Source organism: Spirosoma pulveris (assembly GCF_054781875.1).
Map to the genome: position 1 here is coordinate 1 of NZ_BAAGTO010000001.1, position 57,671 is coordinate 57,671.

The window sequence follows — 57,671 nt, forward strand, 5'->3', positions numbered from 1 at the left end:
CGTTCGCCGGTGGATGATCGCTCCGGCTGTCCTGGGTCAGCAAGCGCGGATCATTGCGATTACGGGTAAGCTCAAGCCGGGCAAGACGGTGACGACCTACAAGTACAGCAAGGAGAACTACACGTATTCATACAATGTGCAGGATCTGGGTACGGGTAAAGAGAACCGTAAGTGGAATGACAAGATCTACTTCCTGCCCATCAACCGGGACGAGATCAACCGGAACAACAAGCTGGTGCAGAATCCGGGCTACTAGTAATAGCCTTTAAACCAACTCGAATACAAAAAATGCCAGTACCTTCGGGTGCTGGCATTTTTTAGTTTATTTTTATAGAATTTTGGGTTTCACTGCCTGCTCTTTCAGCACAAGCACCACCCGTGACTGTAACTTTTTGACCATGTCAATTCTTAAAAAGACGGATTTCGTGAAAACGATTACGTATTTACTTGCGCTCATCAGCCTTAATTCACTAACCGGGTGTAATCAGTCGAAGTCCAGTGAGAAGGCAACGAATAATAATGAGGGACCACCGCTGTTTACATCCCTGAGTCCCGAGCAAACCGGTATTACGTTTGCCAACAACCTGACCGAAGGTCTCAACACCAACGTGCTTATGTACGAGTACTTCTATAATGGGGGTGGTGTTGCGGTAGGTGACTTAAACGGCGATGGCCTTGAAGATATTTACTTTAGTGGCAACATGGTTCCCAACCAGTTGTATATCAATAAAGGAGGATTGAAGTTTTCGGACGTAACCGCTACCGCTGGGGTGGCCGGACGCGAAGGTCCCTGGCGAACGGGCGTTTCTATGGCTGATGTAAATGGCGATGGGAAGCTGGATATTTTCGTTTGCTACTCGGGAAGCTTACCCCCGCAAAAACGTATTCCCCAGCTATTTATCAACGAAGGGCCAGATGCCCAGGGAGTACCTCATTTCTCTGACCAGACCGCGCAGTACGGACTAGACAAGCCACAGCAAAGTACACAGGGCGCTTTTTTTGATTACGATCTTGATGGCGACCTAGACCTGTTTTTACTCAACCATAACCCCCGTTTACTCCCCATTCTCGACCCGGATGCAACGGCGGCTATCATGAAGCAGCCTAATCCTGAAATTGGCGTTCGATTATTTAAAAATACCGGCAATCGATTTGATGATATTACTGAAAAATCGGGCTTGAGTAGTTCGGTATTGACCTACGGTTTGGGTATTGGCGTATCGGATATTAATGGCGATGGCTGGCCCGATATGTACATCTCCAATGATTATGGCGTTCCCGATTATCTCTACATAAATAACCAGGGCGGTCGGGCTGGCGGTCCGGTGTTCACCAACCACTTAAAGACAAGCATTGGGCACACGTCCAACTTTTCGATGGGTAATGCCGTGGTTGATGTTAATAACGACTCTCGCCCGGACATATTCACCCTCGATATGCTGCCCGAAGACAACCGGCGCCAGAAATTATTGATGGCCCCAGACAATTACGAAAAATTTGACTTGAGTGTTCAGTCGGGGTTTCATTACCAGCATATGCGGAATATGCTACAGATCAACCAGGGGATAACCGATTCAAGACAGGGAGCACAAGGCCAGTCATCGGCAGCGGCTCCTTTATTCAGTGAAACAGGTCAGTTAGCCGGTATTTCCAATACGGACTGGAGCTGGTCGCCCTTGTTCGCTGATTATGATAATGACGGATGGAAAGACCTGTATATCACCAATGGTTACGTCCGGGACTATACGAATCTGGACTTCCTCAAATTCATGACGGACTACATGCAGAACCGTCCGGCGAACTTCCGTCGTGAGGATGTGCTCGAACTGGTTCACCGCATACCTTCGTCCAACGTAATGAATTATATGTTTCGGAACCGGGGCAGTGAACAGGGCGACGAGGTGACATTTGCCAATGTTGGTGCCGCCTGGGGGCTCACCCAAACCTCAAACAGTACGGGAGCTGCCTATGCCGATCTCGATAACGACGGTGATCTGGACCTGATTGTCAATAATACCAACCAACCGGCGTTCGTCTTTAAAAATGAAGCCAATACCCTTCGAAAACATCATTACCTGTCTATTCAGTTGACTGGCCGTCGAGGCAATACGCAGGGATTAGGGACCAAAGTGACGCTCTATCGAAAAGGACAACAGCAATTTCTGGAGCAGATGCCTACCAGTGGATATCAATCAAGTATGTCTCCCCGGTTGCATTTTGGCTTGGGAGCCGACCCGCTGATCGATTCCCTTCGGATTGTGTGGCCAACGGGTAAACAGCAGTTGCTCACCGGTGTTAAAGTGGATCAACTACTGAAACTGGGCGAGAAAGATGCGGTTGCCCCGAATAAAAAACCGGCACCTATGCCAGCCTTATTCCAGGAAGTAAAGTCGCCGGTAGCGTTTGCTGATCAAGCCCGGCGTATAAACGATTTCAAACGACAACCGCTCCTGGTAAATTCACAATCCTTCAATGGACCTTGTCTGATTAAAGCCGATGTCAATGGCGATGGTCGTGAGGATATTTACGCCGGAGGAAGCAACGGGCAGGCCGGTGCGCTATTTATTCAGCAGGCTTCCGGGCAATTCAGCCAACTGGCTCAACCGGCGTTTGAAGCGGATAAACTGTGCAACAATGCCGATGCGGCTTTCTTTGATGCTAACGCGGATGGTTTCCCCGATCTATACGTGTGCAGCGGTGGCTATGCCGATCTGGAGATTGGTAGCGACCTGCGCCTGCTGGATCGATTATACCTCAACGATGGCAAGGGCAAATTTACTAAAGTTCCAAATGCCCTCCCAGCCATGCAAACCAGCGCCGGTTGTGTGCGGGTAGCTGATGTTAACGCCGACGGGCGCCCTGATGTATTTGTTGGTGGCCGTGTAGTACCGGGCCGGTATCCTGAAATACCCCGGAGTTATTTGCTCATCAATGCCGGAAAAGGACCGGACGGCCAACCCAAATTTACAGACCAAACAGCTCAACTGGCTCCCATGCTCTCGACCATTGGTATGGTTACCGATGCTGCCTGGACAGACCTTAACGGCGACCGTAAACCAGAACTGGTGATCGTTGGTGAATGGATGCCCGTCACGGTGCTTGGGATAGAAAAGGGAGGCAGCTCCGTGCAGTTAGTCGACCAGACAAAAACGTACTTTGAAAAAGAATACCGGGGTTGGTGGAATAAACTGCTGGTCGATGATATCAATGGAGATGGTAAGCCCGATTTAATGATTGGTAATCAGGGTCTTAACACCCAATGCCGCGCGAGCGATAAAGAACCGGCAGAACTGATCTACAAGGATTTTGATAACAATGGTAAAATCGACCCCATCCTTTGTTTCTACATACAGGGAAAAAGCTACCCCCACGCTACCCGCGACGAGTTACTGGACCAGCTCGGGATGCTCCGTCACCGATTCACTACCTTCGACAGCTATTCGAACGCCACGCTAACCGACGTGTTTACGGAATCGGAATTATCAGGGGCAAATAAATTGATGGCTAATCAGCTAACGACCAGCATCTTTACTAGTAGTACGGGTGGTAAGCTGGTTGAAAAGACACTACCACTGGCGGCCCAGGCATCACCCATATTTGCCTTAACGACGTTAGATTTCAATCATGACGGCCGTAAAGACCTGTTGGTGTGCGGCAATACAACACAGGCCCGGTTGCGCTTTGGCCGTTCGGAAGCGAACGCCGGTTTACTGCTCGAAGGAGATGGAACGGGTGGTTTTCGCGTGGTTCCGCAACCTCGTTCCGGCTTTAAATTAGCTGGCGACGTGCGGAGTATCTTATCTGTTGACAGCGGTAAAACTTTTGTATTTGGAATCAGCCAGCAGGCTGTGCAGGCGTATAAAATGGCAGGTGCTAAGTAGAAATCTTGGCCCGATGTGATGCGTGTTTTTACTATTTTTGAAAACCGACTGGTGGGGAATGCTCTGCATTCTCCTGAACCGCCAACGGCCGGAGCCCTGGTACCGGATTCGGTATTTCGGGCCTTACGCCAGTTTGCTATTGACGATGAGCAGGCCGAGGGCTTGTTTACGTTTATTGTACAAAAAGGGAGTGAGTACATCCGTGTCCATAATTATGTTGGCCTACTGACCTTACCTGACGGAAGCTGCCTGGAGATTTTACCCAAAATAGAACAATTGTCCGATACCCGGCCATTGTTACTGTCCATGCTTCGGCACCTGCGAAATAGCCCGTTTAGAACGTTGCGAACGGCGCATAGCCGGGCGGTTAAAATTCCCCTGTGGGAAGTGTTCATTACCACTTTTCTGGATGCTGTAGAAGGGTTGGCCCAACAGGGTCTCCAACGGGCTTACGTATCGGTGCAGAGCAATGAACGTTTCTGGAAAGGTAAATTTCAGGCAACGCGTCAACAGCGGGAAAATGCCTGGCACGCCGAACGATTGGCAGTCGTTTACGATACTCTAACCGCCAACGTACCCCCAAACCGAATACTGAAAACGGCCCTGCATTACGTACATTTAAAAACGGCGGATCAGGCTAACAAACGACGAATTCATCATCTGCTGTCGGTGCTGAATGATGTGCCGGCTTCTGATGCCATCCGTTTAGATTTGCTGGCTGTTCGGCGTAGCAATCGCTTGTTCAGTCGGTATGAAATGGCAATCTGCTGGGCCGAGATGTTATTGGTGGGGCAGGGGCCGGGGGTGAAAAAGGGGCTGAAAGAAAGTATAGCGTTGCTTTTCCCTATGGAGCGGGTATTTGAAGATTACGTTGCCCACGGTCTTCGGATGTACTGGCCGAATGCAGACGAAATTAATGTACAGGAATCAGCCACTCATTTAGTCGATGAACACGTGGGCGCACCCCGGTTCAAACTCCGGCCAGATGTTGTTATTCGGCATCAGGACCGAACCTTTGTGATGGACACAAAGTGGAAGCAGGTTAACGGGCTTTCTCCGGATTCAACTTCAAAAACGGCGAGTTACGGGATTGAACAGGCAGATATGTATCAGGTGTATGCCTACGGGAAAAAGTATGCGGCTAACAATCTTTTTCTAATCTACCCGGCAAATCCAGCCTTCCGTGAACCCTTAGCGGTATTTGCCTACGATGCTACTACCCGTCTTCATGTTATACCCTTCGATGTGACCAATTCACTGGCAAATGAAGTAGAAAAATTAGCCCTGTACGCTTTGTCGTTTTAACTAGAACTACCACCATGCCCCTGATTTTAACCTTAATTGGTATTTTAACCCTTGTTCTTCTCGTCGCTTTTGTTCGTTTAGATACGTTTATTTCCTTTGTCATCGTGTCTCTTGGCATTGGCCTGGCGTCCGGTATGGACGTGGTTGCCGTTGGCAAATCGATTCAGGCCGGGATTGGCGGTACGCTTGGAGAACTGGTGCTGATTATTGGTTTTGGAGCAATGCTGGGCCGGTTGGTGGCCGAAAGCGGAGCCGCCCGGCGCATTACCGATGTGCTGATTGGCTGGTTTGGCATCAAAAACATTCGGTGGGGGCTGGCTTTGGCAGGCTTTGTAATTGGGATTCCACTGTTCTACAATGCGGGGTTCATTATCGTAGTTCCGCTCATTTTTACCATTGCCGCTTCGTCCCGTCTGCCGCTTATGTCCGTTGCTGTACCCATGCTGTCGGCGCTGTCCGTTGCGCATGGCTATCTGCCCCCGCATCCATCACCGTCAGCGGTAGCGGGTCAATTGAATGCTAACATCGGCCAAACCCTCATTTATGGAATAATCGTAGCCATTCCGGCTATTGTCATTGCCGGACCCCTGTTCGGGAAAACACTGGTTAACGTGAAGGCAACGCCAAACAGGGAGTTGTTCAACACCCGCGAAATACCCAAAGACAAGTTGCCCAGCGCAGGGATCAGCTTTTTCGTGGCGCTGTTGCCGGTTCTTTTGCTGACTACGTTCGGCCCGCTAAAAAATGCCTTGCCTGCCGAATCTCCCCTGAAAACAATTGTTACGCTGATGGCTGAGCCTTATATCGGTATGTTGCTGTCGGTGCTGGTGGCTATGTATACGTTAGGAATTCGGCAGGGGCTGAGCATGAAAGCCATCACGAAAGATCTGGAAGAAGCAGTTAAAGCAGTAGCACCTATATTATTGGTCATTGCCGGTGCGGGTGCACTGAAGCAGGTCTTTAGTGATAGTGGAACGAGTAAATACATTGGTAGCCTTCTGGCCGATGCTGCCATACCTCCGTTGCTGCTGGGTTGGGGTATTGCCGCATTTATTCGGGTTTGCGTGGGTTCGGCAACGGTCGCCGGTCTGACAACGGTTGGTATAATCTTACCACTGATTCAATCGCAGGCTATTAAACCCGAACTCATGGTACTGGCCATTGGCTCTGGAAGTCTCATGTTTTCTCACATAAATGATGGCGGCTTCTGGCTGTTTAAAGAGTACTTCAACCTGACCATTGGGCAAACTATCCGGACGTGGTCACTCATGGAGACAATCGTATCCATTGTGGGTCTGCTGGGCGTACTGGCGCTGAATCTTGTGGTATAAGTTTAATCTTTGTTCACATCAGGCCTTCTTTTGGCTGATGAACTGCGTGATAAAGTCGTCGAAGTGGCCGTCGACGCTGAACCCCAGTTGTAAGGCTCGGCTGTTGTCGATCACACCGGGCCAACTGCTCACAATGGCGTTTATGGCTGGGTCTGGTCGGAATTCCACTCGCGCCAGCGCTTCTTTACCCGTTATTCGTTCAAGTGATTCGAGCATTTCCTGAACGGTAACGCTAATACCGGGCAGGTTGACCGTTCGCCATCCACCAAAGTCACTCCCCGCCAGCTCGGTACTTTTAAGAATGTTCCTGATGATCGTGTCGGGGCTGGATAACCACAGAGCAAGCGCTGGCGACACTGGACAAATGGCCGGTTCGCCGTTAAGGGGTTCCCTGATTATACTGCTTACAAAAGAGGAAGCCGCCTGATTGGGGCGTCCGGGCCTGATGCAGACAGTTGGCAACCGCAATACCCGACCATCAACAAAGTTTTTGCGACTATAGTCATTGACCAGTAACTCGCCCATTGCTTTCTGCGCTCCGTACGATGAACGGGGTGTAATGACGGTCAAGTCGTCAACGAGGCTGGGTAAAGAGCCCCCGTAAACAGCCAGTGAGCTGGCAAATACAAATTGGATACCTGTTTGCTGTTGGCGGCAAGCCTCCAGCAGTTGGCGGGTCATGTCAAGGTTCACCTGCCAGCCAAGGTCAAACTCTTTTTCGGCATGGCTGCTCACGATAGCAGCAAGATGAAAAACTATACCGGTATCTGGGGTGATGAGTTTTTGAGCCTCACCCCGCTCAGAAAGGTCTGCCTGTCGACAACTTACCCGGTTATCGGTGCCAGGGTTTATGGGCATGATAATATCTACCAGCACTAACTCATCAAAGATGTAAGCGCTGGCCAGAAGTGCTTCTGCCAGCCGTTGTCCCAGAAAGCCCGCGCCCCCCGTTATTATGAGCTGCATATAAATGAGTTTTTATAAAGTAGATTTTAACTACGAAATACCTGCTGCTTAGAGTAGAGCTAGTTTTTATTGGTTTTTTACTCTAAGTGATAGTGAATTTTAGCGTAAACCAGCGTCCGATGCTTATACCTGTAAATCAACTCCTGAGCCTGCTGCCTCCCGATTACCCGGAGGATCTACTTGCGTCTATTCGCGACGAGTTTCGGAAGAGCGGCAAAACAATTGTTGTTTTTGACGATGATCCTACCGGCACGCAAACGTCTCAAGGGGTAACGGTTCTTATGTCGTGGCGTGTGGAGTTAGTAGCGGAGGAATTGAAAAAAAAGCCCTCAATACTGTTTATTCTTACTAACTCTCGCAGCCTGTCTGAGAAAGAAGCGGTGGCGCTCGCCGAAGAAATCGGAGCGAATGTGAAACTGGCTGTTCAGGAGAGTGGACAGGAAATTGTATTGGTCAGCCGAAGTGATTCAACGCTGAGAGGCCATTATCCTGCGGAAGTCGATGCGCTGGCTCAACTGATGGATATGGCCAATGCGGTCATTATTTTAGTGCCCGCGTTTGTTGAAGGAGGGCGTATTACGGTGAATGATGTCCATTATCTAGTGGAAAATCAGACTGCTATTCCTGTTTCTGAAACGCCCTTTGCTCAGGACATTGTTTTTGGTTATGAGCAAGCTAACCTTAGATTATGGATAGAGGAAAAGACAAAAGGCCGCATTCGTGCATCGGCAGTAAATGTTCTGTCAATTGAGAATATACGGGTTGGCGGGCCAGGGATAGTAAGTGAAAAACTAATGGCCTGCGGAGCCGGAACCGTTTGTATTGTGAATGCCGTTAGCTACCGCGACCTTGAGGTTGTTGTTATGGGACTGATGCTGGCTGAAAAATTGGGTAAACAGTTTCTTTGCCGAAGTTCGGCGACCCTCGTTCCCATCCGGGCTGGGATGGAAAGTGGCAAACCTGTTACATTCCCCAAAAAGAAGTCTGAGTTGGCAGCGGGTGCTCTGATCGTTGTTGGATCGCACGTGCCAAAAACGACTGGTCAACTCAACTGGCTTCTTAAAAACGGAGCGTATAAGACAATTGAAGTACCTGTTTCGAAAGTGCTGAAGTCCGCTAATTCAATGGCGTGGGCAATTGAGTTAAGCAGGAAAATAGATGAGTGGCTGTCTCAGGGGAATGCCGTGGTTGTTTACACCAGTCGAAAGTTGGAAGTAGGCGCAGATGATCGTAGCAATTTGGTTATCAATGCACGGGTATCTTCTTTTCTCGTCAGCCTGATGAAAGAACTAACGGTGAGGCCCAAATTTATCATTGCCAAAGGAGGCATTACGGCCAGTGATCTGGCAACAGATGGTCTTTCTGCCGAAAAAGCGTTTGTTCTGGGCGCTGTCATTCCGGGCGTTCCTGTCTGGCAGATGGATGCAAAGAGTAAATTTCCAGGCATCCGTTACGTTGTTTTTCCAGGGAACGTAGGAGACGAAATGGCACTCGAAACGGTATATGACAGAATGAGCTAAACCTTTGTTAAAGCCGGTTTTTCCTTAAAAGGAGGTGAAATGTGTTTTCACTACCCGCCACTAAAGATCACCTGATTACCGCGCTTTAACACGTACCCTTTCAAGCGGAGGAGAGTCAAATTGCCCTTTTTCCAAAAAAACTTACCTTCTTTACTGCTTCTGGCCAATAAAACGCCTGTTGCTGAACCGGGTATAAAAACCTCAGCTTGTTTCGTGTCTTTGCTGAAAATTACGGTTGCATTGGAGGTGAACGAGCCGGTCGGGCTGACTTCTTTCAACTGAATGGTCTGCTCAAAAACCCGAATACAATCGTTTTTGAGGACTGAAAAAGTGTAGCCCGCCGACCTGATGCAACCGTGAGCATCTTTATCACCCCCATTGGTTGATTGTTTGCGGGTTTGCCCAACTGTGAGCGTGCCGCATGTCAGGAGGAGGATACATAGTAAGGATTTAGTAACCATGCGTATACGTAGGTTTATTGTGCAATTCTATTTATTACAGACTACCGAACATGCCCCGGCTCGATTAAAAGCTGAGCATGTTCATTAGCCCGGTCAAAAACGGTGCTCTTAAAAACTAAGCAGCCTAAGCTGTCTGGTCGTCGATGTCGGCATCAAGGGCGTTATTCTTGACAGATGTAATGCCGTTTTCTCTTGACGCTTCACTTTCGTATAATTCGCTTGAGCCAATAATTTGTCCATTGCTGGCTTTCAGATTGAAATAAGGCTTACCGTTCGACGAGATTTTTCGATCGTATTTTGCATCATCCTGCGAATTGGATTTAACTGATTCAATCCCATTCAGACAACCTGATTTGGATGAATAACCCTCGCTGGTCAATATGATTTGTCCATTGCCCGCTTTCAGACAAAACTGAAATTCTCCATTTGTTCTGGTAGTAATCACGAATTTGCTCATTGGTGGCTATATTTAGATTAAGCGTTAAATTCTGTTTTGTAAAAGTTGGGTTGTTTTTCATCAATAAACAGCAGTACCAATAGCTCATTTTTAATTGCTTGAACCTGGTAAAGAGCTTGATGAATCAGCCTTTAGTATATAAAAGAAGTAATGGTGTTTATTTATACTCGTCTAAATAATTTTGACACTTAATCCAATCAGTTGTTGATTTTAAGTACCACACCAGTTTATTGGTAAGAGTAGCAGATAGCCTGTTTTCTTTATTGAGTGGTAACAAAATATTGTATAACATTTAAAAGGGTTAGCAGGTAGATGCCTGCTAACCCTTTTAAATCAAGTGAAAGATTAAATTATAGTTAAAATCGATCCAGAAAGAAACGCATCTGTTGTCGATAAAACTGTGCTAACTAGAACCAAGCCTATAGCCTGTAAGACCCAGGCAAAGTAGAAGCAACCTGTCTAGTTGTTGGCATATGGACATAAAAGATTCACCTTGATTGCCGCGACGAATGGGCCTGAATTGTTTGATGGATTCAGACGTCATCTCTATCCATTTGCCTTTAATTTTAAAGATAATAAGCTGCCTTTTTTTGGTAAAAATTCACTAATTTTTTCAGTTGGCTATGTACCCTAAATTAATTAATTGTAAATAAATATGCTTTGATAATTATTTATTAGATGGCAGCATTAGTCTGAAAATACTAGCTACTTCGCTAGGAATTGGTCAAATAAAGACTTGTAAAGATTTGATTGCTAGTACGTTATATTGGAACTAGTGTTTGTTCGGTAAGTCATTACAGAGATTCTCCCTTACTAACTAACAAGTGTAAGCGAAAGTCAATCTATATTGCTACTTTAATAATTCTCTTTAATACTATTGTGCTCTTCTGAGAAAAAGAGCTGTTTAATAAATAAATTATCTTAGTAGAATAAAATGATCGTTTTTTGTAAACTTGAATTCTAAGATTATTAATTTAATAATAAACTTAAAATCGGATTGTATTATACTTTAAATAAATAAAAAAATTTTAATAAACGCGAAGAATTATGCTCGTACGATAATTTTATGGTATAAATATGAACCATTATTTTTTTGTCCAACAGATAATGAGTAATATGGTAGTTATGAATAGTAATACTATGGTATAGATGTAGTAATTTACTAGTAGTTATTCACCATATCACTCCAAAAATAACTATGAGTTAAGTTAAGGTAAATGATTAGTAACAAATAGTATTAATGGACAGAATTCCACTGGTGCCCCCAACTATCCACCCTATAAAGGAACCTATCGACCGGCCACTTTGGTCGGTTATGATCCCGGCTTATAACTGCGCTACCTTCCTGAAAGAAACGCTGTTATCCGTATTGGCGCAAGATCCTGGTGCTGACCAGATGCAGATCGAAGTGATTGATGATGCCAGTACCGATGCCGATGTTGAAGCCCTCGTAGCGACCATTGGTAAAGGAAGGGTATCCTATTATCGGCAGTCACAAAACGTAGGTAGCCTGCGTAATTTCGAAACTTGTATCAACCGCTCAAAAGGCCATTTGATACACCTACTCCATGGCGATGACCGCGTGAGGCCCGGCTTCTACGCTAAAATGAGTGAGTTGTTTACGGCGTACCCAACCATAGGAGCGGCTGCCTGCCGATACGCTTATATCGATGTATGGGGTAACGACCGGCAATGCAGCGAACCGGAACGGCCGGACGATGGTCTATTAGACAATTGGCTGATCCGCATCGCACAGCAAGACCGGCTTCAATACGTATCGATGGTTGTGAAACGCTCCGTTTACGAACATGTAGGGTCTTTCTACGGCGTTACTTATGGCGAAGACTGGGAGATGTGGGTGCGTATCGCCCGGTACTATTCGACTGCCTATACGCCCGAAGTACTCGCCGAATACCGTGGACGTCCTGAATCGATCAGCGACCAAAAGATGGCAACGGGTCATGCCCTTAGAGATTTACGTTCTGTTATACACGTTATTCAGAATTATCTGCCTGCTGAATATAAGAAAGCCGTTTTACGACACAGTAAAGTCGTTTATGTTCGGTTCGGTATGTACGGTGCTTTCAACGCCTGGAAAATATCCGGTAATGCGGACTATATTCTAAGTACAATTCGGGAAGCATTCAGACTGGATTCGGGCCCATCATTTTATCGAATCTTCACTAAAGTTTTTTTAAAAATAATTTGGTATAATTGTACGATACAAAAATCAAAGAGTATAAACATTCCAGCTGGTTCAGTTTATCTTCCGGATACCAAAACGACGGAGTAGTAGATATAGTTACTATAATTTATATAGATAAAGCAGTATGAGCCATACATATAAGTTAATAACGGTACAGACATTATGGATACAAAAGAGAAGCAATCCGATTGGGATTGGCAATTAACGAGCAACACTAGCTGGTGGCAACTGGACCTACGCGAGGTTTGGTCTTATCGAAATCTATTAGCCCGACTGGTAAGACGCGATTTTCTTCTTAGCTATCAGCAAACGCTGCTTGGGCCTCTCTGGACTTTGTTGCAGCCTCTGCTTACGGTGTTTACGTACGTTCTGGTTTTTAGTAAACTGGTAGGTATCTCAACGGGAACCGTTCCACCTGTTTTATTTTATTTGACAGGAACCATACTGTGGGGACTCTTTAATGATGTGTTTACCGGAACCTCAACAACCTTTACAACGAATGCTGACTTGTTTAGTAAAGTGTATTTTCCCCGGCTGGTTATGCCTTTTGCATTTGTCAGTGCTCAACTCCTGCGGCTTCTCGTTCAACTGGCCTTGCTGGCTGCATTCTTAATTTTTTACTCCTTTCGGACAGATGTAACCATACACATGAATGCATGGGCACTTGCTCTTCCGGGAATACTAATCGTAGTCGCCATATTAGGCCTTGCCGGAGGGCTGATTTTCTCGGTTATAACGGCTAAATACCGTGATTTGATGAACGTTGTGCCTATTCTGATGCGTATATTGATGTACGTGACGCCGGTTATCTACCCAATGAATATCATACCGGTTAAAGTCCGTTGGATTCTGGCAATAAACCCAATGACACCTATGTTCGAGCTATTTCGATATGGCTTGCTGGGAGAGGGGAGTTTTACGAGTGCCCAGTTAGTGTATAGTCTGGTTTGTACCGCTGGATGTCTGTTAGTTGGGTTATTTCTCTTTAACAAGCAAAAGGATGCCTTAATGGATATTCTTTAAAAACGCATTCATGGCCAAGCTCGCAATTCAAGTTGATAACATATCAAAACTGTATCAGTTAGGAACAATTGGTACAGGTTCATTCAAGAGAGACCTGCACCGTTGGTGGTCGACATCCGTTCGCAAAAAGGACGATCCATTCGATCTCAACTCGACAGTTGAAAATGAAGCACAAGCGTCGCATATCTGGGCACTGCGTCAGGTAAATCTAGACGTGGCAGAAGGAGACGTATGGGGTATTGTGGGCGGGAATGGCTCCGGAAAGTCTACCTTGCTCAAAGTTATTTCACGGATCATTCGGCCTACTCATGGCACCGTTCGCGGAAGAGGCCGATTAAGCAGTATGCTGGAAGTGGGCACAGGATTTCACCAGGACCTGTCGGGACGTGAGAACATCTACCTCAGCGGCTATGTGCTGGGAATGAAGCGTCATGAAATTCGGCGACGCTTTGATGAAATCGTCGAGTTCTCAGGCATCGGTCAATTTGTGGATACCCCTGTCAAGCGTTATTCATCGGGTATGTATGTTCGTCTGGCATTTGCCGTTGCCGCACACCTGGATTCCGACATTCTGATTGTGGATGAAGTGCTGGCGGTAGGGGACGCTGAATTTCAGAAAAAATGCCTGAGCAAAATGCAGGAGTTTACCCGTACTGAAGGGCGCACTATTCTTTTTGTTAGTCACAATATGCAGGCCGTCAGTCAATTATGCAAGCATATCCTCTGGTTGAAAAAAGGCCAGATGGTAGCGAGTGGGCCTATACAAACAATTTTAAATCAATACAGTAACCAGTCGCAGATCAATCAACTGAGTCAAGCCTGGGAAACGCCCCAGGAGGCTCCCGGAAATCACTGGATCCGGTTGAAGTCAATTGAGCTGATTCCTCAAAAGGAAACGGAAGATTCTTTGGTAGATGTACGCACACCGTTAACATTACAGTTTAAGTTTTGGGTTTGTCAGGACCAACTACGTTTGTTAGTTGGATTCCAGTTGATGGATCAAACGGGCGAATGCGTTTTTGATATAATGACTCCCTTTACCGATTGCAAGCGGGGATTAGTGGAGGCAACCTGCGAAATTCCCGGCAACTTCTTGAATGATGGATCTTACTCCATTTCGCTGATTGCCTACCGGAACTCGTGGGAAGATTACTTCGATTACACAAACTGCCTGTCGTTCGAAGTGGAAGATTTTCGGGGCGAAGGAATGAACTTCACCGGTAAATGGTGGGGGAGTGTTCGACCCAAATTTCCGTTGACGCTGGTGCATAAGCCCGAGAATCAGCCCCTTAGCCTTTCTTTATGAAGCCATCATTTGAGTATCAGATAAAACATATTCAACTTGCCGAATCCACTACGCTACCCGCTGTTTCAACAAATGAAACGGGCTGGTATCTGGTATTCTGGTGGCGGCAAATACCCATCGGGCATTTATTCGTTGAACCAGGGGAAGTCATCACACCAGCTGAGTTAGCGGAAAAATGCTGGCGGGCTATCCAACCCACCCTGCAGGTTTATGGGACGTCGGTAAAGCTGCCCGACCTGACAGCGTTATCTACAACTACCCGGCCAGCGGATTTGCAGGACGTACTGTCGACCACGTTAAGTACGTTTGATGTTGAAACGCTGCCGAACGAAGTGCCCATTTCGGTGGTCATTTGCACGCGAAACCGGGCTCCCGATTTAAAAATCGCCCTTCAGGCGTTAAAAGATCTACCGTGTAAACCTGCTGAAATTGTCGTTGTCGATAATGCACCCACCGATAACAGCACCGCACAGGTCGTCGCACAGTTCCCGGATGTGATCTATTGTCATGAACCCCGGCCAGGGCTCGACATTGCCCGGAACTCAGGCATCCGGATGGCCACTCTGCCCGTAATGGCTTATGTAGATGATGACGTACAGGTACATGCGCACTGGGCTTATCATATCTGGAAAACCTTCCAGGATACTAACATTGCCGCCATGACGGGGCTGGTAATTGCGGCCGAACTTGATACCGAAGCGCAACTCATTTTTGAAAAACACTGGAGTTTCAATCGGGGCTATATTGATAAGCAGTACGATGCTGCGTATTTTAATCGGACTCTGTTTGGCGGACCGCCGGTCTGGGAAATAGGTGCCGGGGCAAACATGGCATTCCGGCGCGACTTATTCGAGAAAATAGGGTACTTCGATGAACGGCTCGATGTGGGTGCTGCTGGCTGTAACGGCGACTCGGAAATGTGGTTTCGCGTATTGACAAATAACTACGCGGTACACTATAACCCAAGAGCGGTTGTCTTTCACAAGCATAGGCAACAACTGCCTGCCCTGAAAAAACAGCTGTTCAGCTATATGCGCGGGCATACCGCAGCCGCCTTGATTCAGCAGAGCTACCACCCACAGGCGGGCTATCGCCGACATGTGTTTAAAAGTTTACCACTTTACTATCTACACTACATTAAAGATGGGTTTCCTGCTTATGCCTTCCGGCACCAAACCATTGGCATGGAAATAAGAGGGGCTTTGTCCGGTGTGCTTTTTTACCTAAGAAATCGAAATAGGCCTTCTCAACCACAGGTGTAAACGTATGGACTTCCAATATTATAGAGTTCGTATCCAGCGGGCAGGACAGCGTTTATATAATAAGGTAAAAGAGCCTCGGCCGTTAGTTACCGTTGTCATCACGTGCTATAATCACGGAAATTTTCTTCCAGATGCCATTGATAGTGTTTATCAGCAAATGTGGAGTCCGGTAAGCCAACTGGCGAAAATGGACAACCCCATTGAAATAATCGTCGTAGATGATGGCTCATCGGATAACACCCGCGAAGTGGCAGGTCGGTACAGTAAGGTACGGTATATCTATCAGGAAAATCAGGGTCTGTCTGCGGCTCGCAATACCGGTATTTTACAAAGCCGGGGCGATTATCTGATTTTTCTGGATGCCGATGACTGGTTATACCCTAACTGCGTTGACATCGGTCTTACGTTGCTGCATACGAATCCCGAGGCTGCCTTTGTGTCGGGCGGTCATGATAAAGTAACGATAGACAAGCAATTGATTTCGTCTGAATCCCGATTTGTGGGAGGAGATCATTACCTTTTGTTACTGGAAAGCAATTACATTGGGATGCATGCAACCGTCATGTATCGGCGTACCGTTCTGGATGAATACAAATTTGATACATCTCTGAGAGCCTGTGAGGACTACGACATGTATTTACGAATAGCCCGTAACTACCCGGTGCTTCACCATACCCATAAAGTGGCGGCTTACCGCATACTTCCCAAAAGTATGTCGTCAAATAATACAACGATGCTTACGGCTGTGCTGAGTGTACTGCAGCGGCAAAAGCCCATGCTGAAAGATGAACCGGAGCAGCAGGCTTACTTACGTGGACAGCAAATCTGGACCGATTATTACCAGGCACAGAATGCCCGCTCTACCCAGTCTTCCTAGCTGGCGCATCGTATAGTGAATAAAATTTCTTTTTAACCATCATAAAACGGCAAGCTTATCAAAACGTTTATCAAGAAAAAAGCCCCCGCTTTTGCTTTGCGCTGGTTAAAGCAATTAGGACTATATACAACATATGCCCCACGAGTTGGGCAGATTCGGTTTGGCGATCTTAACCGGACAACCCCTTTCAGCACTGAATTTGGCTATGATCGGGGAGGTCCCGTTGACCGTTATTACATCGAAAAATTTTTACAGGAGCAGGCAGGTAGCATAAAAGGCAGGGTGCTTGAAATCGGTGACAATGAATACACCCTCCGGTTCGGCGGCCAGCAGGTTACCAAAAGTGACGTCCTGCACATCCATAGTAATAATCCGATAGCAACTATTATTGGCGACTTAAGCGATGCTTCGCATATACCCGACAATAGTTTCGATTGTATTGTACTGACGCAAACGCTGCATTTGATTTATGAAGCAAAAGCCGCGCTGAGAACCTGCGAACGCATTCTGAAACCGGGTGGAATATTGTTACTCACATCGCCCGGAATTTCGCAAGTCGCCAGTGATGAGTGGCAGAGTATCTGGTTCTGGTCGTTTACGGCCACATCCATGCGCCGGATGCTGGGCGAAGTTTTTCCGCCTGCAAACGTGGAGATTGAGCAATACGGAAATGTGTTCGTAGCCACGAGCTTCCTCTATGGTGTGGGCGTATCCGAAATAAGTAAAGCACAATTGGAGGCAAAAGATCCCAATTATCCGGTAATCATCACAGTCAAGGCCGTTAAACCGACTATCTCTTGATAAGGACGTTCTGGAATAAACTCATTAATCGAAAGCCGGAAAGCAAAGCGCTCATCCTGATGTATCATCGGGTCGACACTTTGTCATGCGACCCTTGGCAACTGGCGGTTAGCCCTGACGTTTTTGAGCAGCAACTAGCGGTCATTAGTCAGCACTGGCGGCCTATCTCACTGGCAAAATTAAGACAGGATGTAGCCAGACGGTCGGTTGAGGATCGAAGCGTTGTCTTGACTTTTGATGATGGGTACATTGACAATTTTATACATGCCAAACCCTTGCTGGAAAAGTATAAGGTGCCAGCTACTTTTTTTATTGCTACCCAGCATTGTGAAAGCCAGGCTCCGTTCTGGTGGGATGAGTTACAGACCATTCTTGTTGATGCGCCAAAGCTGCCTGAGCTTTTGCAGGTCAAGATTGGCGATGAACTCATTAGGGCTGATCTAAGCAACGAGGCAATACTGACACCAATTCTCCGGGAGAAACAAAAAGAATGGGCTGCCTGTGTACATACACCCACTGAACGGTGCCGTATATACGAGCAGATCTGGCAGCGGTTAAAAACCATGTCAGCTCAGGAGCAACAGGTACAGATGGCCCGATTGAGAGAATGGGCAGGATTGCCGCAAACCAGTCCTGCTCAACTACGCTGTATGACACCAGATCACCTGCATCAGTTAGTATCAAATCCCTTATTCACGATTGGGTCGCATACCATGAATCATCCGGCACTGGGTGAGCGGCCAGCCGATGAGCAGTCCGTCGAGATTAAGGGTGGGAATCAATACCTCAGCGAGCTGATGGGCAAGTCCATTGAGTTGTTTGCTTATCCGTACGGCAACTACAACGAAATGAGTGTTTCACTAGTCAGTGCGACTGGCCTGTCGACCGCCGTTACAACCGAAGAAGGGGTTATTACAAACCAATCCAACCCGTTGAGAATGAATCGCTACCAGGTATGCGATTGGGATAGACAAACGATTGAAAAGAAGCTCGTTTCCTGGTACTCACACTAGTGGGGAGAGTTAAAAAATAAACCGTAACTACATACTTACTTAATGTTACGATCATTATTCGCCACGCTGGTCAGGAATAATGAAGTGACTAAACTAGTTTTGACATGGATCGCATTCCGCAACATCCACCCGTAATACTTCCATTACCAGAAGAAATAAACCGGCCACTTTGGTCGGTCATGATACCTGTCTATAATTGTTCCGAGTACCTACGCGAAACGCTGGTATCTGTATTGGCGCAGGACCCCGGTGCTGATCAGATGCAGATCGAAGTAGTTGACGATGCCAGCACCGATGCCGATGTTGAAGCGCTGGTGAACAGCATTGGAAAAGGACGAGTCCTCTACTACCGGCAGCCACAAAATGTAGGGAGTCTGCGTAACTTCGAAACCTGTATCAACCGCGCTAAAGGGCAGCTGGTGCATCTGTTACACGGAGATGATCGAACCCGGCTGGGTTTTTATCAAAAAATGGATAAACTCTTTTCAGATTTTCCCGAAATTGGAGCTGCCTTCAGCCGGTTCATACACATCGACGACAAGGGAAATGCCCTATCGGAAGACCCCCCTTTGATGGATTACGACGGTATTCTTCCGGACTGGCTGTTTAGGATTGCCAAACAACAACGTCTTCAATACGCCTGTAAAGTTGTGAAGCGTTCGGTGTACGAAAAGCTGGGTTCGTTCTATGGAGTTACATACGGTGAAGACTGGGAAATGTGGGTGCGTATTGCCAAGCATTACCCGGTTGCCTATACACCGGAGGTCTTAGCCGAATACCGCGTTCATAATGATTCAATTTCAAGTGCTAAAACACTCACCGGGCAAACGGTTCGTGATTTAAAATTTCTTTCTAAAGCAATAAGTGAGCATTTACCAGCCCCGGTGAGAAAGAAAGTTTCGCGCGAATCAACACGTATCTGGGCTCGTTACGAGTTGGGCAAGGCAAGTGCGTTATGGGATCGTACCCATAATTATAAACAGGTAGAAAACTACATTATAGGTATTCTGGATTTACACACTGATGTTGGCGTTTTATTACGAGTGGGTAAACTTTACGCAAAAATGGCTATCCAAACAGTCGTGCCTCCTTCGAAAGCATCTAACTCGCGTCCAATAGGTCACTAGTTTGTAATAAGGTTAAAATAGATTTTATTTTTGCTATCTATCCAAGTTTCTTATTATCAAATGCTTAGCTTCTTTTCTTGGGTAGTAAACGGTAATTCTGAAACGAAAAAATCATCCACATCAATGTCAAACTTCCGGGCAAAAAAGTAATTTTCTGATCTTTTCTGAATCAGTTTAGAAAGGTCATCTCTGGAAAATGTTGTAGGGGAGGGCGTATTTTTTTTCGACCAGTAGGCGTAAGTAATAGAATGCTTTATTGGATTGTTTTTTAAAACATCGGGCAAGTTCATTAGCAGCGTATGAAAGAAAACTTCATCGGGCGAATGCATGAATTTGTACATATTTAAATTCGCCGGATTATTTCGGGTATGTTCCAGAATTGCTTCGGCGGTGGACCGGGTAAGAGCCCACCACTGGCTACCCGCAAAGTTTTTTGAGAAAAATGACGTTCTGGAATGCCTGAACTCTTTCAGAAATTTCAGTTCATCGTAATTTTTTTCTATTAGACAGAATATAATAAATTTCAGTATTCGCTTCAGTTCACATACGTATGCCCTAAATGACGAAATAGGGTTTATACTAACGGCTAATCTCGGTCTAAAGTGAATGGTATAAGCTATAAATCTTCTTTTCGTTTCTTCCAGGCCCAGGAAATTCTCGACTTCAAAGATATCAATAAAGTTTACGTTCTGATTGTCAGATAAGTATTTGGTAATTTCATTGTTTGATGCAAGTGGCATACATGCGCCGGACAAAAGAATTAAATGGCCATTTTTATTCAATTTCAAGGCATAATCCATCATGATCAATGTAGCCTCTACAATTGAAATATTGCCCCAAATACACGAAACTCGTTCAACAATAAAATGAACATTCTCTTGTTGAATGATTGCTTTGAAATCGGTAATATTCGTGTCTTTATCTACATGGATTATAAATATTGAATTTGGATCATTTAATTTATTAATTAGAATTTGTAGTTGAGAAGGCCTGTGATGAGCCAGGATGAGATATAATTTATGATGCATTACCTTACAATGGCAAAATGGCTTAAGCTGTGTGTGAATATGTTTATTGTTCTACAATAGTAATGAACTAATTGTTAAAATTAGATTAAAATTCATATAATTAAACATGTGTAAAGTTAAGCTATTATTGTTCTTTTAGCTTTAGGTCTTACTTATTAGTTTGTTGTATCTATTGTCCAACTGACAAAATATATTAAATGGTACATAAAAGTTAATTAACTAGACAAGCTATGTGTTTATGAGTAATGGTGAATGCCTGACTACTTTAGTATGTATGAAGACTACCATTAAATCTCTGCTTTTCTTATTTACCATGGGCCTGCTGGCCATGAATGTGGCTAAGCCCACTCGTGTTGTTTTCTTTGGCGACTCCATTACTCAGGCGGGCGTAAATCCAGGCGGCTACATTGACCTGCTCCGGAAAATGGTACCTGCTGAACAGTTCGAACTTATTGGCGCGGGTATTGGTGGCAATAAAATCTACGACCTCTTTTTGCGAATGGATGACGATGTCCTCGCGAAACAACCTGATGTGGTGGTCGTTTGGGTGGGTGTCAATGATGTTTGGCACAAAGCTTCCTATGGTACCGGTACAGACCCCGATAAGTTTGTGAAGTTCTATGAAGCGGTCGTGAAAAAGCTAAAGGCAGCCAACGCACGCGTTATCTTATGTACGCCGGCCGCCATTGGTGAAAAAACCGACTTCAGTAACCAACAGGATGGTGACCTGAATCAGTATAGTCAGTTAATCCGCGATCTGGCCAAACGTCAAAACCTGCCTCTGGTCGATTTACGGAAAGCATTCCTCGACTATAATCTCAAAAACAACCCTGAAAACAAAGAGAAAGGAATCCTAACAACTGACCGGGTGCATCTGAATGAAGCCGGAAACAAGCTTGTAGCTGAGCAAATGCAGAAAGTACTGATGAGTGCTGCCAAATAAACAACCTCGGGCCGTCCACTTATAGAATCCTGTCAACATGACTCTGATCAACCCATTCTGGAATGTGCTGGTGCTGGTGCTGTTTGTAATGGTAACGGCCAGGGCGCAACCGAACCCAGTACGTATCAACGAGCCCATTCCCGGCCACCCGAGACTGCTTTTGCTCAACGGTGAAGAGGATGCGTTAAAGCGCACCATCAGTGCTGACAAAACCTGGGAAAAGCTCCATCAGGCAATTTTGGCGGAATGTGATCAGCTGGTTGGTGTTGAGCCGTTAAAGCGAATTCAGATTGGACGACGGTTGCTCGATAAGTCGAGGGAGGCACTGCGCCGGATTTTTTACCTGTCGTACGCCTGGCGAATGACGCACCAGCAAAAGTACCTGCAGCGTGCTGAAACCGAGTTATTGACGATTGCGGCCTTCTCCGACTGGAATCCGTCGCATTTTCTGGACGTGGCCGAAATGACAATGGCCGTTTCAATTGGCTATGACTGGCTGTACAACGACTTGTCTGGTCAATCCCGGGCGGCAATTAAAGAGGCAATTCTAAAGAAAGGCATTGAACCTTCAATGGATTCAAAGTACAACAGCTGGCTCAAAAGTAGTAATAACTGGAACCAGGTGTGCAATGCCGGTATTACATATGGAGCCATAGCCGTATATGAAGATCAGCCGGAAGAGTCGAAGGCGTTGATTAGCCGGGCTGTTTCGTCGGTTGTGTTACCCATGGGCGATTATAAACCCGATGGAGCATACCCTGAAGGATACAGCTACTGGGGGTATGGAACAAGCTTCAACGTGATGCTCATTAGTGCTCTCGACAAGCTCTTCGGAAACGACTTCGGACTGTCTGCCCAACCCGGATTCCTGAAAACGGCGGGTTACCTGGAAAACATGACCGGCCCATCGGGTAATGCCTATAATTATTCCGACTCAGGCCTGAGTGGCGAATTACAGCCCGCTATGTTCTGGTTTGCCAAAAAACAGAATAATCCCCCGCTGCTGTGGGTCGAAGGTAGCCGATTGATGAACAGTGACCCCAAAAAGCACCTTCGGGATCGGCTTCTGCCTGCCGCATTGCTGTGGAGCAATGGTGTGAAAATAGGCCGGATGAGCGCACCTAAAGAAACCATGTGGGTAGGGGCAGGTAAAACGCCGGTTGCGCTCATGCGTACGTCCTGGTCCGATCCGGCAGCCATTTTTGTGGGCATGAAAGGCGGCAGCCCCGCAACGAGCCATGCACACATGGATGTAGGTTCTTTCGTGATGGAGGCCGATGGCATTCGTTGGGCATCTGATTTTGGTATGCAGGAATACGAATCGCTGGAGTCTAAAGGGGTTGATTTGTGGAATATGCGGCAGAATTCACAACGCTGGCAGATTCTGCGTTATAACAACTTCGCTCATAACACCTTGAGCATCAATGATGAGCTTCAGGCCGTCGACGGCAAAGCACCGCTCACCGCCCACTCATCGTCCCCTAACTTCTTGAGTGCACAGGTTGACTTATCCAGTTTGTATAAACAATCGGTAGCCAAAGCGAATCGGGGTATCGCCATTGTGGATAAAGCCTATGTAGTGGTTCAGGATGAAATTGAAACAGCGCCTGCGGAGGCCACGGTACGCTGGACACTCCTCACGTCGGCCACGGTAAAACTAACCGGTGCGAATCGGGCTGAACTGACGAAAGAGGGCAAGGTGCTCACAATTCAGGTTATGGAGCCCGCTCAGATTGACTTTAAAACCTGGCCCACAACTCCCAGTCACGATTTTGATGCGCCAAACCCGGGAACGACACTCCTTGGGTTTGAGGTTAAACTCCCCGCCAATACCAAATCAGTTGTCCAGGTTACGCTCACACCGGGTTCGTCGACCGGTCAGAAAAAGCAACCTGCGAAACCACTAACCCAGTGGCCACGCTAGGTAGAAGATAGTTCAGAAAAGGCTTCAGCATGGGTATAGTCAAGACGACTATACCCATTTTCTTTTAATCCATTAAACTTATTAACTCTAGTTAAGAAAATGATTTCGTGCAACCGTAACCGCAAACGCTTGTGGGAACGGTTGCACGAAAAAAAGGACTATATGTTATGAGTATAGTCGGTTTAATTTGAACTATATGGAGAAATAGGCTCAAATTGGCTTTGTTATTGAACAAGTATGTCTTCAACAATCCTGAACGATAGCGGTACGCGATTAAAAATTCAGTAGTCATGAATACTATATTTTTAAGTCACGCAAATGATCAAGGAACTGCACTAACGTTAGTGCACCACTAGTTCGGAAGTAAGACAGTGTTTTTAACAACGTTCATTTTAGTCATCTTTTCAACTTTCATGCTCAAATAATTATGCAACAAATTTATCTTTTCCGAAGGGCGTCGCTTATCTGGCTCTTCGTTCTACAAATGGTTGTTCGTTTATCCGTGTCCGCTGGGACAGCGGATCAACCGGTATCCGGAAAAATTACCGACGAAAAGGGCGAAGCACTGCCCGGCGTTAGTGTCGTCATTAAAGGCACAACGCGTGGTACGACCACAGATGCAACCGGACAGTTTAAGATTAGTGTCCCGAGCGGTAAGTCGGTTTTGATTATCAGTTTCGTAGGTTATACCCACCAGGAGGTCGATGTTAATAACCGGTCGGTCATCAACGTTCAGATGCAGAATGATGATAAAGCGCTGGAAGAAGTTGTCGTGGTTGGTTATGGTACGCAGAAGAAGGTAAATTTAACCGGGGCGGTGTCGACAGTAGATTCTAAATCACTTCAATACCGCCCAACGACCAACCTGGCCAATGCCTTACAGGGGGTGACGCCCGGACTTACCATTACTCGTCAGAGCGGGCAACCAGGTAATGAATCCATCCGGCTTCAGATTCGGGGTGTCACATCGGCTAATGGTAACGTCGACCCACTGGTTATTCTGGATGGGGTTAGTGTTCCCATTTCTACCATGACCACGCTGAATCCCAACGACATTGAGAGTATCAGCGTGCTCAAAGATGCTGCTGCAGCCGCTATTTATGGGGCTCAGGCAGCGGGCGGTGTCGTGCTGGTTACGACTAAGAAAGGTAAGTCGGGCAGAGTGACCTTCGATTATCTGGCACAATATGGTACTGACTGGTCAATCAATGTGCCAGGTCGTATGAGTTTGCTGGAGGAAGCTCAATTCTCTAACCTGGCCCGTGCCAATTCGGGGAGTGCACCGGAGTACACCGAGGAAGATTTGCAGCGTATACGCAACAACGTTCCTTACGTAGTTAATCCGGCCGATACGGGAACATATCTGTACTATAACCAGCAGTCATTAACAGATCAGTTGCTGCGGAAGTATACCGCCATGAAAACCCACAACTTTACGGCACGTGGTGGTAGTGATAAGGTGAATTTCCTGCTATCGGCCGGTTATTACGAGAAACAGGGCGTGTTTAAAGTGGGTCCGGATAATATGAAGCGGTATAACGTCCGGCTTAACCTGGGGGCTCAGCTTACCAAACACATCTCACTCGACACCCGTTTGTCTTATTCGCTGGAACAGGTCAGACAATCGTCTACCGATGCTAACGGAAGTGGGTTACTGTATCAGGTATACCGACTTCGAACCCGAACGCCCTTCTTTACGCCCGAAGGACGATACAACGGGGCCGGTTCGGCGGCTACGGCCTACGGTTTACTCGAATCGGGTGGATATAACAACCAGAATAAACGCCAGTTCGATGGCGTCGTAACCCTCCAGGCGGCCAATTTTGTAAAAGGGCTTACGTTGCGCAGTGTAGCCGGGGTTCAGTATCGCCCATCAAACCGTCAGCAATTTTTCCGTACTGTACCGCTCTGGGGCAAGTCCCGGATTTTGAGTTATGCCAATAACCCCAACTCCTATCAGGTAACAAATGAACTGGTTCGAAATACAAACCTCCAGTTTCTGGCGACCTACGAATATAAGCTAGGGGAAAAGCATAATTTCTCGATACTGGGCGGTTACCAGTGGGAGGATTATCGCGAAGAAGGGGTTGCGACGGCTTCGTCGAACCTGGTCAGCAACGATTTGCCAACACTCAATCTGGGCGATGACCGTACTAAAAGTAACAGTGAATACGTACGCGCTCGGGCATTCCAGTCGGTGTTTGGGCGGTTCAACTACAATTATGATGGCAAATACCTGATTGAGGCTACGCTGCGTCAGGATGAAAGTTCGAAACTGGCATCGGGTTTACGCACCAAGATATTTCCATCGGCATCGGCTGGCTGGAACCTCCAGCGAGAAAACTGGTTCGCTAAAGCCTTGCCTTTATTCACGGAATTCAAATTACGGGCCTCTTGGGGTCGCTTGGGTGGGGCTTTAGGGGACAACATCGGCAACTACGATTACCTGAGCCAGCTGAGTCGTGGCTCGGCACTGGTACTGGGCGATGCCCGGACTTCGTACATCTTTCAGGGGTCAATTCCGTCGGCTGCTTTATCGTGGGAAACCATCGAAACCAGTGATGTTGGGCTTGACCTGGGCTTGTTACAGAACCGGCTCCAGTTTACCGCTGATTACTACGTGAAGTTTAACCGGAATATGCTCACTCCGCTACAACTGCCCGGAACCATCGGTATTGGTACGCCAAGACAGAACAATGGTGAGTTGAAGTCGTGGGGTTGGGAAACGGAAATCAAATACCGTGACCGGATCGGTAAAGATTTCACATACTCGATAGCCACCAACCTGTCGGATAACTTCAACAAGCTGATGAGTTACGTTGGACGAACGGTCGTGGGTGCCGGTACGAACAATCTGATCGAAGGCTATCCGATCAATACGATCTGGGGTTATCAGACTGCAGGCTACTTCCAGTCGGCAGATGAAGTAAAAGGCTGGGCGTTTCAGGACAACCGGACCGGTGCCGGAGATATTAAGTACGTTGATTTAAATGGCGACAGTAGAATCAACGTTGGAAAAGGCTCAATTGCCGATCATGGTGATCTGGTGCTTTTAGGCACAACGCAGCCACGACTTCAGTTCGGTTTCACGTTAGGGGCTCAGTGGAAAGGGTTCGACCTCACCATCTTTATGCAGGGTGTGGGCAAACGCAGTTATCGGCCTAATACGGAGTCGATTGCCCCCTTGCTCGTTACCTGGAAACAGGCGCTGGCCATTCATAACGATTACTGGACACCCGAAAACCCCAATGCGCTCTACCCACGGCCTTATGTTGGGGCAACACACAACTATTTGTCATCCGACAAATGGGTGCTGAACGCCAGTTACGTTCGGATGAAGAATCTGCAATTCGGTTACACCCTGCCGAACACGTTAACGGAGAAAATTCGGATCACACAGGCTCGTTTTTTCTTCTCCGGACAGGACTTGTTTACCGTGTCCGGACTGAAAGCATTCCAGGGGTATTACGATCCTGAAATGCGTGATGGTGTCGAGAATGATTACCCATTCTTTGCCACCGCTTCGGTGGGGCTGAACGTCTCCTTTTAATGAACCGACTCACGTTGAACGAATCAGTAAGTAGCCATGAAAAAAAGTATTAACTATATAATTATTGCATTGGGTATGGTCATAGGCTTAGCCGCCTGTGAGGTGGAACGCCTGCCCGAAACTTCCATCAGCGACCAGACATTCTGGCGTTCGGAAGGTGACCTGAAAGCAGCCGCCAACTACCTTTACACGTTTTTGCCGAACTGGTCGACGGATGATGTCTGGTCAGACGATGCCATCGGACTGGCTTCTAACAGCATCAGCGATGGTTCACGGCTGGCCCCGGCTACCGATGGAAACTACAATACTAATTACAACCTGATCCGGGCGGCCAACAACATCGTTGAAAAAGCACCCCGTGCATCGGGCAATGCATCGCAGGCAGTTATTGACCGGTACGCTGCCGAGGCTCGTTTCTTCAGAGCCTGGGGTTATTTTGCGCTGGTTCAACGCTACGGGGAAGTGCCCCTGATTCTAAAAACACTCGATGAGTCATCGCCGGAACTAACCGCTCCGGCTAGCCCCCGCGAGGCCATCTTCGATCAGATATATCAGGATCTTGATTTCGCTGCTCAAAAGCTGCCGACTCATACCGTATTGGGAACCGCCGATTTTGGCCGGATCAGTAACACAACGGCGCTGGCGTTTAAAGCGAGAGTTGCCTTGTTTGAAGGAACACGGGCTAAATATCATGCCTATGGCGATCCAGCCAGGCACCTGAAAGCGGCTGTAGATGCCTCGAAAGCGGTTATCGACAGCAAGCAGCATAACCTGTATACCGGGCAGTATTTCGATCTGTTTCAAATGCCGGGGGAGGGGCGCCAGAATCCCGAAAATATTCTGGTGAAACAGTTTGGTGTATCCCTGACGGAGCGCGTTATAACCCATTCGTACTACCGGGGTTCCCTCGAAAACGGGAACATGAACCCAACGAAAAGTCTGGCCGATTCCTACCTCATGAAGGATGGATTGCCCATCACTAAATCCCCTTTGTACAAAGCGCCGGTTGCCTCAGTCGATGTGTTTCGCGACCGCGACACCCGCATGAGCGACACGTTCATGAAACGCGGTGATCCAATGATGACCACGAAGCCCGTTTTTGACATTGCACCATTGGTGTTCAATAAAACAGGTTTCATGTTCCGCAAGACAGCGAATATCGACGACTGGAATACGCAGGCGTCAACCATCGACCGGCCCATCATCCGGTATGCCGAAGTACTGGTCACCTACGCCGAAGCGCTTTTTGAACTGAACGGCACAATTAGCGACGCTGATCTCGATCTGACCGTTAACCGACTGCGGCAGCGGGGTGGTGTTGCGAAACTGACCAATGCATTCGTGACGGCGAATGACCTGACCATGCGGGACGAAATCCGCCGGGAACGTCGGGTGGAACTGGCACAGGAGGGATTCCGGTACTGGGACCTGATCCGCTGGAAAACGGCTGAAGTTGAATTACCTAAACCGGTACTGGGGAATTTCTTCTTCAAAACTGAATTTGGTACGGTGGCCGCCGTTCGACTCACCGCCGATAACTATATCCTGGTTCAGGATGCGAGTTTCCGGAAGTTCGACCCTAAGAAGGATTATTTATGGCCGTTACCTATCAACGAAATCGCCCTTAATCCAGCCCTGAAACAGAATCCAGGTTGGTAAAAATTAGTTAGACAGCGTTTGTTTGACATTAATTAACCTGACGGCAGTAGGCTTCTTTCTGTAAGCACCTACTGCCGTTACTGATGAATGGTGATTTACTAATCCGAACCTTTACTCCGTTTTCGTATGAAAAAAGCCATTTTTTTTGCTTTCGTTGGATTGGTAAGCTTCTCCGCTTTTGCGCAGGGACAGAATCTGTTAAGTAGTAAATTTTCAAAAGAGGCCTTACAAACGGTGTTGATTCCGCAGGCAAAGTGGGCTCCGTTTCCCCGGCGTGACGATCGGGCGGGTTGGGCCAAAGCTGATCAGGCGATGATGAAAGCATACCTGAGAAAAGCGGAAACCTATCTCACTTACCAATGGCCATACGTACCCGCCACAAAATCACTGCTCATCGAACGCACCGGCGACCGTGACCAGTATCAGGCCGTTAGTTTCGAAAAACGTGAAGTACTGGGCACCCTGCTGCTGGCCGAGATCTACGAAAATAAGGGTCGATTTGTCGATCAGATCATCGACGGTGTCTGGTCAATTTGTGAGGAGTCTTTCTGGGGCGCATCGGCTCACCTGCCTAAATCAAAAGACTACGCTGGGTTGATGGACGTGTCTAAACCATTTGTCGATCTATTCGCGGCCGAAACCGCTACCTACCTGGCTTGGGTTGATTTTTACCTGGGCGACAAACTGGATGCCGTTTCTCCGCAAATAAGAAAGCGGATCTATTACGAAACCAACTACCGTATTTTTCAGCCACTGGTGACAAAACCACACGGCTGGATGACCAAAACTGCCGCCGGACGTGCGCCTAACAACTGGAATCCGTGGATTTGCTCGAACTGGCTAAATGCGGTGCTGCTGCTGGAGAAAGACGAAGACAAACGGGCGGCCTCTGTTTATAAGTTGCTGACAGTGCTGGATGAGTTTCTTAATCCCTACCCACCCGATGGTGGTTGCGATGAGGGACCGAGTTATTGGGGAGCCGCAGCCGCTTCGCTGTACGACAATATTGCCATGCTCAACACAGCCAGCAATAATGCTTTTCAGTATGTATATGCCGATGAAAAATTCAAGAACATGGGCCGGTTCATTTATCGTGCGCAAATCAGTGAGAAGTACTTTCTGAATTTTGCCGATGCCGATCCGCAACCCGGCATGGCTGCTACCATGATCTACCGTTATGGAAAAGCCATTAACGATCCGGATATGATGAAGTTCGGGGCTTATTACCGCAAGCCGGAAGTAGGCGAAATTGGGAAATTTCACTATTTCCGGCACTTCTACGCCCTGTTCATGCAGGATGAATTTCAGCAGGCTGCTCAGGGGTTGCCGTTGCCCAAAAATGTGTGGTTGCCGGACCTCCAGGTGTTTGCCGCCCGCGATCAGGCCGGGACTACGGCTGGATTTTACGTGGCGGCCAAAGGCGGGCATAACGACGAAAGCCATAACCACAACGACATTGGTAACTACGTAGTGTACTACAATGGACAGCCGCTGTTAATTGACGTCGGACGCGGCACGTACACCGCTAAAACATTTAGTGCCAAACGGTATGAAATATGGTATAACTGCTCTGAGTATCATAACCTGCCAACTGTGAACGGTGTTAATCAGCTACCGGGCATGGCGTTTAAGGCAACGGATATTTCCTACAAAGAAGATAATACGTCTGTTCTATTTGGGGTCGACATTGCCCGGGCTTATCCGAAAGAAGCGGGGCTGAAAAGCTGGCAGCGGACCATTCGATTAACTCGGGGCATGAGCGTTCAGGTGCAGGATGTGATTAATCTGAACCAGGCTAATTCACTGACACAACACCTGATGACCTGCTACCCGGCGGAGATCGAAAAACCCGGCGAACTGATTATCCATTACGCCCCCAAAGGTGGGCTGGCTAAAGAGTTCATTGTGAGATATAACCCCAAACAAATGCAGCCAACTGTCGAAAAAGTGAAGCTGGAAGCACCGGAAGACCGAGGCATCGTTACAAAGTGGGGCGATACGATTTACCGGATAAACTTTCAGGTAATCAAGCCAAAGCAAGCAGATAAACTGATGCTCGAAGTAGCAGCAAAATAGTGTATGCAGGGCCTACAGAGCCTCCCTGCACACAGTTTACTTTTTGCTGAAGTCCAGATCGTACTTTACGTTCAGGCGGAACCCGTTGTTGATCTCAAAAACGGGTTTTTTAGTGATGGGCTCCAGTTCCGGATGCTGCGAAATCTGGTTAAGGTAGTTCAGCTCAATTTTGAACGAATCGCTGAACTGATACCCGAACCCACCCGAAATCCGGTTCTGATTGAAGACATTCTGCTCAACATTTCGGCCAAATCCAATGAAAATCTCCTCGAAGAAATTCAGGTAAAACTCATTATCGTTGATGGTTGGCCCGTGGAGAGGAATCGTTCCCGAGAGCTGGTAACGGGCCCGGTTCTGGTACTCCCAACGTTCAATCCGTCGCGGGTTCTCGTCGGCGCCAATACCGAGCCAGCGCTGTTCAAGCCGAAAGCGATGACTTAATTTTATAACCCCGGTTGAAGTGCTCAGTTGAACATCCTGATGGGTGCGGTTTTCGATAGTAGGCACACCGGCATCCGCCACCGGGTAATCGCCGTAGGGATAGGTCGTGAAAAAGGTATACCCCCCCGCCAGTTTCACCTGATCCGTTAGCGCATAAGCCAGTCCAATCCGGGCAAGCGACTGCTGCCAGGACTGAATCAACTCCACCCGTCGCCATTGGTATTCAGTATGAATTTCCCAGCGTTTGCTCACTTTATGATCACCGTTGTAGGTGTACCACCCGATGTCATTTCGGTCAATAATCCGGTTTTGCTGCCCGAAACCGCTGATCGAGAGGAGCGTAAAGAAAAGAAGGTAACGAAATTGCATCAGGCTGATAGTAAGAAAGCACTTATTGAATAAGTGCTTTCTTACCTGATAGGTTTGAAATTAGTACCAACTGGTTCCGGATGGAAAGATTGCCAGCTATGCATACATTTTTGGTGAGCCGGGAGTTGGCCGGATGCTGCCCTGAATGTTTAGTTCGTTACGGCAGAGCAAATGCCACATATTGATTTCCTTTCTTCGCACCAAGTTTACCGCCACCACAGGCAATGACGATGTACTGCTTGCTGCCAACCTGATAGGTAGCCGGAGTGGCAAAACCAGCGGCAGGTAATGTGGTTTCCCAAAGTTGTTTGCCCGTCTTTTTATCAAAAGCCCGGAATTTGCCATCTTTCGTTGCCGCTATGAACAACAAACCGCTGGCTGTTACTACCGGGCCGCCATAGTTTTCGGAGCCCGTATTGCGAATTCCTTTTTTCGCCAGTTCAGGTTCTTCGCCGAGGGGTATCTTCCAGAGGTATTCGCCCGTGTTGAGGTCAATGGCATTGAGCGTTCCCCAGGGGGGCGAAATGCCCGACAGTCCTTTGCTGTCGAGAAACTTGATATAACCCGATATTTTGTAGGGAACAAACGGAGCTTGGCTTCCTTTCGATGACTGACTACCCGCTTCAATCTTTTCATCATCGAACAAAAAACCGATCAACGCCTGTTTCTCTGCCGTCGATAGCTGAGTGAACCCCGGCATCATGCCTTTCCCGTGACTGATCACCTGGTTTACATAAGCCCGGTCTCGTCGTTGGCCAATATTCACCAGCGAAGGGTACCCGCTGGCAGCGTTACCCTTCCGTTGAGCACCGTGACAACTTGAACAAGTGGTAGTGTAAAGCCGGTTTCCGAGCGTTAAATGGGCCAGTTCGTCCTGTTTCGGGGTCTTGTTCAGCGCGATGAGCCAAGCCGCTTCGTTGGCATTTACATACATGATGCCGGATGGGTCGGTAGCGGCACCACCCCATTCGGCACCTCCGTCGAGACCAGGGTAGATAAACGTCCCCTGTCGGCTCAGTGGCTGAAACGTTCCCTTGCGGCTCCGCCGGAACTGCGCCAATAAGGTGTCCTTGTCTTCGGAATAGGGGTTTAGGTCGGCTTCGGTAAAATTCTGCCGGGCAAAGGGGGCCGGACGGGTCGGAACGGGCTGCGTAGGCCAGGCGTCTTCACCCGGAACGTCGGATTTAGGCATTGGCATTTCCTTGATCGGGAAGAGCGGCGTGCCCGTTACCCGGTCAAACACCAGCACATGGCCCGACTTGGTTACCTGAGCAACCGCGTCGACTCGCCGGGGCCGACCGTCGGGGCCTTTACTCGTTACCGTCAGCAGATTGGGCGGAGCCGGAAAGTCGCGGTCCCAGATGTCGTGGTGAACGGCCTGAAAATGCCAGAGCCGTTTGCCGGTACGGGCATCGAGCGCCAGTAAACAATTGGCAAACAGATTCGACCCTTTACGATTGCCGCCATAGAAATCGAACGCGGCTGAGCCGGTGGGTACATACAGAATACCTCGTGGCCGGTCGACCGACATACCCGACCAGTTATTGGCGCCACCCACATCGGTATTTTTGTAGGCATCTTTTGGCCAGGTATCATAACCATATTCGCCGGGTTGCGGAATGGTATGAAACGTCCATGCCAGCTTACCCGTGCGGACATTGAACGCCCGAACGTGCCCCGGTGCCGCATCGGCCCCTTCCGACAGCCGGACGGGCATAATAATCAGGTCCTCGAAAATGGTGCCGGGTGTATTGGAAATGACGAATTTGTCTTTGGCCTGTTCACCCAGCCCTTCGTGGAGGTCGATGTGCCCATCCTGGCCGAAACGCTGAATGGGCTTCCCCGTTTTGGCGTCAAGGGCGTAGAGCAGCGAGCCGACGGTATACAAAATCCGGGCTTCAGACTCACCCGTAACGGAGGGTTTGCTGGCTTGCCAGTAGGTAACGCCCCGGCTGGTGCTGAGCGACTGTTTCGTTGGACTACCAAACTTCCAGATCTCCCGGCCGGTAGCGGCATCCAGCGCAATGGCCTGCACGGTTGGCGTGACGCTGTATAAAACGCCATCGACAATAATGGGGTTGGCCTGAATCTGACCACTATCGGGTGCTGAATAGGTCCAGGCAACTTTTAGCTCTTGAACGTTATCGGGCGTTATCTGTGTCAAAGCCGAATAATGGCTACGGTCGGGACCGCCAAGGTATTCACCCCAATTTGTGTAATCATTCGGTTTTGTATCGGTGGTATTCTGATAGAATCGGGACCAGCCAATTGCCAGCAGGGCCAGTGCAGAGAGCGCAACAAGATATCGTTTCATGAAGATTAGGAGTAGTCTGACAAATCTACATGAAAAGCATAAATGATGTGCCGTCTACGCAGTTTCAGAGAAACAGAGTAGAGACACAAAAAAGCCCCGGAGGTTGTCCGGGGCTAAATCATTAATAGTTTTTATCAGAACTGGAGTTGCTGAATCGGCTGTTTCCCGTGCCTCGGCTTTGGGGCTGCGACGGACGGTTGCTGGGTCGTTTTGGTGCACTGTCGTCACGGCGGTAAGTACCTTCAGAAGGACGCTGGTCTGTTGACCGGGCTGGCCCGCTGTTATCGGCCCGACGGCTGTTGTTACTGTTACCGCTCCGATTGAAGGAACCTCCCGAGCGACCGCCACCGTTACGGTTTCCACCGTTTCCACTGCGGCCTTGTCCCTGGCGGGCAGGAGCCGGTGTTACAGTTGCCGTAGCAATGTCAAGCACGTAAGGGTGGTTGTCGATTACCGGAACACGCTTGCCAATTAGCTTATGAATGTCGCGCAGGTATTCGGTTTCTTCAGCATCGCAAAACGAGAGTGCAATACCATCATGACCCGCCCGGCCCGTCCGGCCAATTCGGTGAACGTAAGTTTCCGGAATATTAGGCAATTCGTAGTTGATCACGTGCGAAAGCTCATCGACGTCAATACCACGTGCGGCAATATCGGTCGCGACCAGCACCCGTGTTTCCCGACTTTTAAAGTTCGAGAGGGCGCGCTGACGGGCATTTTGTGATTTATTGCCATGAATGGCTTCGGCACCAATTCCGGCTTTCAAGAGGTCTTTCACTACTTTGTCAGCTCCGTGTTTGGTACGGGCAAAAACTAGGGCCGATTTAATGTTTTTATCGTCGAGAATGTGGACAAGCAGTTTACGCTTATCTTCTTTGCCAACAAAATACATGGCCTGTTCGATGGTGTCGGCTGTGGAAGACACGGGCGTCACTTCTACTTTGGCCGGATTGTTTAAGATCGTATCGGCTAGTTTGGCGACATCGGGTGGCATGGTTGCCGAGAAAAACAGCGATTGCCGATGCGTGGGCAGTTTGGCAATGACTTTCTTGACATCGTGGATAAAGCCCATATCGAGCATGCGGTCGGCTTCGTCAAGAACGAAGAACTGAACATCCCGGAGGGAAATAAAGCCCTGGTTCATCAGATCGAGCAAACGACCGGGGGTAGCAATCAGCACGTCGACGCCCGATTTGAGCGTGTTCACCTGCGCGTGTTGCGAAACACCGCCAAAAATAACCGTATTGCGAATATTTAGATGGCGACCATAGGCCGTAAAGCTTTCGGCAATCTGAATGGCTAATTCACGCGTAGGGGTCAGAATGAGGGTCTTAATCCGGCGGGGGCCGCCGGTACTTTTACTTCGTTCTTCGCTCAGCAGTTGTAAGATAGGGATGGCAAAAGCGGCTGTTTTACCCGTTCCGGTTTGGGCGCAACCCAATAAATCCCGGCGGCTTAACAAGATGGGTATGGCTTTTTCCTGAATGGGTGTCGGGTTGGTGTATCCTTCTTCGGTTAAGGCCTGCAGGATAGGGTCAATTAATGATAATTCTGAAAATTGCATGTGTTGGATGGACGTCGGTAGGCAATGGAATGAGGTAATAATAAGGGTCCAGCATCCAACGTCTTTGTAAAGTTATATAGGTACAACGGTGGTGCTGCAAATAAAGTGCCATTCTAACGAATCTTAGGCCTTCGGGTACTATTGGGTGTCCAATTTTGTCATAAGTCCTGCTGCCTGATACAAGCGATAACGCCCGGTTTTTTGATGTCCCGGAAAACCGGGCGTTATCGTTTAGTCAATCTGGTTGCGTTTAGGCTACAATTGAGTCACTCGTTTCAGGTTATCATCCGGTACACGATCAACCAGGAAGCTAATGGGGTCAATACCGGCTTCAAAAGGTTCTTCTTTCACAATGAAGGTAAATTTGCCCGAATTCTGCCGCATGCGCTCCCGTCTGATGGCCAGTAGCTTGCCCTGTTTTTTGCCCGCTGCCGGTTTGCCGTACACCCCAACGTCGATGAGATCGTTGAGTTTAACCGCTGTTTCCCGACCCAGCGAGTCGGCGTAGAATTTCTCGGCCTGCACATCGACCGTTACTTCGTACTGCCCAGTGGGTAATTTCCTGGCCGATGCAGCCGTTGCCCGGTTATTGAAGATGGTGATGCGCTCAAACTGGTCCGTGATGACCGACTGGAGTGAATCGGGTGTTTGCTGCCGGAACAGGTCTACCAGATTATACGAAACAGGGTAGGGCGGCTGTCGATAAGCATACTGGCTAACCATCGTCTGGAGGGCTTTATTAACCGCGCTCTCGCCAATCAGCTCTTTCAGATAATACATGACCGAACTGCCTTTATTGTAGTGAATATATCCCTGGTTCTCGACTCGTTCCAGTGGTACTTCTTTGAGCGATTCGGTGCCCCGCGAAGACAGATACCGATCCATTTCGTACTTCAGAAACTTCTTCATCCGGCCTTTATCATACGCTTTTTCCATCACCATCAAGGCAGAATATTGCGCCTGTGTTTCGGAAAGCATAGTCGCTCCCTGCATATAAGCTCCCACCACCTGGTGTGCCCACCATTGGTGCCCCATCTCATGCGCAACCACATATTTGACCATATCGATATCTTCTTCGGGGTCGATGCGGGAAATAAATCCAATGGATTCCGAATAGGGCATGGTGCCGGGGAAAGCCTGTGCAAAGCGGGCATACCTCGGAAATTCAATGATACGGGCCTGTTTGTGCCGATAGGGGCCAAAGTGCTCCGTATAGTAAGCCAGCGACCCTTTAATGGATTCGAGCATGTTGCGGACATTATACGGATGCTTTTTGTCGTAATAAACCTCCACATCAATGCCATTCCATTTCTCGCGAGCTACCTCATAACGTGCGGAGATGAACGAGTAAAAGTTTAGGGATGGATGGTCCAGCTTATAGTGAAAATACCGGCGACTCTGGCCGTCCGGGCCTGTCTGCTGCCACTCTTTCTGTAGTGATCCAGGTGCCACGGCGATCTGGTCCGGCGAGGTGCTAATGGTTGTCTCCACCATTACCCAGTCGGAGTTATTGCTGAGGTAGGTATCCATGCAGTCGCCGGTGCAGTCGCGCTCCAGTTTCGGCATCCGGGCTTTCTCCGGCAAACCGTATTTCTTTCGGTCGTTCTTATCGCTGAGCTCGCCTTGTTGCTGGTAGCCAATTTGTGGCGCAATATCGGAGTTGTCGAAAAAGGAGCCGTTCTGGCTAACCTGCTTTGTAAACTGAACCTCGTTCTCGAAACCGGGCGTCGTTTTGCGGGTAATAAAGTGCAACTGAAGTGAATCGCCGGGCGCAAGCGCGGGGCTGAGTTTATAGATTCGGTATTGAAGCAGGGAATCGGATAGGGCCAGTTTGGCACGATCCAGTGTAAGGCTATAGTCCAGTCGGTTGGGCAGCACAATATGCACTGAATCGATGGGCGTCGTCGATTTATTGACCAATACATAATCACCCTTTACGAGCAGGTTTCGCTCTTCCGGATAGACATCGATGGTGTATCTAACGTTGGAAATTCGCGGCTGTGGTCGGTGTTCATAGCGTTTGTATTTCTTTTCGTAAGCGACCTGCTCTTTTTCCCGTTCTTTGGTCGTGGCATAGCGGTTCAGGACTTTTGTATTGTAAAAGATGAATCCACCAACCAGCAGGAGGGCTACTGCCAATCCTGCAAATACTAGTCTGTTGGGTCCGTTGAGTGCCTGCCTGGCTGATCGGAAGCGGGTTTGCCAGGTCATGTCCTTTCCCCGTGCCCAAAATAAAATGGCTACCAGACCCAATACAGCCGCCCAAAGTGACCAGTAAACCCGAAACCAGGCAAAAGAGGTAACAAAAGGTCCCCAGCCGTTCATGTCGGAATACTGGTAGTTAGGAGAAGCGTTGAACTGAATCAGGTTGCTCTGAACATCCAGCGGTGGCCACATGTACGCGTTGGCAATCAGTACCGCGACGACCATAAAAAAGGCAACATATTTATTGTTGAGCAGCGTATGCATCAGCATCGACAAAATCACGATTGGTGCATAGCGAAGCAGATCAATCAGGAAAAATTCGATCAGGTACTGGCCTAACTCAACCGTTGGGTAGTGCATCAGCAACTGCGTAGACACACCAGCAATCAGGCACAGCACCTGAATAATGGCCACTATACCCATCATAGCAAGAAACTTTCCAACAAATACCGACCAGTTTCGGTGTGGCATGGCATCATAAATCTGGTCGAGGTCAGCATCCCGTTCTTTCCAGATAATAGCGCCCGAGTAGAAGATTATAATAGCGAATAGAAATAGAGCAATGGTGCTGCGGATAAGCTGGATGACCTGATACGTAACAGGGTACGAACTCAGCCCGTAGAATTTACCGGCATATTGCAGTGAGAAGCCCATGTTAAGCAGGCCGGCCAACAGAATCACAATAAAAGCTGTGCCTTTGACGGTACCCCAGAAATCGGTTCTGAAAACCCGCGTCATTTGCACCCACTGAGCCGACCACCCGTAGTGCAAATGGACCGGTGGAAGCGATTGAAGCGGGCGAAAAGTGGCTTTCCCGGCCACAGCAGCATTTTCTGGTAAAACAGCTCGCCGTTTTCTGGCTTTTTGAACTTTCTCTTCAAACGAGAACCGGACGTAGGTAATGGCCAGCAGAACAACACCGAAGCCAACCCAGATTGCCCGGTTCAGTAGTTCCAGACTATTATTAAGGCCCACCGATTGGGTATTTTTATCACTGACAGTCCAGTATTTTGTGATGAGCTGAAAAGGGCCATAGCCAAGCGCGTCAAAATAAACCGCAAGATGCTCATTGTCAACGTCGCTCAGGAATGTACCCGCAATCAACTGGGCGACCAGCAAAACGACGGCTCCAATGAAGGCGGTAATGGACGAGCGCGTCAAAGCCGCCAGCATGAAAATAAACGCACCCGCCAGAAATGTGTTGGGTATGGCAAAAATCAGGAAACTATCCAGATGCGCCGACCACACAATGGGGCCGTACCGGTCGGCATCCGTTGCACCGGTAACCAGCCCAATCCAGGAACCAAATATAATACCGATGGATATGCCCAGAAAAGGGATTAACGAAACCAGAAATGAACCAAAAAAGCGTCCGGCCAGGTAATCCAGCTTTTGAATGGGAGACGAGAAGACGATTTGGCTGGTCTTGTACGTAAAGTCGCGAATAGCCGCGCTTTGCACAAAAGATGTCGTCATGAGCAGGGCAAAAAGGCACCAGATACCATACTGATTCTGGACAACAAATGGGGCATTTTTGTGAATGTTACCAAACGTCCCGCCAATGGTCAGGTCGTCGGAAGCGCTTGCCCAGGTAAACATCAGGACGTTGACCAGGAGAAAGACGTACACAATTGGTTGCCGGAGCCAATACCGAATTTCGAACGAAAATATGTGTAGAAACATGGTGAGTAGAGGGGTTAACACGCCGTTGACGTGCATCGAACAGAGAACGCAGCAAGTCCGCCTTATTAGCGTATAACCGGCGCATCGGCCTGGATCGTAGAGAAGAAGACATCTTCCAAGTCAGGCTGGGCTGGCTGAAAGCCATCATCCGGCGTTAATTCGCTGTAGATATGTACGAGGGGCTTTCCGGCAACGAGTTTATTCGATATGACCGTATAGCGCTGGTGATAGTCTGACAGTTCACTTTTGGGGATCGACTTCTCCCAGATTTTGCCTTTCAACTCCGCTACCGATGCCGTGGGTGTACCACTGTACAAGACCCGCCCCTGGTGAATGATGGCCATGTTGTTGCACAGTTCCATGACGTCCTGTACAATGTGCGTTGACAAGATCACGATTACATTCTCACCAATTTCAGACAACAGGTTATAAAAGCGGTTACGCTCGCCGGGGTCGAGGCCAGCGGTGGGTTCGTCCACAATAATTAGTTTGGGATTGCCAATAAGCGCCTGAGCAATGCCAAACCGCTGCTTCATACCCCCCGAATAACTACTAACGGCTTTTTTACGGTGTTCAAATAAATTCACCCGGTGCAGGAGAGCTTCTACTAACTCCTTCCGTTCCCGACCATTGGTAATTCCCTTTAAAACAACAAGGTGGTCGAGCAGATCGGTTGCCGATACTTTTGGGTATACACCGAACTCTTGGGGCAGGTACCCTAACACCCGCCGAACGGCGTCTTTCTGATTCAGCACATCGAGGGAATCCAGCATGACGGTACCCGAATCAGCATCCTGTAAGGTAGCCAGCGTCCGCATCAGCGTCGATTTGCCAGCACCATTTTGGCCGAGTAATCCGTACATACCCATTGGAATAGTCAATGATACGTCGTCTAACGCTTTTACGGGTTCGGCGTTACGACCGCTGGCGTAAGTTTTTGATAAGTGCTGAATAATCAGTTGCATAGGAAGAGGGTGTTTTAGCCAAAAATAAACGTGAATACCAGAACCGATGACGTTTTAGGTTAAGTGGTTGCAAAACATAGCTAAATGGTTGTTGAGGGCATAAAAAAACGACTGCTCTGATAATCAGAGCAGTCGTTTCCAGATTTAAGGCCGTTGTTTACTCGTAAATGCTTCCGGCAGTTTGTTCCACCAGGCCTTTGGGGAGTAACCAGGCCATGAATTTTCCGGCTTTATTCAACAGTCCCGTTACAACTTCGGTCTTACCGGCCAGTGTGGCCTTTACAGCCTGCCGGGCAACCTCCTCGGGTGTCATATTTACTTTTTCGGCGGCTTTTCGACCTTTGTCGCCAATCTGTGCCCGGTCAACAAAGTTAGTATCGGTGGAGCCTGGACAGACACAGGTCACCGAAACCGACGTACGTCTTAGCTCCTGGTGGAGCCCACGGCTAAATTGAAGAACGAAGGATTTAGATGCTGAATAGAGACTTAACTTCGGCACCGCCTGATAAGCCGCTGAACTGCCAATATTAAGGATATATGCTTTAGGCTGTTGTTTAAGCTGCGGAAGGAACAGGTAGCTCAGTTCAATGAGTGCCGTCATGTTGACATTCATCATGTTGATGTGCTCAGCAAGGGCGTGTTTCTCAAAGGGGCCACTAAGACCGTAACCCGCATTGTTGACGAGCATATAAACAGGGTACTGTTTTTGGCTACACCAGTCGAAAACCTGCTGGGCGGCACCCGTTTCGGCCAGATCAACGGCCAGGTAATCGGTTTTGATTCCGTGTTCGTTCGCTAACTGACCTGCCACCTGCTGCAACAGCGATTCGGATCGGGCGATGAGCAGCAGATCAACTTTTTGTCGGGCCAGTTCCCGGGCAATAGCCAGGCCAATGCCCTTGCTGGCTCCTGTAATTAAGGCGTAGGCCATAAGATATTAATTTATAGGTGGTAAAGCAGTAAGTGGCTGACGCATGTTGTGAAAACGCGTCAGCCACTTACTGCTTTACCACCTATTACCTGTTAAATGTTTACTTTAGAGATAAACCGGTGGTAGAATGGGGTCTTGCTGTTTTCGTGTTTCGGCATGTACTTGCCCGTTACAACGGGAACGTACATCACCCGCCGACGGCTGGCTTCGCCCACAAAAGGCGACTGCTGAGCCCGGTGCCAAAGCCGCCCATCGTGAACCGATAGGTCGCCCGCATTTATATCGAAACCGATTTCCTGCTTATCAGGATCGTTATCGACAAAATACTTTTTGCGGAACAGCATCTTGAAGAGGCCCTGCTTGTGCGTACCCGGAATTACCCGTAATCCACCGTTCTCGTAGGGAGTTGGATTCAGGTGAATGCCTACGTTCAGCATCGGCATGATCCGCTGACCCAGGAAAATATCGCGGGGGCTATCTGTATGCCAGCCCATCTGCGAAAACTTACTGTTAGGTGTCCGAACATAGTGGTTCAGGATCAGGCCATCCTTTTCGATTTCGGCGATGCGACCTTCGTAAGGTTGGAGCAGGTCAACAACAGCTTGCAGACGTGGGTCCTGCAAAAATTCATGAAGGACATTGCTGTGCTGTGACAAAAAGCACATCCGCTGAATCATTGGGTTTCCCGCTTCGTCCTGCCCGAATTTAAGGGGCACACCATTAACTTTATCACGCCCTTCGGCCAGCCATTCTTTCTCTATTCGTTCAACCTCGCTGATGAATAACTTAACGGTTTCGGGGTGAATAAAATTACGAAATACGATGACGCCATTTTTGTTGAAAAACTGGCGTTGTTCGGGGGTAATCGTTTCGCCCAATGTAAAGGGCGGCAAGTTTAATTTGCTCATATCGGTGGTTTACAATTCGGAGGTTCCATCCTTGATGCCGACCGGCGACCGCGCTCTAACTGGAGGAGCGCAAGTTTAACGGTTTATTAAAGGCTCAAATCTACGAAATTTACAATTTTAGGATTACTTTGCCGCAATTTAATTAATGTGACTTTAATAAACGGTCATTCTAGTTCTAGTGCATAGTTTACTATATAAAAGGTCGATTTTGCTGTTAATCAGCCTGTTGCTAGTAGGTTCGGTACCGTTATTCGGCCAGTCGGATAGTTTAAAGTTGCCTCATGAACCCGTACCAAATCAACTCATAAAAACCAGAAATGCCCTACTTCTACCCTTGATTGCCCGCTCTATCGAAACAGATTGGTCAATTGGGTTAGCTGGGTCTTTCACGTTTCGATTCAATCGGCACGATACGATTACCCGAACATCCAATGCGCAGATGCTTGCCCTGTACTCTTTGCGGAAACAATTTATCGCGGCCATCAATGGGACAACCTATTTCCCCGGCGAACGGGTCATCCTAAATTACCAGTTGTCTTACAGCCATTTTCCCGATAAGTTTTGGGGGCTTGGTAAACACGCGCCGGATCGGCAGGAAGAAGCCTACACCTTTCAACAGTACTACGTTTACCTGCATGCACAACGCAAACTCAGAGAGCGGATCTTTGTCGGTATACTGTATGAATACCAGCGTTTACTGGATGTCGACTATCAACCTGGCGGACTTTTCGACCAGTTGGCAGTGCCCGGTCGAGACCCATACCATGTGTCTGGTGGTGGGTTAAGTATTACCTACGATTCCCGGAATAATGCCTTTGCGCCGGATAAGGGAGGTTTTCTGCAAATTTATTTCAATACCTTTTCGCCGGTCCTGGGCTCAGATTTCCGCTACACCAATTACGTGATTGACTTCCGGCGATTTATTCAGCTTTACCGGCAGCAGGTGCTAGCCATTCAGGCCTACGGCTTTTTTAACGCGGGCGATGTTCCCTTACGGAGTCTAGCGAGTTTTGGCGGTTCCAACAGCATGAGAGGGTTCTACGACGGCCGTTACCGAAGTAAAAACCAGGTCGTGGTCCAGGCAGAATACCGGATTCCACTGATCTGGCGAATTGGGGCCGTAGGGTTTGCCGGGATCGGTAACGTGGGTAATGAGTTGAGCGATCTGAATTTTCAGGCCTTAAACTACTCCTATGGCGGAGGACTACGGCTGGCGCTTAACCGGAAAGAACGACTCAACCTCCGCGTCGATTATGGTTGGGGAATCGGACAAAGTCGTTCTCACGGACTGTATTTTCAATTAGGCGAAGCGTTCTGATCGTCATTCCTTTCGGTATCAAGCGTATTCCAGCCGCTCAAGGCGAACTTCTTGCCGAGCCAGTATAATGGGTAGGTAAAGACAAATGCACCCAGTACATCAATAGTGTAATGAACGTGCTGCACAAGCAGCAAACTACCGACGATAAGGGTGCCGATCAGGGCAAACAGACGGTCCCACCGTCGGCGTAAACACAGGAACATCAGGAAGATGGTGGAGGTGTGGCCTGAATAAAACAAATCCTTGGTGATGAACGTCTTGCCGTAAAAGGCATTACTCAGCGGGTCAATCAACGGAATAAGCCCTACCGGCGGATCGAGCGGTACCAGGTTGATGCTAATCATTCTGGACAAACTAACAATCAGGTAGCCATAAATAAACAGCATGAAAATGGCCGGGCTGCGTCGGGCACGGATAACTAGTAACAAAGCCGTTGCCCAGATTGATAAAAAGATACCAAGAGATACATCCTGGGCCGGCAGCTGGTCAAGAACCCAGTCGTTCAAGACCGGGCCCGAATGTTGTTGGATCGTTTGGAAAAAATACGGAAATGTGAGCAGCAAAATCAGGATGAGAATGACGCCCAGGATGAACTTCCTGCGAAATGCCGGGAATTGCCAGGCTTTTTGCCAGACAAAATCGCCGATTGGATTGGGTGTAAGAATTGACATGTAAACCTGTAAAAGGCCGCAAATTTACGAAGTAGAAAGAAAAATTATCGTTTATCTTCTAATCGAACTCAACTCGTCGATAATAGTTAACCGGACGGTAGGCTTTAAACGTAGAAAATCGGGCTTAGGCTGGTGGAAAAGCTGTTCGGTAACTTATAGAGCACTGCCGCAGTATTTACAGTAAACCGCATCGGGGTCATGGCCCTGTCGCCCGCAATTGGGACAAGCCTGAGTTGAAATGTCATGCTTTTTGTTGGCCGCTGTCAGACTAACCGCCACAATTCCGGTTGGCACCGCAATGATTACGTACCCGAGCAGCATGATCAGGGTAGCAATGAACTTACCCATGGCTGTGCTGGGTACAATATCACCATAGCCAACGGTAGTTATTGTGATCACTGCCCAGTAGATGCTCAAAGGAATGCTTTCGAATCCGTTGGAGTGCCCCTCTACTACATACATCATGGAACCAAGCGTAATAACCAGGGTAAAAATTGCTACGAAGAAGACAGTGATCTTGGCGCGGCTTTCCCGCAACGAATAGGCGAGGATAGAAGCCGCAGAGGTGTATTCGCCCAATTTCAGAATTCGGAAAATACGCAGCAGCCGAAGAATACGGACAGCCGCCAGCTCATGCGCGCCAAACAGAAACAATCCGAGGTAACTCGGTAAAATAGCCAACAGGTCCACGAGTCCGAAAAAGCTGCTCATATACCGCAGTGGCTTGCGGATACTGATGATTCGGAGTAAATATTCGATGGTAAACAGTCCCGTAAAAAGCCATTCAATTTTATCGAAGTACTGCCCATACGAGCGGGCCAATGACGGTATGCTCTCCAGAATAACCGCGAGTACACTCAGCATGATCAGGAAAAGCAGGGAAATGTCGAAAGCCCGACCAGCCCAGGTGTCGGCCTCGAAGATTATTTCGTGCAGCCGGTGCCGAAAACGTTGCCATCCGGATTCCATATTACTGGTTTCGTTTTAAGCTTACACCATTAACAATCGCCAGATGCCCGAAATCAGCAGCAGAACCAGCCCAACGGGCGTCAGCACTTTCCAGCATAAATACATCATTTGATCGACCCGAACGCGGGGGAATGTCCAGCGCACCCACATTTGCAGCAGCACGGCAAAAAATACTTTGGAAAGCAACCAGAATCCACCCGTCAGATTGCCCCAGAGTGTACCGGGTGCTCCGCTTGTCCAGTCGGCCAGCCTAACCGGGCCGATGTTGGGCAGGGGCGTGTTCCAGCTTCCCAGAAACAGGACGGCTCCCAGAAAAGAGACCAGCAGCATCATAGCGTACTCGGACAGGTAGAGCAACGCAAAGCGCATCCCCGAATATTCGGTATGAAAGCCGGCTACGATTTCAGATTCGCCTTCGGGCAGATCAAACGGAGCCCGATTACTTTCGGCCAGTGTACAAATGAAGAATATGACGTAAGCAATGAGTAAAAACGGGTTCCGGAGGATGTTCCAGGAGAAAATGCCGCCCCAGCCGGTAATATCGACCCCCAACGCTTTTAAGCCAAAAAGGTAATTTGTTTCGTGGGTGTAAATACCCTGCTGAAAACTCAGGGTCTGTAAATTAAGGGTCTGACATATCATGACCACACACAGAATCGTGAGCCCGAGCGGAATTTCGTAGGAGATGATCTGGGCCACCGACCGCATGGCGCCGAATAACGAGTACTTGTTGTTTGAGCCCCAGCCCGCCATCAGGATACCAACCACATCGAAGGAAACAATGGCCATCAGGTAAAAAACCCCAACGGAAGCCCCCGAACCCTGTAAATCTGGTGTAAGGGGTAGCACCGCAAAGCCTGCAAAGACTGAAGCGAAAATAATGGCCGGAGCCAGCAGAAAAAGCCGACGGTCGGCCGCTGTGGGTACTATATCCTCTTTTTGAAGGAGTTTCAGTAAGTCGGCAAAAAGCTGAAGCAGTCCCCATTTTCCCGTTTCCATCGGACCGAGACGGTCCTGCATGAATGCAGAAACCTTACGTTCCGTATAAACACCAACGACCACAAAGCCAGAAGCCAGCGCGAGAAAAATGGGGAGTGCAAGCATAATGTAGTGCCGGGCCTCTGACCCGGATCGGTTAAAGTGGTTTCACTACCGGGCGGGAGGCCCGGCACTACCCTAAAATTCAGCTGTTTTCGGAGCACGCGGGAAGGGAATCACATCGCGGATGTTGCCCATGCCCGTTACGAACAATACCAGCCGCTCAAAGCCGAGGCCAAAGCCGGCGTGGGGTGCCGACCCGAACCGGCGGGTATCCAGGTACCACCACAGCGCTTCTGGTTCAATACCAACTTCCTGCATTCGGGTGGTGAGTTTGTCGAGATCATCTTCACGTTGTGAACCGCCAATGATTTCGCCGATACCGGGAAAGAGAACGTCCATGGCCCGAACCGTTTTACCATCCGGGTCCTGCTTCATGTAAAACGCCTTTATTTCGCGGGGGTAGTTGGTCAGGATTACCGGTTTCTTAAAGTGTTTTTCCACCAGATACCGCTCATGCTCCGACTGTAGATCGACGCCCCAGCTTACTTCATACTGGAACTGTCCTTTCTTCGCTGGTTTGGAGTTCACCAGAATGTCGATGGCTTCGGTATACGTCAGCCGAACGAATTCGTTGCTGATGACAAACTGAAGTTTTTCCAGTAAACCTAATTCACTTTGTTCCTCTTTCTTTTTGGTTTTCTCTTCGTCTTTCAGCCGTGTGTCCAGAAAGGCAAGGTCATCGGCGCAATGCTGCAGCGCGTACCGAATCACGGTTTTGACAAAATCCTCGGCCAGATTCATGTTGTCTTCCAGTTCGAAGAAGGCCATTTCGGGCTCAATCATCCAGAACTCGGCGAGGTGGCGGGTGGTGTTGGAATTTTCGGCCCGGAACGTGGGGCCAAATGTATATATCTTACCCAGCGCCAGTGCGCCCAGTTCGCCCTCCAACTGGCCTGATACGGTAAGGTTGGTTTCGCGGCCAAAGAAATCCTGGCTATAATCAACTTTACCCTCTTCGGTTAAAGGTGGTTTTATGGCATCGAGAGTCGTAACCCGGAACATTTCCCCGGCACCTTCGGCATCGGAAGCCGTAATGATGGGAGTGTTCAGGTAGTAGAACCCGTTGTCGTTGAAGTATTTGTGAACGGCAAAGGCCAGCGCATGCCGGATGCGTAAAATTGCACTGAATGTGTTAGTGCGTGGCCGAAGGTGGGCAATTTCGCGCAGAAACTCCAGCGAGTGCCGTTTGGGCTGCAGCGGATATTTATCCGGATCGGCAGCGCCATAAATAGTCACGTCAGCAATTTTTACTTCAACCGCCTGCCCGGCCCCCTGCGATTCCACCAATTGACCCGTAACGGCCAGACAAGCACCGGTCGTAATCAGTTTCAGTGTTTCTTCGGGCAGTTGACCGGCTTCGGCCACTGCCTGAATTGTATGGATAGTGGAGCCATCGTTAAGCGCAATAAAGACCGCGTTTTTACTTTCCCGCTTGGTGCGTACCCAGCCCTTAACGGTCACTTCTGTGCCAGTTTGGGCGTTTTTTAATAACTGTTGAATGGATTGATAACTCATACTAAAACAGCGACCGGATAGTGATTGTGGGCGCAAAAGTACGGATTGTCACGCGAAACGCCCAGAAATAGATTCGTACACCTGTAAAGTTGGGCAGACCAGATCTGGAACGTTTGTGCGTCAATAGGAGCCATCGACTTTTACTTCATTTTTGTATGCATACATATTAAATAAAACGGTATTTGGGAAACTTGTTGGCCGTGGGCTAGTTAGCTGCTCAGTAGCCTATTATTTTTGCGTCCTACCTTTCTCTGAATATGCCAATTACACTTTTTATCGTTCGACATGCAAAAGCCGAAGATCGGACCATGTTCATGTCTGATCATGAGCGTCAACTAACATCTGAAGGAATCATGGCAGCCGCCCGTATGGGCCGTTACCTTCATGGGAAGTCCATTACCCCCGATGTACTGATCAGCAGTACCGCCCCCCGCGCCAAAGACACGGCCAATGTGATTGCTGAGCAGATCGGGTACGACCCGACAACGATTCAGTTAAACGACCTGTTATTCGACGGCGGGCCCAAAGCGTATCTGGCCGCCATCAATGCATTACCAAACGACCTGAAATCGGCAATGATCGTGGGGCACAATCCCGATGTGTCGTACCTGGTTGAGTTTTTAACGCATCAGAACATCGGCTCGATGAGCAAAGGAGCTGTTGTGGCCATTACCTTTGATGACGTGAACTGGGCCGAAGTCTCGGGTCGGACAGGCAGCGTGGCGTTTGAAATTGCCCCCCGGCGACTTCCTCAGGAATAACTGATGTCATCCTGTAGCTGTAGATTCTGCATTACCCAAATAACCAGAAGCTTGGTATGAACCGAAACCGTAAGATTTTTGTCACCGTTTTTATTCTTTTTACGTCTATTGTCATTCTAATTGCCATCGACATGGGCCGTCGGACTACGGCACCCTGGAACAAACGCCGGGAAGTTGAACGAGCATTACCTACGGCAAAAGATGGTGTAGCGACCGATACATTGGCTATTGATACTTTACTGACACCATAGTCCCTATGCTCAATCTTGCGGCTGTCCATCACATTGCCCTCATCTGCTCGGATTACGAAACCTCGAAACGATTTTATACGGATATACTTGGGCTGTCGATCGTCGGCGAATACTTCCGGGCTGAGCGAAATTCGTACAAACTCGATCTGGCTCTCAACGGCCAGTACATTATTGAGTTATTTTCATTTCCAGACCCGCCCAAACGCCCGTCCCGTCCCGAAGCGCTGGGACTTCGCCATTTGGCCTTTTCTGTCCCGGACCTCGATGCGGCTATCGCACACCTGAACAGAAATGGTGTAGAAACCGAGCCTGTTCGGGTAGATGCCCATACCGGAAAGCGATTTACGTTCTTTGCCGATCCGGACAATTTGCCATTAGAGTTTTACGAACTGTAGAGACGCAACCCTTTGCGTCTCTTTCTCACAACGGTGGCTTTCGCACGAGGAGACGCAAAGGGTTGCGTCTCTACGCAGCTAATACCTTTGTTAATACCCGAACCAGTGCGTCCCCATCCTCGGGCGTGTTGTAGACATGCGGGGCAATGCGGAGTGCTTTGGCTCTGGCTGATACAGATACCTTTTCTGCTTGTAATGCCTGCTGAACGGCCATCGAATCGGTGTGCTCGGGTAGCCAGAGGCCAACCAGATGGTGGCTTCGTCCCTGAGTTCCGTGAAGCGGTTCTACCTGGCAACCAAGTTGTTCAAGTGCTGGCCAGACATGCTGCATGAGTTCGCTGGTGTACACCTGAATTCGCTCTGGCTGCCAGTCGAGAAGTTGCTCCAGAGAGGCTTCGAGCATGGGCATTTGAATAAAATTCGTGTGTTCGCCTACGTTATACCGATATGCTTTGGGTCGGTAAACGGGCTGGTAATCCATCAGTTTATGAAACTGATTGCTGTCGAGTCGATTCATCCAGCCTTCTTCCAGGGGTACGCCCTCATCGAAGGCTGGGCCAAAATAAGCCAGACCAAGAGAGTAGGGACCCATCAGCCATTTATACCCTGCACAAACAACGGCATCGGGCTGGACTGCCGTCAGATCAAACGGCAATGCGCCGATGGCCTGCGTACCATCAACCGCTAACCAGGCACCCATTTCGCGCGCCCGTTGCCCAATGGCTTCCAGGTCGAAACAGATACCATACATCCAGTGAACAGGTGGCGCAATAACCAGTGCGGTGTCGCTGTCAATCGCGTCAAGCAGGCGTTCGTTCCAGCGTGGCCCTCGGGGAAATTCCTCAGGCATAAGCACCGTTTTGATTGTCAGGCCAACTTCCGCACATACACGATCCCAGGCGTATACATCGCTGGGAAACTCACCGCCAACAAGCACAATGTGCTGGCCGGCCCTGATGCCGGGCTTCTGGGCTAAATTTCTGGCTACCACGGCCATGCCATACGAAACAGATGGAACCACCGCAATGCGATCCGGATCGGGATTGTTAATCAGTTGCGAGAATAAGCTTCGGACACGAATGGCAGCGCTGAAAAAGTCGTCGGGACGCAGGCCAAAAGGATTGCTGTCGCGGTGAACCGCGTCGTGGCCTGCCTGCCCAACCACCTGGCTGAGGGGAGAGCGAGTGGCACAGTTCAGGTAGTGAATACCGTCTGTAAGGGAAAATTTATCTTTTTGGGAAGTTAATTGTGACGCGGCAGTTAGCATAGGGAGACTGATCGGTTAAGTTATTCTGGCACGGGGTTTGTAAATACGACGATGAAATGTATAAACGGTTTCTTTTATGAATACCCTATTGGGCATTGGTTCACGCATTCAGCACGATGAGTTCGGCAACGGAGTCGTTATCAATCTAAAATCGAATGGGTACATCGTCACCTTCCTCGAACAGGGGGTGAAGATACTTAAATTCGACACACCCCTGACCATCGTTGAGGCTATAGAGCCGGATAGCGATCTGGTAAGCTTATTCGATGTTGAGCAGTCATTGGGGCGCATTCTTCAGCGCTGGGCAGACCAGACAGAAGTTGTTCCGTTGGGCGATAAATGGAAAGGAGGCAAGCTTATTCTTAAACCCGGCCGAGCCGATTTGTCCTCGAAAGAAATGCCGATTGATGCCTTTTTCCATAAAATCGTGATGGTGCGCGACCGCCTTCGGGTTTTGGAACAACGCGTCAATGCCAGTACTATCGACGATGAGGAAAAGGTAAACATTCAGCAGTATATCACCCGAATGTACGGTAGCCTGACCTCGTTTAACGTCTTGTTCAAGCACGCGCATCAGCATTTTGTTGGCGAAAAAGCATCTGTCGAAGCCTGATTTACCGCTGCACCCGTTGTCCCTTTGCCCTTGGATGATACTCTTTCAGAGTTTGCTGTAAATAATCCCGATCCAGGTGGGTGTAGATTTCGGTCGTTGTAATGGATTCATGACCAAGCATTTGCTGGACAGCCCGCAAATCGGCGCCCCCTTCGATGAGGTGCGTAGCGAACGAATGCCGGAAAGTGTGAGGACTGATCGTCTTTTTAATGCCGACTTCAGAGGCCAGTTTTTTTATAGTTGTAAAGACCGAAATGCGCGAGAGCTGCTTGCCGCGCAGATTGAGGAAAATTGTATCCTCATCGCCCTTCTGTACTTCCAGCTTTTGCCGAACGTGTTCCACATAAATACGGGTGTAATGCATGGCATCCTCGCCGATTGGCACCAGTCGTACTTTATCCCCTTTGCCCAAAACACGCACAAAACCTTCGGTAAAAAAACAGTTTGTCAGGCGGAGGTTTAGCAGTTCAGACACACGCAGTCCCGAACTATACAGGACTTCCAGCATGGCGCGGTCGCGGGTGCCGCCGGGCGTCGAGAGGTCAATGGCGGCCAGTATATCTTCTATTTCAGGAAAACTCAGGGTGTCGGGAAGCTTTCGGCCCAGTTTAGGCGATTCCAACAGCTGAGTAGGGTCACGCTGGATTAATCCTTCCAGTAGCAGGTACTTGAAAAACGATTTTATACCCGACAGCATCCGGGCCTGGCTATGCGCCGATAGACCCAACTCCCCCAGATACTTCAGAAAGTTCATCAATTCCTTCTCTGTAACCTGTATTGGCGTCTGAGCGGGGTCGGTCAGGAGTATGTATTCGTATAATTTTTCGGCATCATGCAGATAAGCCTCCACCGAATTTTCGGCCAGCGACCGCTCGAGTTTGAGGTAGTTCTTAAAGGCGTTTATATAACTTTGCCACATAGGAGTGAATGAATAATGGTTGAGTAGTTTTTTATTCCTCTGGTCCATTAAACATTATTCATTGACCATCATACATTATATGAAACAACTGTTAATCATTAACGGCCCCAATCTCAACCTGTTGGGCAAGCGCGAACCGACAATATACGGAAATCGCTCCTTCGTGGAGTATCTGGAAACGCTCGAAGCCATGTTTCCCGACGTGCAACTTCGGTATTTTCAGTCGAATCACGAAGGCGAACTGATTGATAAAATTCACGAACTGGGCTTCGACGTCGATGGAATTGTTATCAATGCCGGCGCCTATACCCACACTTCCATTGCCATTGCCGATGCCCTGTCGGCTGTGACGGCACCGGCTGTAGAGGTGCATATTTCCAACGTTCACGCCCGCGAGTCATTCCGGCACCACAGCTATTTATCGGCAAAATGCAAAGGCGTCGTCGTTGGTCTGGGCCTGATGGGATACGAGATGGCGGTGCGGTACTTAGTGATGTCTAATGTATGATGTAGGCTATATTTTTCGTAAATCATACATCATACATCATAATGATCACTTTCTACCCCGGTCCGTCGAAAGTTTACCCGCAGGTAGCCGATTATGCGGCTGATGCGGTGCACCAGGGCATTGTAAGCCTCAATCATCGCAGTGCCGGGTTCATGGATATTGTGAAAGATACCGTCAGTCTGCTGCACGAAAAACTCGACATTCCGACCGATTACCATATCGCCCTGGTATCATCGGCCACGGAATGCTGGGAAATTGTGGCTCAGTCGCTCACGGTCGTATCCAGCCTGCACCCTTACAATGGCGCCTTTGGTAAAAAATGGGCAGAGTACGCCTACAAGATAAAACCTCCGGTCAGTTTGAGCGACGCCGATGTACTGTGTATTGTGCAGAATGAGACCTCCAATGGTACGCAGGTAACAATGGAGACGCTGGCCCAGTTTCGCCGGGACTTTTCTGCCCTGATTGCCGTCGATGCCGTTTCGTCCATGGCAGGTATTAAATTCGACTGGTCGCTGGCCGACGTCTGGTTTGCCTCCGTTCAGAAATGTTTTGGGCTGCCGGCTGGCTTGGCGGTGCTTGTATACTCTCCTGCGGCACTAAAACGGGCCGAAGAAATAGGGGAGAACGCCCATTACAATAGTCTCCTGTTTATTCACGAGAATTTCTCGAAATTTCAAACGCCATATACGCCTAACGGCTTGGGCATCTATATGCTGATGCGGGTGTTACAGCAACTACCGCCCATCGGTCTTGTGGATGAGATTACAAAAAGGCGGGCTGCCGACTGGTATACGTTCGTTGAGAAGGAGATGTCGTCAACCCCCTTCCGTCTGCTGATCAACGACCCCGCCACCCGATCCGACACCGTTATTGCGGTGCAGGGCCACGAGCAGGAAGTGGCTATCGTAAAGAAAGCGGCTCAGCAGAAGGGTATTACGTTGGGTAACGGCTACGGCGACTGGAAGAGCACAACCTTCCGAATTGCCAACTTCCCCGCCATTACGGACGAAGAGATTGGAACCTTAACGCAGTTTCTTCGGTCATACTAAGGCACGAACAGGCGCAGCGGCCAGAAAGCCGCTTATTGAGTAGATACCTAACAAACAGCCTGTTTTTGTCCTACCATGTTAAGTTTAAAAGAAATTGTTTCGGTTACGCTCATTCTCTTCTCCGTAATCGACGTTGTCGGGTCGTTGCCCGTAATCATAGACCTTCGCAAAAAAGCCGGTAAAATAGAATCGGAGCGGGCCACCTTTGCATCGGGTGTGTTAATGATCTCTTTTCTGTTTGTTGGGGAAAAGATTCTGAAATTATTCGGTGTCGATGTTCAATCGTTTGCTGTTGCGGGGGCGCTGATCATCTTTCTGATCGGTCTGGAAATGATCCTGGGGCGAACCATCTTTAAATCGGAAGAAACCAGTGGCGGGGCTACTCATATTGTTCCGATTGCTTTCCCACTGATTGCCGGAGCAGGAACCCTAACGACTATCATTTCATTACGGGCCGAGTACCAGACGCTCAACATTGTCATTGGGATTGTGCTCAATCTCGTGCTGATTTACGTGGTACTTAAATCATCGGGCTGGCTCGAAACCCGACTAGGATCGGGCGGGCTGGCGGTATTGCGCAAGATATTCGGAATTATTCTGCTGGCAATTGCCATCAAGCTCTTCAAAACAAACCTGATGCCTGGTTTGTAAGCACTGCTACTGCCTGATATGCAGGTATTTCGAAAAAGGGATTTGTAAGGAATATTACCATTTTATTCGTTGACACCTATATACTCATAGCAACTTTGAGTATATAGGTGTCATTTTTTTAGATAGCTGGTTAAAATTATAAACTGATAAAAAATGAAGCCAAATGTTGTAAAATACTGTACAGAACGAACTTTAATTATAATAATTCCTTAAAATCAGTAAGAAATACGGTATAAGGCACTAATGGCATTTATTTTTTATTGCAAACCCATACTATATTTGCTGAAAGTATTGTGACAAAACCCCTATTCAATTAATCCACTTGTACATCATGGCAAAGGCTAAGTTAGAATACATTTGGCTCGACGGCTACAAGCCCACCCAAAGCTTACGTTCCAAAACTAAAATTGAGGCTGATTTCTCGGGTAGCCTCGAAGATTGCCCAATGTGGTCGTTCGATGGTTCATCGACCGGACAGGCTGAGGGTGGTTCTTCGGACTGTCTGTTGAAGCCGGTATTTATCTGCCCTGATCCACAGCGTAAGAACGGTTATCTCGTGATGTGTGAAGTTCTCAATGCCGACGGTACGCCACACGTTTCGAATGGCCGTGCTACGATTGAGGATGATGATAACGATTTCTGGTTTGGCTTTGAGCAGGAGTACTTCCTGTGGGATATGGCTATTGACAAGCCACTTGGTTTCCCGGCCGAAGGGTTCCCAACTCGTCCGCAGGGACCCTATTATTGCTCGGTAGGCGCTCAGAATGCCTATGGTCGGAACATCATTGAAGAGCACCTGGATGTATGTCTGGAAGCTGGGTTAAATGTTGAGGGTATCAATGCTGAAGTAGCCACGGGTCAGTGGGAGTTCCAGATTTTTGCCAAAGGAGCTAAAGATGCCGGTGACCAGATTTGGGTAGCCCGTTATCTGCTGGAGCGTATCGGAGAGAAATACGGCATTTCAATCAACTGGCATTGTAAGCCACTGGGTGCTACCGACTGGAATGGTTCGGGTATGCACGCTAACTTCTCGAACACCGCTCTGCGCACATCGGGAAGCAAAGAGGTTTACGACAAAATTTGCCAGTCGTTCTCGCCTGCTGATGTGATCAAAGCACACATCGCCGTTTACGGTGCAGACAACGAACAGCGCCTGACGGGTAAACACGAAACCCAGTCGATCGATCAGTTCTCGTACGGTATCTCCGACCGGGGTGCTTCGATCCGTATCCCCATCGCTACGGTGGAGCGCGGCTGGAAAGGCTGGCTGGAAGATCGCCGGCCAAACTCGGCGGCTGATCCTTACAAAGTTGCCGCTGTGATCATCAAAACCGTTAAATCGGCTGACGTACTGGAAACAGCCTAGTCAGAATCCATATATATCAAAGCCCGACTGCGTACGTAGTCGGGCTTTTTTGTTAATGAGTTCATTCATAGGAGAAAAGGTAGGTAGTTGTCCTGATTAATTACCTGAAATGTGGAGCCGGGGTAATTGTCTATCCAGGAGGCTGGTACTTTGGCCGATTTTCTTGAGAACTTAAACTCAAATCCCGTCAGCTGGCCATTAGCTTCTTCAATATAATCGAGTTCAGCACCTGTGTAGGTGCGCCAAAAGTACGTATTGACAAAAAGCCCTTTGTAAGCGTTTCGTTTACGACGCTCGATGACCAGAAAATTTTCCCATAAAGCTCCTACATCTGTTCGTAATTCGAGTGGTTGGAAATTATCGATCAGTACATTACGGATACCTAGATCATAAAAATAAATCTTATCCATTTTGCTAACTTCTTTTCGAAGATTTCGACTGAAACCTGATAGACGAAAGACGACAAATGCCTTTTCCAGTAGATCGATATAGGTATTGACAGTGTCTTTGCTCATGCCGAGCGTTGTCCCTAATTCACTGGGTGATACTTCTGACCCCATTTGAAAAGAGAGCAGTTGCAATAGTTTACGAAGTTTATCGGCATGACGAATCGATGCCATCTCTAATATATCTTTATACAGATAGGCAGACGACAGCTCGCGTAGATATCGTACCTTATCTGTTGCGTTGGGTAGTTGAAGTGTATCGGGGTAAGACCCAAATTGAAGTAGCTCCTCCAACCGTTGCGTTAACGAGAAGGCATTTTGCTGGAGGTGCAGTTCGCCCAGTGAAATTGGAAAAAGCTCGTATGTCCACGTACGTCCAGTTAGGGGTTCTTTAGTTCGGTTGGCCAGTTCGAAGGACGAAGACCCAGTGGCAACAATTTTCAGATCGGGTAACCCATCGTGCAAAATCTTGAGATTAATCCCAACGTCGGGAATACGCTGGGCTTCGTCAATAAAAAGTAACTCATACCCTTCAACCAGCAATTTCATCCGAGTCAAATCCCGCGTCGATAAGACTGTCTGATACACTAACTCGTCGGCATTGACCATCAGTGATTTATATGGTAATTGGTTAATTAGATCACGAATCAGCGTTGTCTTGCCCACCTGTCGAGGGCCATAAAGAATAACGATTTTATTCGATTCAATAATTCGCTGACGGAGGCTATCAGCTAACAGACGTGGGATCATAGTTTATTTTAGCGTAAAAAGGACAAATCTATTAGCTAATTTAACGTTAAATTAGCTAATAGATTTATTTACGTTTATAAAAAGCGCGGCTGGAGCGGCTGTCTGGAAGATCGCCGGCCAAACTCGGCGGCTGATCCTTACAAAGTTGCCGCTGTGATTATCAAAACCGTTAAATCGGCTGACGTACTGGAGACAGCCTAGTCAGAATCCATATATACCAAAGCCCGACTGCGTACGTAGTCGGGCTTTTTTGTTCCTCCCATTGTAATCTGTTTATAAGGCGTGTATGTTTGGCTAAAATTTTGAACCTAAATCATAAAGCCTCTTCAATGTCGAATTTTCGTTTCAAGGCCCTTGAGGTTGCTCAGAGTCGCCATGCCGTACCGGTAGCCGCACCAACTGAGCGCGTCGGCGATTTTTTTGGAAGTTACACCTTTAACAGTGAAGTAATGCGGGCCTTGCTATCGCCCGAAGCGTACCTGAAAGTTACGGAAGCCATCAACACCAATGGTCAGATTGACCGGAATATTGCCGATGAAGTGGCAGGTGCCATGAAATCATGGGCCACGTCGAAAGGCGCAACACACTATACGCACTGGTTTCAGCCATTGACCGGCGAAACCGCCGAAAAACACGATGCTTTTTTTGACATCACGATGGAAGGGAAAGCCGTCGAAAAATTCAAAGGAAGTGCACTGGTGCAGCAGGAACCTGATGCGTCGTCGTTTCCCAATGGCGGTCTGCGTAACACCTTCGAAGCGCGGGGCTATACCGGCTGGGATCCTTCGTCGCCCGCTTTCCTGATGGATAATGGAGCCGGGGGGAAAACGCTCTGTATTCCATCCGTCTTTATTTCCTATACGGGTGAGGCACTGGATTACAAAACGCCATTGCTTAAAGCCCTGAATGCGCTCGATAAAGCTGCCACGGCCGTTTGCCAGTATTTCGACCGGAACATTACCAAAGTAACGCCAACGCTGGGACCTGAGCAGGAATATTTTGTCGTTGACCGAGCATTATTC

General features: G+C 48.4%; 46 protein-coding genes and 1 pseudogene (1 of these 47 running past the window's edge). 29 read left to right on the top strand and 18 right to left on the bottom strand.

The features are described from left to right. From ACYVJM_RS00005 to ACYVJM_RS00020, 4 genes are all read left to right on the top strand, one after another. Positions 1–256: RagB/SusD family nutrient uptake outer membrane protein (locus ACYVJM_RS00005; RefSeq protein ID WP_461146151.1), on the top strand; the 256-nt coding region annotated here is incomplete at its 5' end. 142 nt (positions 257–398) lie between these two features. Further along, positions 399–3,881 carry a VCBS repeat-containing protein gene (locus ACYVJM_RS00010; protein WP_461146152.1) on the top strand — a complete coding sequence of 1,161 codons (3,483 nt, stop codon included), beginning with the start codon at positions 399–401 and terminating at the stop codon, positions 3,879–3,881. An 18-nt stretch (positions 3,882–3,899) separates the two neighbouring features. Beyond that, a complete protein-coding gene (locus tag ACYVJM_RS00015; protein WP_461146153.1) occupies positions 3,900–5,186 on the top strand; it encodes an McrC family protein in 1,287 nt (428 codons plus the stop codon). Positions 5,187–5,200: 14 nt separating this feature from the next. Next, on the top strand, positions 5,201–6,517 hold the full coding sequence (locus ACYVJM_RS00020) for a gluconate:H+ symporter (protein ID WP_461146154.1): 1,317 nt from the start codon (positions 5,201–5,203) through the stop codon (positions 6,515–6,517). Positions 6,518–6,535: 18 nt separating this feature from the next. Here the strand turns inward: ACYVJM_RS00020 and denD are convergent, their stop codons facing one another. After that, a complete protein-coding gene (gene denD, locus ACYVJM_RS00025; RefSeq protein WP_461146155.1) occupies positions 6,536–7,483 on the bottom strand; it encodes a D-erythronate dehydrogenase in 948 nt (315 codons plus the stop codon). A gap of 119 nt (positions 7,484–7,602) precedes the next feature. Here denD and ACYVJM_RS00030 point away from each other — a divergent pair, with 119 nt between their 5' ends. Continuing rightward, positions 7,603–9,003, top strand: coding sequence for a four-carbon acid sugar kinase family protein (locus ACYVJM_RS00030; RefSeq protein ID WP_461146156.1), 1,401 nt, complete (start codon positions 7,603–7,605; stop codon positions 9,001–9,003). A gap of 50 nt (positions 9,004–9,053) precedes the next feature. Here ACYVJM_RS00030 and ACYVJM_RS00035 read toward each other — a convergent pair whose 3' ends face one another. Continuing rightward, the gene (locus ACYVJM_RS00035; protein ID WP_461146157.1) at positions 9,054–9,464 is read right to left on the bottom strand and encodes a hypothetical protein; all 411 of its coding nucleotides are present in this window, start codon (positions 9,462–9,464) and stop codon (positions 9,054–9,056) included. Between the two features lie 124 nt (positions 9,465–9,588). Further along, positions 9,589–9,921, bottom strand: a complete 333-nt coding sequence (locus ACYVJM_RS00040) for a YegP family protein (protein WP_461146158.1) — start codon at positions 9,919–9,921, stop codon at positions 9,589–9,591. A 1,240-nt stretch (positions 9,922–11,161) separates the two neighbouring features. Between ACYVJM_RS00040 and ACYVJM_RS00045 the strand changes: the two genes are divergently transcribed. The 8 genes from ACYVJM_RS00045 (at position 11,162) to ACYVJM_RS00080 (ending at position 19,536) form a co-directional block, all read left to right on the top strand. After that, on the top strand, positions 11,162–12,214 hold the full coding sequence (locus ACYVJM_RS00045; protein WP_461146159.1) for a glycosyltransferase family 2 protein: 1,053 nt from the start codon (positions 11,162–11,164) through the stop codon (positions 12,212–12,214). A 75-nt stretch (positions 12,215–12,289) separates the two neighbouring features. Next, positions 12,290–13,150: an ABC transporter permease gene (locus tag ACYVJM_RS00050; RefSeq protein ID WP_461146160.1), complete on the top strand. Its 861-nt coding sequence runs from the start codon at positions 12,290–12,292 to the stop codon at positions 13,148–13,150. A gap of 10 nt (positions 13,151–13,160) precedes the next feature. Further along, positions 13,161–14,456 carry an ABC transporter ATP-binding protein gene (locus tag ACYVJM_RS00055; protein ID WP_461146161.1) on the top strand — a complete coding sequence of 432 codons (1,296 nt, stop codon included), beginning with the start codon at positions 13,161–13,163 and terminating at the stop codon, positions 14,454–14,456. Further along, the gene (locus ACYVJM_RS00060) at positions 14,453–15,718 is read left to right on the top strand and encodes a glycosyltransferase family 2 protein (RefSeq protein WP_461146162.1); all 1,266 of its coding nucleotides are present in this window, start codon (positions 14,453–14,455) and stop codon (positions 15,716–15,718) included. Before ACYVJM_RS00055 ends, ACYVJM_RS00060 begins: the two co-directional genes overlap by 4 nt. A gap of 4 nt (positions 15,719–15,722) precedes the next feature. Continuing rightward, positions 15,723–16,595 carry a glycosyltransferase family 2 protein gene (locus tag ACYVJM_RS00065; RefSeq protein ID WP_461146163.1) on the top strand — a complete coding sequence of 291 codons (873 nt, stop codon included), beginning with the start codon at positions 15,723–15,725 and terminating at the stop codon, positions 16,593–16,595. 96 nt (positions 16,596–16,691) lie between these two features. After that, positions 16,692–17,396 (top strand): class I SAM-dependent methyltransferase, encoded by a 705-nt coding sequence (locus ACYVJM_RS00070; protein WP_461146164.1) that lies wholly within the window; start codon positions 16,692–16,694, stop codon positions 17,394–17,396. Next, complete coding sequence (locus ACYVJM_RS00075) at positions 17,393–18,409, top strand: polysaccharide deacetylase family protein (RefSeq protein WP_461146165.1); 1,017 nt, start codon at positions 17,393–17,395, stop codon at positions 18,407–18,409. Before ACYVJM_RS00070 ends, ACYVJM_RS00075 begins: the two co-directional genes overlap by 4 nt. Positions 18,410–18,513: 104 nt before the next feature. After that, positions 18,514–19,536: a glycosyltransferase family 2 protein gene (locus tag ACYVJM_RS00080; RefSeq protein WP_461146166.1), complete on the top strand. Its 1,023-nt coding sequence runs from the start codon at positions 18,514–18,516 to the stop codon at positions 19,534–19,536. 56 nt (positions 19,537–19,592) lie between these two features. On the opposite strand, the gene ACYVJM_RS00085 is transcribed toward ACYVJM_RS00080, so the two are convergent. After that, complete coding sequence (locus ACYVJM_RS00085; protein ID WP_461146167.1) at positions 19,593–20,564, bottom strand: beta-1,6-N-acetylglucosaminyltransferase; 972 nt, start codon at positions 20,562–20,564, stop codon at positions 19,593–19,595. Positions 20,565–20,838: 274 nt separating this feature from the next. Here ACYVJM_RS00085 and ACYVJM_RS00090 point away from each other — a divergent pair, with 274 nt between their 5' ends. The 5 genes from ACYVJM_RS00090 (at position 20,839) to ACYVJM_RS00110 (ending at position 30,716) form a co-directional block, all read left to right on the top strand. After that, on the top strand, positions 20,839–21,507 hold the full coding sequence (locus ACYVJM_RS00090; RefSeq protein ID WP_461146168.1) for an SGNH/GDSL hydrolase family protein: 669 nt from the start codon (positions 20,839–20,841) through the stop codon (positions 21,505–21,507). A gap of 37 nt (positions 21,508–21,544) precedes the next feature. Further along, positions 21,545–23,431, top strand: a complete 1,887-nt coding sequence (locus ACYVJM_RS00095) for a heparinase II/III domain-containing protein (RefSeq protein WP_461146169.1) — start codon at positions 21,545–21,547, stop codon at positions 23,429–23,431. A 427-nt stretch (positions 23,432–23,858) separates the two neighbouring features. Next, positions 23,859–26,981 carry a SusC/RagA family TonB-linked outer membrane protein gene (locus ACYVJM_RS00100; protein ID WP_461146170.1) on the top strand — a complete coding sequence of 1,041 codons (3,123 nt, stop codon included), beginning with the start codon at positions 23,859–23,861 and terminating at the stop codon, positions 26,979–26,981. 36 nt (positions 26,982–27,017) lie between these two features. Further along, positions 27,018–28,640, top strand: coding sequence for a RagB/SusD family nutrient uptake outer membrane protein (locus ACYVJM_RS00105; protein WP_461146171.1), 1,623 nt, complete (start codon positions 27,018–27,020; stop codon positions 28,638–28,640). A 126-nt stretch (positions 28,641–28,766) separates the two neighbouring features. Continuing rightward, positions 28,767–30,716, top strand: coding sequence for a heparinase II/III domain-containing protein (locus tag ACYVJM_RS00110; RefSeq protein WP_461146172.1), 1,950 nt, complete (start codon positions 28,767–28,769; stop codon positions 30,714–30,716). 36 nt (positions 30,717–30,752) lie between these two features. Here ACYVJM_RS00110 and ACYVJM_RS00115 read toward each other — a convergent pair whose 3' ends face one another. The 7 genes from ACYVJM_RS00115 to ACYVJM_RS00145 all read right to left on the bottom strand — a co-directional run bounded on the left by ACYVJM_RS00115 (position 30,753) and on the right by ACYVJM_RS00145 (position 42,096). Further along, positions 30,753–31,526 carry a DUF2490 domain-containing protein gene (locus ACYVJM_RS00115; protein WP_461146173.1) on the bottom strand — a complete coding sequence of 258 codons (774 nt, stop codon included), beginning with the start codon at positions 31,524–31,526 and terminating at the stop codon, positions 30,753–30,755. Between the two features lie 157 nt (positions 31,527–31,683). Continuing rightward, positions 31,684–33,840 carry an outer membrane protein assembly factor BamB family protein gene (locus ACYVJM_RS00120; protein WP_461146174.1) on the bottom strand — a complete coding sequence of 719 codons (2,157 nt, stop codon included), beginning with the start codon at positions 33,838–33,840 and terminating at the stop codon, positions 31,684–31,686. A gap of 121 nt (positions 33,841–33,961) precedes the next feature. Beyond that, positions 33,962–35,404 carry a DEAD/DEAH box helicase gene (locus ACYVJM_RS00125; protein ID WP_461146175.1) on the bottom strand — a complete coding sequence of 481 codons (1,443 nt, stop codon included), beginning with the start codon at positions 35,402–35,404 and terminating at the stop codon, positions 33,962–33,964. Between the two features lie 255 nt (positions 35,405–35,659). Beyond that, positions 35,660–39,292, bottom strand: coding sequence for an ABC transporter permease/M1 family aminopeptidase (locus ACYVJM_RS00130; RefSeq protein WP_461146176.1), 3,633 nt, complete (start codon positions 39,290–39,292; stop codon positions 35,660–35,662). A gap of 65 nt (positions 39,293–39,357) precedes the next feature. Beyond that, positions 39,358–40,257, bottom strand: coding sequence for an ABC transporter ATP-binding protein (locus tag ACYVJM_RS00135; protein WP_461146177.1), 900 nt, complete (start codon positions 40,255–40,257; stop codon positions 39,358–39,360). Positions 40,258–40,414: 157 nt separating this feature from the next. After that, complete coding sequence (locus ACYVJM_RS00140; RefSeq protein ID WP_461146178.1) at positions 40,415–41,188, bottom strand: SDR family NAD(P)-dependent oxidoreductase; 774 nt, start codon at positions 41,186–41,188, stop codon at positions 40,415–40,417. A gap of 92 nt (positions 41,189–41,280) precedes the next feature. Next, entirely contained in the window at positions 41,281–42,096 is an 816-nt protein-coding gene (locus tag ACYVJM_RS00145; protein ID WP_461146179.1) for a phytanoyl-CoA dioxygenase family protein, read from the bottom strand. 334 nt (positions 42,097–42,430) lie between these two features. On the opposite strand from ACYVJM_RS00145, the gene ACYVJM_RS00150 reads away from it, so the two are divergent. Beyond that, complete coding sequence (locus tag ACYVJM_RS00150; RefSeq protein ID WP_461146180.1) at positions 42,431–43,414, top strand: BamA/TamA family outer membrane protein; 984 nt, start codon at positions 42,431–42,433, stop codon at positions 43,412–43,414. Here ACYVJM_RS00150 and ACYVJM_RS00155 read toward each other — a convergent pair. The 4 genes from ACYVJM_RS00155 to asnS all read right to left on the bottom strand — a co-directional run bounded on the left by ACYVJM_RS00155 (position 43,393) and on the right by asnS (position 47,670). Beyond that, a complete protein-coding gene (locus ACYVJM_RS00155) occupies positions 43,393–44,085 on the bottom strand; it encodes a phosphatase PAP2-related protein (protein ID WP_461146181.1) in 693 nt (230 codons plus the stop codon). The two genes, ACYVJM_RS00150 and ACYVJM_RS00155, sit on opposite strands and share 22 nt — an antisense overlap. A 153-nt stretch (positions 44,086–44,238) precedes the next feature. Next, positions 44,239–45,054 (bottom strand): ion transporter, encoded by an 816-nt coding sequence (locus tag ACYVJM_RS00160; RefSeq protein WP_461146182.1) that lies wholly within the window; start codon positions 45,052–45,054, stop codon positions 44,239–44,241. A gap of 21 nt (positions 45,055–45,075) precedes the next feature. Beyond that, on the bottom strand, positions 45,076–46,158 hold the full coding sequence (locus ACYVJM_RS00165; RefSeq protein ID WP_461146183.1) for a complex I subunit 1/NuoH family protein: 1,083 nt from the start codon (positions 46,156–46,158) through the stop codon (positions 45,076–45,078). 72 nt (positions 46,159–46,230) lie between these two features. After that, a complete protein-coding gene (asnS, locus tag ACYVJM_RS00170; RefSeq protein WP_461146184.1) occupies positions 46,231–47,670 on the bottom strand; it encodes an asparagine--tRNA ligase in 1,440 nt (479 codons plus the stop codon). A gap of 257 nt (positions 47,671–47,927) precedes the next feature. Here asnS and ACYVJM_RS00175 point away from each other — a divergent pair, with 257 nt between their 5' ends. The 3 genes from ACYVJM_RS00175 to ACYVJM_RS00185 are packed head-to-tail and all read left to right on the top strand — an operon-like array spanning position 47,928 to position 49,077. Next, a complete protein-coding gene (locus ACYVJM_RS00175; protein ID WP_461146185.1) occupies positions 47,928–48,431 on the top strand; it encodes a SixA phosphatase family protein in 504 nt (167 codons plus the stop codon). Positions 48,432–48,487: 56 nt separating this feature from the next. Continuing rightward, the gene (locus ACYVJM_RS00180; protein ID WP_461146186.1) at positions 48,488–48,682 is read left to right on the top strand and encodes a hypothetical protein; all 195 of its coding nucleotides are present in this window, start codon (positions 48,488–48,490) and stop codon (positions 48,680–48,682) included. A gap of 5 nt (positions 48,683–48,687) precedes the next feature. Next, on the top strand, positions 48,688–49,077 hold the full coding sequence (locus tag ACYVJM_RS00185) for a VOC family protein (protein WP_461146187.1): 390 nt from the start codon (positions 48,688–48,690) through the stop codon (positions 49,075–49,077). 70 nt (positions 49,078–49,147) lie between these two features. On the opposite strand, the gene ACYVJM_RS00190 is transcribed toward ACYVJM_RS00185, so the two are convergent. Then, positions 49,148–50,344, bottom strand: a complete 1,197-nt coding sequence (locus ACYVJM_RS00190; protein ID WP_461146188.1) for an aminotransferase class V-fold PLP-dependent enzyme — start codon at positions 50,342–50,344, stop codon at positions 49,148–49,150. 76 nt (positions 50,345–50,420) lie between these two features. Here ACYVJM_RS00190 and ACYVJM_RS00195 point away from each other — a divergent pair, with 76 nt between their 5' ends. Then, entirely contained in the window at positions 50,421–50,957 is a 537-nt protein-coding gene (locus ACYVJM_RS00195; protein ID WP_461146189.1) for a hypothetical protein, read from the top strand. 1 nt (position 50,958) lies between these two features. Here the strand turns inward: ACYVJM_RS00195 and xerD are convergent, their stop codons facing one another. Beyond that, positions 50,959–51,876 carry a site-specific tyrosine recombinase XerD gene (gene xerD, locus ACYVJM_RS00200; protein WP_461146190.1) on the bottom strand — a complete coding sequence of 306 codons (918 nt, stop codon included), beginning with the start codon at positions 51,874–51,876 and terminating at the stop codon, positions 50,959–50,961. Positions 51,877–51,955: 79 nt separating this feature from the next. Here xerD and aroQ point away from each other — a divergent pair, with 79 nt between their 5' ends. The 4 genes from aroQ to ACYVJM_RS00220 all read left to right on the top strand — a co-directional run bounded on the left by aroQ (position 51,956) and on the right by ACYVJM_RS00220 (position 55,453). Beyond that, the gene (gene aroQ, locus ACYVJM_RS00205) at positions 51,956–52,384 is read left to right on the top strand and encodes a type II 3-dehydroquinate dehydratase (protein ID WP_461146191.1); all 429 of its coding nucleotides are present in this window, start codon (positions 51,956–51,958) and stop codon (positions 52,382–52,384) included. 41 nt (positions 52,385–52,425) lie between these two features. Continuing rightward, positions 52,426–53,436: an aminotransferase class V-fold PLP-dependent enzyme gene (locus tag ACYVJM_RS00210; RefSeq protein WP_461146192.1), complete on the top strand. Its 1,011-nt coding sequence runs from the start codon at positions 52,426–52,428 to the stop codon at positions 53,434–53,436. A gap of 75 nt (positions 53,437–53,511) precedes the next feature. After that, positions 53,512–54,087 carry a MarC family protein gene (locus ACYVJM_RS00215; RefSeq protein ID WP_461146193.1) on the top strand — a complete coding sequence of 192 codons (576 nt, stop codon included), beginning with the start codon at positions 53,512–53,514 and terminating at the stop codon, positions 54,085–54,087. 331 nt (positions 54,088–54,418) lie between these two features. After that, the gene (locus tag ACYVJM_RS00220) at positions 54,419–55,453 is read left to right on the top strand and encodes a glutamine synthetase beta-grasp domain-containing protein (RefSeq protein ID WP_461146194.1); all 1,035 of its coding nucleotides are present in this window, start codon (positions 54,419–54,421) and stop codon (positions 55,451–55,453) included. A 65-nt stretch (positions 55,454–55,518) separates the two neighbouring features. Here ACYVJM_RS00220 and ACYVJM_RS00225 read toward each other — a convergent pair whose 3' ends face one another. Beyond that, entirely contained in the window at positions 55,519–56,649 is a 1,131-nt protein-coding gene (locus tag ACYVJM_RS00225; protein ID WP_461146195.1) for an ATP-binding protein, read from the bottom strand. An 81-nt stretch (positions 56,650–56,730) separates the two neighbouring features. Here ACYVJM_RS00225 and ACYVJM_RS00230 point away from each other — a divergent pair. Together ACYVJM_RS00230 and ACYVJM_RS00235 are read left to right on the top strand one after the other, a co-directional pair. Further along, positions 56,731–56,850: pseudogene (locus tag ACYVJM_RS00230) on the top strand (glutamine synthetase); the annotation flags it as partial. A 128-nt stretch (positions 56,851–56,978) separates the two neighbouring features. Then, a protein-coding gene (locus tag ACYVJM_RS00235) for a glutamine synthetase III family protein (protein ID WP_461146196.1) crosses the window boundary here: on the top strand, positions 56,979–57,671 show its start. Its footprint extends 1,497 nt past the window's final position; only the first 693 of its 2,190 coding nucleotides appear in the window; its start codon is at positions 56,979–56,981; the stop codon falls past the right edge of the window.

What these genes read in the sequence shown, in the direction of transcription:
- ACYVJM_RS00010 (WP_461146152.1), top strand. Translation starts at nt 399, where the DNA reads ATGTCAATTCTTAAAAAGACGGATTTCGTGAAAACGATTACGTATTTA.
- ACYVJM_RS00015 (WP_461146153.1), top strand. Translation starts at nt 3,900, where the DNA reads ATGCGTGTTTTTACTATTTTTGAAAACCGACTGGTGGGGAATGCTCTG.
- ACYVJM_RS00020 (WP_461146154.1), top strand. Translation starts at nt 5,201, where the DNA reads ATGCCCCTGATTTTAACCTTAATTGGTATTTTAACCCTTGTTCTTCTC.
- denD (WP_461146155.1), bottom strand. Translation starts at nt 7,483, where the DNA reads ATGCAGCTCATAATAACGGGGGGCGCGGGCTTTCTGGGACAACGGCTG.
- ACYVJM_RS00030 (WP_461146156.1), top strand. Translation starts at nt 7,603, where the DNA reads ATGCTTATACCTGTAAATCAACTCCTGAGCCTGCTGCCTCCCGATTAC.
- ACYVJM_RS00035 (WP_461146157.1), bottom strand. Translation starts at nt 9,464, where the DNA reads ATGGTTACTAAATCCTTACTATGTATCCTCCTCCTGACATGCGGCACG.
- ACYVJM_RS00040 (WP_461146158.1), bottom strand. Translation starts at nt 9,921, where the DNA reads ATGAGCAAATTCGTGATTACTACCAGAACAAATGGAGAATTTCAGTTT.
- ACYVJM_RS00045 (WP_461146159.1), top strand. Translation starts at nt 11,162, where the DNA reads ATGGACAGAATTCCACTGGTGCCCCCAACTATCCACCCTATAAAGGAA.
- ACYVJM_RS00050 (WP_461146160.1), top strand. Translation starts at nt 12,290, where the DNA reads ATGGATACAAAAGAGAAGCAATCCGATTGGGATTGGCAATTAACGAGC.
- ACYVJM_RS00055 (WP_461146161.1), top strand. Translation starts at nt 13,161, where the DNA reads ATGGCCAAGCTCGCAATTCAAGTTGATAACATATCAAAACTGTATCAG.
- ACYVJM_RS00060 (WP_461146162.1), top strand. Translation starts at nt 14,453, where the DNA reads ATGAAGCCATCATTTGAGTATCAGATAAAACATATTCAACTTGCCGAA.
- ACYVJM_RS00065 (WP_461146163.1), top strand. Translation starts at nt 15,723, where the DNA reads ATGGACTTCCAATATTATAGAGTTCGTATCCAGCGGGCAGGACAGCGT.
- ACYVJM_RS00080 (WP_461146166.1), top strand. Translation starts at nt 18,514, where the DNA reads ATGGATCGCATTCCGCAACATCCACCCGTAATACTTCCATTACCAGAA.
- ACYVJM_RS00085 (WP_461146167.1), bottom strand. Translation starts at nt 20,564, where the DNA reads ATGCATCATAAATTATATCTCATCCTGGCTCATCACAGGCCTTCTCAA.
- ACYVJM_RS00090 (WP_461146168.1), top strand. Translation starts at nt 20,839, where the DNA reads ATGAAGACTACCATTAAATCTCTGCTTTTCTTATTTACCATGGGCCTG.
- ACYVJM_RS00095 (WP_461146169.1), top strand. Translation starts at nt 21,545, where the DNA reads ATGACTCTGATCAACCCATTCTGGAATGTGCTGGTGCTGGTGCTGTTT.
- ACYVJM_RS00100 (WP_461146170.1), top strand. Translation starts at nt 23,859, where the DNA reads ATGCAACAAATTTATCTTTTCCGAAGGGCGTCGCTTATCTGGCTCTTC.
- ACYVJM_RS00105 (WP_461146171.1), top strand. Translation starts at nt 27,018, where the DNA reads ATGAAAAAAAGTATTAACTATATAATTATTGCATTGGGTATGGTCATA.
- ACYVJM_RS00110 (WP_461146172.1), top strand. Translation starts at nt 28,767, where the DNA reads ATGAAAAAAGCCATTTTTTTTGCTTTCGTTGGATTGGTAAGCTTCTCC.
- ACYVJM_RS00115 (WP_461146173.1), bottom strand. Translation starts at nt 31,526, where the DNA reads ATGCAATTTCGTTACCTTCTTTTCTTTACGCTCCTCTCGATCAGCGGT.
- ACYVJM_RS00120 (WP_461146174.1), bottom strand. Translation starts at nt 33,840, where the DNA reads ATGAAACGATATCTTGTTGCGCTCTCTGCACTGGCCCTGCTGGCAATT.
- ACYVJM_RS00125 (WP_461146175.1), bottom strand. Translation starts at nt 35,404, where the DNA reads ATGCAATTTTCAGAATTATCATTAATTGACCCTATCCTGCAGGCCTTA.
- ACYVJM_RS00130 (WP_461146176.1), bottom strand. Translation starts at nt 39,292, where the DNA reads ATGTTTCTACACATATTTTCGTTCGAAATTCGGTATTGGCTCCGGCAA.
- ACYVJM_RS00135 (WP_461146177.1), bottom strand. Translation starts at nt 40,257, where the DNA reads ATGCAACTGATTATTCAGCACTTATCAAAAACTTACGCCAGCGGTCGT.
- ACYVJM_RS00140 (WP_461146178.1), bottom strand. Translation starts at nt 41,188, where the DNA reads ATGGCCTACGCCTTAATTACAGGAGCCAGCAAGGGCATTGGCCTGGCT.
- ACYVJM_RS00145 (WP_461146179.1), bottom strand. Translation starts at nt 42,096, where the DNA reads ATGAGCAAATTAAACTTGCCGCCCTTTACATTGGGCGAAACGATTACC.
- ACYVJM_RS00155 (WP_461146181.1), bottom strand. Translation starts at nt 44,085, where the DNA reads ATGTCAATTCTTACACCCAATCCAATCGGCGATTTTGTCTGGCAAAAA.
- ACYVJM_RS00160 (WP_461146182.1), bottom strand. Translation starts at nt 45,054, where the DNA reads ATGGAATCCGGATGGCAACGTTTTCGGCACCGGCTGCACGAAATAATC.
- ACYVJM_RS00165 (WP_461146183.1), bottom strand. Translation starts at nt 46,158, where the DNA reads ATGCTTGCACTCCCCATTTTTCTCGCGCTGGCTTCTGGCTTTGTGGTC.
- asnS (WP_461146184.1), bottom strand. Translation starts at nt 47,670, where the DNA reads ATGAGTTATCAATCCATTCAACAGTTATTAAAAAACGCCCAAACTGGC.
- ACYVJM_RS00175 (WP_461146185.1), top strand. Translation starts at nt 47,928, where the DNA reads ATGCCAATTACACTTTTTATCGTTCGACATGCAAAAGCCGAAGATCGG.
- ACYVJM_RS00180 (WP_461146186.1), top strand. Translation starts at nt 48,488, where the DNA reads ATGAACCGAAACCGTAAGATTTTTGTCACCGTTTTTATTCTTTTTACG.
- ACYVJM_RS00185 (WP_461146187.1), top strand. Translation starts at nt 48,688, where the DNA reads ATGCTCAATCTTGCGGCTGTCCATCACATTGCCCTCATCTGCTCGGAT.
- ACYVJM_RS00190 (WP_461146188.1), bottom strand. Translation starts at nt 50,344, where the DNA reads ATGCTAACTGCCGCGTCACAATTAACTTCCCAAAAAGATAAATTTTCC.
- ACYVJM_RS00195 (WP_461146189.1), top strand. Translation starts at nt 50,421, where the DNA reads ATGAATACCCTATTGGGCATTGGTTCACGCATTCAGCACGATGAGTTC.
- xerD (WP_461146190.1), bottom strand. Translation starts at nt 51,876, where the DNA reads ATGTGGCAAAGTTATATAAACGCCTTTAAGAACTACCTCAAACTCGAG.
- aroQ (WP_461146191.1), top strand. Translation starts at nt 51,956, where the DNA reads ATGAAACAACTGTTAATCATTAACGGCCCCAATCTCAACCTGTTGGGC.
- ACYVJM_RS00210 (WP_461146192.1), top strand. Translation starts at nt 52,426, where the DNA reads ATGATCACTTTCTACCCCGGTCCGTCGAAAGTTTACCCGCAGGTAGCC.
- ACYVJM_RS00215 (WP_461146193.1), top strand. Translation starts at nt 53,512, where the DNA reads ATGTTAAGTTTAAAAGAAATTGTTTCGGTTACGCTCATTCTCTTCTCC.
- ACYVJM_RS00220 (WP_461146194.1), top strand. Translation starts at nt 54,419, where the DNA reads ATGGCAAAGGCTAAGTTAGAATACATTTGGCTCGACGGCTACAAGCCC.
- ACYVJM_RS00225 (WP_461146195.1), bottom strand. Translation starts at nt 56,649, where the DNA reads ATGATCCCACGTCTGTTAGCTGATAGCCTCCGTCAGCGAATTATTGAA.